The following is a 41,684-nucleotide window of genomic DNA, read 5'->3' on the forward strand; positions in this document are numbered from 1 at the left end:
CTAGTTGTACTTTGAGAGACTCGATTTGTTGAGTCAGTTCTGCTAAAGCTGCTGTTTGTAGTTCAGCTTTCTCACTGGCAGCGACGCCATTTTCTTGACCAAAAGTAGCCGTATCCGCCGTTACATTGGTTTGGGCTGACACTTGCTCAGTAACTTCGCTGCCAGATTCATTGGAATTGATTGGGGCTGGGGAGTCGCTTTTCATTGCTTGCTTTACCTCTGTTGGTTCACCCAATTGCTGGCTTGTATTGTTTATCTGTTTATTTTCATCCATCATTGTCTAATGATTCCAGATGCTTTTTATGGCACTACATCCCCATAGTTTGCAACTGTCGTCATTGACGACTTGCAACTGAGGCTGATTTTATTGCCAACAAGTTCCTGGAGTGATGTCACCGTCATCTTATTGTGACAAAAGGTGAACACGCTAGTTGAAATACTCCTAGTGCGGTAACCCGAACGATTGACACTCCTGAGCCGTTATGCAGAGGATTCTTGCTTCACAGGGATTCCGACGAATTTACCCTCAGCAAGCATCTTGACCATGTGCCCCACGGCTGCAAGTCCCCTCTGGAGAACTACTTGTGCAGCGGCGACATCCCTATGGGTTGTATAGCCGCAATTTGAGCAATTATGAATACGCTCTGATAAATCTTTTTTGCCTGTCACGCTTTGGCAGTTTGGGCAGATTTGGCTTGTTTTACGGCTATCTACTTTTTGAAAATAGACGCTACGCTTAAAACAAATCCGATCCAAAATACTGAAAAATTGCCCAAATCCTGCATCTAGACAGTGCTTGCCCAACATCCCACGGGATAGTCCGACAAGGTTTAAGTCCTCAATAAAAACCATCCCACTATCGTTGCAGATTTGATGAGATAGCTTTGTGTGCCAATCCTTGCGGCAGTTGGCAACGTATTCATACAGTGAAGCAACTTTTCTTTGGGCTTTACGCCAATTGTTTGAGCCTATACGTTTTCTCTTAACGCGCTGTTGCAGCAATTTAAGCTTGCGTTCGGCATCAACAAAAAACTTTGGACGCTTAACTAAAAGACCATTAGAAGTTGCAACAAAATTAGTTAAACCTACATCAATTCCTACTGCTTCCCCGTGTGGCAACCTTTCTGGTATGGATACATCCCATTGAATGGTTAACATCACATACCATCCAGAAACTTTTCTTGCCACACGCGCTTGCTTGATAATTCCACCATCAGGAATGCTTCGTGATTGACGAACTTTTACAGCACCAATTACAGGCAATTTTACCTGACCATTGGTTAGCGGATTTTGCCCTAATTGCGGGAAACAAAAAGACCGCATCCGTCCTGGTTTTTTAAATCTTGGGAACCCATGATTTTGTTCCCACATACTCACAAAAGCTTTTTCAAGTCGCCTCAATGTTTGCTGTAAAGACTGAGCATTAACTCGTTTTAAATATTCATTTTCTTGACGTGCAGCAGTTAAAGATTTGCACTGGCTTGCAAATGTTGGGCGCGATGCCTCAGCAGGAATGATATAGCAGCTATGGACGCTACAAGCGTTTACCTGACAACTACGGGACTTATACCAGTCTTTACGTTCAGCTAAAGCATGGTTGTAAACCCGTCTATGAGTTTCTATCCATTCTTCAAACAGTAATATTTGTTTTTGTGTTGGTTTTAGCTTGAATTCGTAAGTCAGGTTAAACACGCTTGTGACCTCCCGACTCTATTTTACTACAATTCTAAAAATCGATGGTTCGGTTAGTAGAATAACATTGCTCGTAAGCGGGCGAGGCTTTAACCCTAGTTTTTCGCTAGCGTAACTCCAGGAGTAAGTATTTTGCAAGAGTGGCGCTGAATTTGATTCACCCCTCTTATGAATTTATGGATCGGGTTTTTAATGGGTTAGTACTTAAAATTTAACGATTCACGCCTAATGTGAATTAAATAGGTTGAGATTGGAAAGTGAGAACATTAATACCAAAACGACGACGAAGCAATAAACGTAGTGTGTGAGATGCAATTTTGGCAGCAATGTGTACACAAAAGCCATCGCAAAGAACCAATATTTTCAAGTTAATCGTCAACAGTCAACCATCAACATGAAATTCCATTATCTTGTCTTCTTCTGGTGAGAAGTTTTTTGAGCGATGAGAATTCTGTGTCCCATGCTGGGAATACTCTAACCAGAGGTTTTCCCAAATCAATTGCTCCCTTTATGACTCAATCGTCACCACAACGGCGCAGTACCGCTCTAACTACTAGAACAGAGTTTTCGCCCTTTGGCAACAAGCTAGTGCAATCTGGCTATGTTAATAGCGAACAGATGAGACAGGCACTAATTGAAAGCCGTAAATCCGGTAGACCACTAACGGAAGTATTAGAGTCAATTACTGGTCAACAACTATCACCAGAACTGCTCAGGCAATACAAAAAACAACAGCTATTTGAACTAAAAATACTCTACGGTGTTGAGTTCCTCGATCCGGAAGTCAACTCCTTTGCCGGCACGATGGTGGGTAACCTGATTGATACCTTGATTCCAGTGGATATCTGCCGTCGTCATCGTTTGGTGCCACTGTCCAAACACGAAGACCAAACCCCGCCTTCAGTTTTGGTGGCGATGGTTGCTCCAGATAATCTGGAGGCTTGCGACGACCTCAATCGCATCTTGCGACCCCAGGGCTTGGCATTGCAGCGGATGGTGATTACACAGGAGGATTACCAACAGGTAATCAACCAATATTTGGATGACCTGGCTGTTCGGCAAAAGCACCTAGAACGAGAAAGCTCTACAGATATTAGTCAGGATTTAGAAAATCTCGGAAATCTCGACATTGAAGATGCTCCTGAGGAGATGGAGGCCGATCTAGGGGCAGCAATGAAGGGCGCTGAAGATGCCCCAGTTATTAACCTTGTCAACAGAATCCTCGCTAAAGCGCTGCATGAAAAAGTTTCCGATATTCATGTGGAACCACAAGAAGAAAACTTACGCATTCGCTTTCGTAAAGATGGAGTGCTGCGTGAAGCTTTCCCGCTGATGCCGAAAAAAATCATCCCGGCGGTGACAGCCCGATTTAAAATCATCTCTAACCTAGACATTGCCGAGAGGCGTTTACCCCAAGATGGACGCATCCGTCGGATGTTTGAGGGACGCAAAGTAGATTTCCGTGTAAATACCTTACCCAGTCGCTACGGGGAAAAGGTGGTGCTGCGGATTTTGGATAATTCTTCTACCCAACTCGGATTGAATAAATTAATTACAGATCCAGAGACTTTACACATTGTCCAGGATATGGTTAGCCGTCCCTTTGGTCTAATTTTGGTGACTGGGCCGACTGGTTCCGGTAAAACAACCTCGCTGTATTCGGCGCTGGCGGAAAAGAACGATCCGGGAATTAATATCAGTACTGTAGAAGACCCGATCGAATACAGTCTTCCAGGGATTACTCAAGTACAGGTGATTCGAGAAAAAGGGCTGGATTTTGCTACAGCATTGCGGGCTTTCTTGCGACAAGATCCAGATGTATTACTGGTGGGTGAAACGCGGGACAAGGAAACAGCAAAAACAGCGATTGAGGCTGCTTTAACTGGTCACTTAGTATTAACTACCTTACATACCAATGATGCCCCAGGAGCGATCGCTCGTTTGGGAGAAATGGGGATTGAGCCTTTCATGGTTTCTAGTTCCTTAATTGGTGTTTTGGCTCAACGTTTGGTGCGACGGGTATGTTCTGAATGTCGGATTCCCTACACTCCGACAACTGAGGAATTGGCACGTTATGGTCTGTCAGCGTCCTCTGAAGTGGAAGTCACTTTCTACAAAGCCAACACTTTAACATTAGAAGCGATCGCAGAAGCCAAAACCAAAAATCAGCTTTGCCCAACCTGTAATGGCGTCGGCTACAAAGGGCGTTGTGGCGTTTATGAAGTCATGCGAGTCACCGAAAACCTCCAAACCCTAATCAACGAAGAAGCACCCACAGAACGTATCAAAGAAGTGGCGGTAGAAGAAGGGATGAAAACTTTGCTGGCTTACAGTCTGGACTTAGTACGTCAAGGCTCCACTACCCTCGAAGAAGTAGAACGGGTGACCTTTACAGATACGGGTTTGGAAGCAGAATTAAAAGCCAAACGTAAGACAGGTCTTACCTGTCGGACTTGTGATGCCACCTTGAAACCAGAATGGCTAGATTGTCCCTACTGTCTGACATCTCGTTTTCAAGATTAGTCATTCGTCATTAGTCATTAGTCATTAGTCATTAGTTAATGCTTAGTAACTTAAAACAACTGACAAATGACAAATAACAAAAGACAAATAACAAACATTAAAAGGAAGCAAAACTATGGAAATGATGATTGAAGACTTGATGGAGCAGATGATTGAAATGGGAGGTTCAGATCTGCATTTATCCGCAGGTTTGCCTCCTTACTTCCGCATCAGTGGCAAACTCACTCCCATAGGTGAGCATGTGTTGACAGCAGATCAGTGTCAAAGGCTGATTTTTAGTATGCTCAACAATACCCAGCGTAAAACTTTAGAGCAAACCTGGGAATTAGATTGTTCTTATGGTGTTAAAGGCCTGGCTCGGTTCCGGGTGAATGTTTATAAAGAACGTGGTGCTTATGCTGCTTGTTTACGGGCATTAAGTTCTAAGATTCCTAACTTTGAAAAATTAGGTCTGCCTGATGTAGTGCGGGAAATGTCCGATAAGCCCAGAGGATTAATTTTGGTGACGGGCCCTACAGGTTCCGGGAAAACAACAACCCTAGCGGCAATGATTGACTTAATTAACCGCACTAAAGCAGAGCATATATTAACAGTAGAAGACCCCATTGAATTCGTATACGAACCAATTAAAAGTTTAGTTCACCAACGGCAATTGGGCGAAGATACCAAGAGTTTTGCTAATGCTTTGAAAGCAGCTTTACGGGAAGACCCAGATATTATTCTAGTGGGGGAAATGCGGGATTTGGAAACAATTTCCTTGGCAATTTCCGCAGCAGAAACAGGACACTTAGTATTCGGTACGCTACATACTAGTTCTGCTGCACAAACCGTTGACCGGATTATCGACGTTTTTCCCCATGAAAGACAAACTCAAGTGCGGGTACAATTATCAAACTCTTTAGTAGCAGTATTTAGCCAAACATTAGTTTCTAAGAAAAATCCCAAACCCGGTGAATATGGTCGGGTAATGGCTCAAGAAATTTTAATTGTAACTCCAGCTATTTCTAACTTAATTCGAGAAGGTAAAACATCACAAATTTACTCAGCCATTCAAACCGGCGGCAAGTTAGGAATGCAAACTCTAGAGAAAGTTTTAGCCGACTATTACAAAGCTGGAACAATCTCCTTTGAAGCAGCAATGTCTAAAACTTCTAAACCAGATGAAATCCAACGTCTCATCGGTGGTTCTACACCACCACCAGCAGGTGCAAAACCGGGAGCCGGGGCTGTTAAAGCACATTAATCGGTGGATGGGGAGATGAAGGAAATGAGGGAGACAAGGGAGACAAAGAGAATAACTCTTAACTCTTAACTCCTAACTCCTAACTCCCAACACCCAATAACTAACAACTATTTTGAATTTATTTGTTTATGCCAACATTTGTTGCTCGCGTTCGGGATTCTCAAGGAAAATCTCGAACAGAAAAAATTAGTGCTGAATCTTTAGCACAAGCTCGTACTAGTCTTAGAGAACAAGGTTTTGTAGTTCAAGATCTTAAAGAATCTAAAGGCTTTCAAGCAGGGTTGGATATAAAGAAAATCCAGAATTCCTTTGTGAAAGTCTCTGTTAAAGATAAAGCAGTTTTTTCCCGTCAATTTGCCGTTTTGATGAATGCGGGAGTTGCGATCGTTAGAAGTCTGGGGGTACTGGGTGAACAGTGTAGTAATACTAAACTCAAACAAGCTCTCGTGGAGATTAGCAACGATGTTCAAACTGGAATGAATCTTTCAGAGGCAATGCGGAAGCATCCTGAGTGCTTTGATGGATTATATGTGAGTATGATTCAAGCCGGCGAAGTTGGTGGTGTTCTAGACGAAGTTTTGAATCGTTTAGCCAAGTTGTTAGAAGATGTTGCCCGCTTACAAAACCAAATTAAATCAGCGTTATCTTATCCAACAGTTGTGGGTTTTATAGCAGTTGCTATATTTCTTGGTATGACTATTTTTCTGATTCCCGTTTTTGCGAAGATTTTTACAGAAATCGGAACTGAATTACCACCTCTAACTCAATTTTTGATGGATGCTAGTCTCTTTTTGAGAAGTCCTAAGGTTTTCGGGCTTATCGGTGGACTTGTAGGATTGAAAATTGCCTATTCACGGTATGCTAAAACTCCTGTTGGCCGCCAAACAATCGATCGCCTTTCTCTGAAAATGCCTTTATTTGGTGACTTAATTCAAAAATCTTCTGTTGCACGTTTTAGCCGCACTTTTGGTTCTTTGACTCGTTCAGGTGTGCCAATTTTAACTTGCTTAGAAATTGTCCGAGATACATCAGGAAACCAAGTAATTGCTAATGCTATAGATGCAGCCCGCGTAGAGATTCAACAAGGAGGCATGATTAGTATTGCTTTGCAAAGAGATAAAGTTTTTCCGGCTATGGCAATTCAGATGATTAGTATTGGTGAAGAAACCGGAGAATTAGATGGAATGTTGATGAAAGTTGCTGACTTCTATGAAGATGAAGTTGAGCAAGCAGTAAAAGCACTTACCAGTGTTTTAGAACCAATTATGATTTTGGTTCTGGGGGGAATGGTTGGTACGATTTTGCTGGCAATGTATTTACCGATGTTTAAGGTATTTGAAAAACTGGGATAAGACATTAAAAGTTAAGAGTTAGGAGTTAGGAGTTAGGAGTTAAGAGTTAAAAGTTATGAGTTATGAGTTAGAAATTAGGAATTAAAAATTAGTAGATAGGAGTTAAGAATTAGGATTTACAATTCTCAATTTTTGATTTTTAATTTTTAAATAATTAATTTTATTCTTAACTTTTAAACTCCAACTTTAAACTAACTAATTTTCTTATACACTCCTACCTCATCACTCCTAACTCATCACTCCTAACTCATCACTCCTAACTCATCACTCCTAACTCCTACCTCCTCACTCCTAACTCCTAACTAATTTATTATGACTGTGCAAAAATCTCAGTATGAAGCGAGCTTGGCAGAGTACAGTAATCATCAGGCTGCGATCGCCTTACTAAAACAACACCGTCCATATTTGGAGATGATTCCCAGTTTACGCCGTCCAGATGAGAGTGTAATTTCTATTCCTTTACCAATTGTGCGTCTTTGTAAAACTGCTACAACGGCTTCGCAGGCAATTTCTCTGCCTTGTGATGTGGGAATTTTGATGTGCGATCCGGAATGGAAAATAAAAACTGGAGTGGAGATTTTAATCTTTATTCATCGTCCCGATGAAGACTTTTCTGATTTGTTAGGACGTTGGCGACAATCCCAAGTTGTTTTAGACAATGATTATGAATGGTTGATGCCTCTCCGTCACAGTCATATTTTGAGTGAAGGATCTGATAGCATATATCCTTTATTTGTCATTTTTTCTGAAACTTCAGAACGCATCCAACGGGGTCTTGTCGGAGCAGAACTTCCATTTATTATGCAAACATCAAATTTTTTCTTCGAGGAGAATTGTACAGACGCTTTTTCTCCAGAAATTCCACCAGCTTAATTATTATCAACTATGGAGCGATCGCCAACTAACTGGACTTGAGATTAAAGGCGATCGCTCTGCAATAAAATTCTATCAATTAATCAAAAATAGAAACCTAGAATTACGTTTAATCTTACTTGTCAACAAAAAGATCCCCGACTTCTTAGAGAAGTCGGGGATCTGAGCCTTTGCCAAAAGTGACTCAGCTTGTACATTATCCTTGTTACTGTCCAGTAGGAAGCTTCAAGCCCCGACGCTCAAGCATTTGCCGTACCTGTGGGCTAGGGCTGTAGTTATAGCCGTAGGAGGAGTTCTCAGAGTCATCCATAATTTGAGGTGTGAGCAACACAATTACCTCATTACGCTGATTAGATCTGTTTGTACTTCTAAATAGCGAACCAATTAACGGCAGATCCCCTAAAATAGGAATCTTCGAGACACTTGTACGGTCTGAATCTTGAATAATACCTGAGAGAATTAGTGTTTGACCGTCACGTAAGCGAATCAAGCCAGAATTTAGTGAGCGTTCAGATACCAAGAATATTTGTTGACTACCACCACCTCCAACGTTGATGGTAGCTGGAGCTTGGGGTGCCTTGACAACCGGAGCCACCGATAAAGAGACAAAACCGTTATCGTCAATGCGTTCGACTTTGACTGCTAGGGTTAAACCTACTCGGTCTTTTTCTGCCGAAATCGTTTCTGTAGCAAGATTTGAATCGCGAACGATTTCCCTTTTTATATTGCCTACTACTTCCTGAGTTAGGTTAACATTAGCGGTTTGACCTTCTTGGACAATTAAGGTTGGGTCTGTCAAAATTTTGGCATTACCATTTTGGACTTGAGCCTGCAAGCTAGCGAGTAGGCGTTTAGGGAATTGGAAAAGAGAAGGTAAAGCTGTAGTAGCTGTTCCAAGGGTACCTTGTGTAACAGTTGATGTACCATCGGCGTTTATTTTAATGATGTTATCAGTTGCTGGAGTGATATTAGTGAAACCTGGTTGTAAGGGGTTTGTATTACTGGGTGCGACAGGTTGATAGAAATTACCACTTCCTGGATTTGCAACTCTAGTGATGTTCCCGTTTGCGTCTACTACTACTGTACCTGGGGTAGTTCCTGGAATAGATACGCTACTGTTAGGGTCAAGAAAAGGTGTTCCCGTAACAGGATTTTGGATGACTGGTGTACTAGTCACACTACTTGAAACTTCAGCACTAGTAGCTGGTCTCGAACCACCAAAGTTTAGAGATGCTGCACCACCATCATTTGTAAAGTAGTTGTTTCCAACCCCAAAGGAAAAGCTAGTGTTGTAGTCCTGGGTGTTCAAGAGGTTAACATCGATAATCTTGACATTGACTACTACTTGACGACGCCGGATATCCAACTGAGTTAGTTGAGCCATTGCCATCTCAACTAGTCTCGGAGGCCCAATTAAAGTTAGAGAATTGGTGCGCTGGTCTCCTAATGCCTGTAGACCTCGGAGTAAAGGTGTTGTGTATTTAGAGTCCTCAAGGGTTAGACGTTCAATTTTGGTTTCCGTTGTCGTCTGAGTTTGGGTAATAGGAGCCACTCCAGATCCTACAGGTACAGCACTAACGCTAGTAACTTGTCGTTCCCGGCTGACAGCGCTTTCTGCTCCCAAGCCAACCAAAAAGTTTAAGGCAACATCGACCGTGACCTGATTGAGTCTCAGGCTCCGCATAACCATGTCACGGGTTGCATTGGGTAGTTTCGGCCCTACGAACACTGTGCGATTACTGCGATTAGCTTCTAAACCACTCAGGCGCAAGACGTAGTTAAACACATCTTGCACTGGCTCGTTTTCTATATCTAACGAGATTGTTTGAGAGGCTGCTTGTGCTGCTGCACCTTGCTGACCCCCACCACCTTGCTCGCTTCCGACGTAAGCCAAATTTAAACCAGCCGCACGAGCAAGTAATGATAAAACCTCACGCACCGGTGCATCTCGCAGTACTAAGCGGGGTACACGTTCCTGAGTTCCTAAGTCGATGGTGCTAGGAGAAGCATCGGTGGCAGAAATGGCAATATCTCCCACTGGTGGAGCGACGGCTCTCGGTAAGAAAGGTGGAGCTTGACTCAAAGGCTGACCAGGGCCAGCGGGTTGTGCTGGTTGTCCGTCTATGGTGACTTGGGGGTTGGGAACAAGAACGCCTGGGTTTTGACCTGTTTGGGCTGGAGTAGAAGCGGGGGGCGCTGTCGCTGTGGATGTTGGTATTGTTGGTGTGGGTGTTGATGCCGTGGTACCAGCAGATGAGTTAAAGCTGAGTGTAATTCCATTTGGCGATCGCACTACCGGTTCGTTGCCAGGTACATTGTTACTGCCAGTTACCGTCACTCGCACACTATTGGCATCAAGTTGATTGACCTCTACGGAAGCAATTCCTGGTGCTGGATTATCTTGACGGAAACTATTACCTTGTTGTAGGCGTAATTGAGTGTTAATAACGTCTGCAACTAAAGCCTTACCTCTTTTAGTGGTAAAAACTTGGGGACGCGACCCTGAAGAAGTTTTTAAAACAACGCTAACTCCACCATTAGCTTGTTTTAACTGTACATCTGTAACTTGAGCAATTTGCGCCCATACTGGTTGAGCTGCCAAAAATACAAAAGCAGCAGTGCCTAATATAAGACTATTACCGTGAACCTGTTTCACAGTTCATTCCTCACCTAAATAAAACCTTGTTTAGAATCAATTTTTGAGTAGTTAGTTAAAAAATCAGAAGTTAAGAGCAATTAATTAAAAATTAGGAGTTAAGAGTAATTAATTAAAAGTTAGGAGTTAAGAGTGAGGAGTTAGGAGTTAGGAGTTAATAGTAGCTCGTAACTCATAATTCATAATTTATAATTCATAACTCATAATTCATAATTTATAATTCATAACTCATAATTCATAATTTATAATTCATAACTCATAATTCATAACTACTTTTTCGGAGCAGCTTTAGCTGCTGCGGCTGCTATTTGTTCTGGACTAAGTGGCATCAATACCTGTAATTGGAATGATGTATTAATTGCTGGTGGCCCTACTCGCACAGGTGTTTTATCTGTTGGTGACCTTGACTCAGCTGGTGCTAAAGTTGATTGATAATCTTTAACTATCAACAAAGGTTGTAAACGTTCAATATTACGAATTATCGATTGAGTTTGTTCGTAGGTTCCTGTAATTTCAGCACTGATACTGCTGCGTTGCAGTTTGCCGTCAACTTGTTTTCCTAGACTGCCATCGATAATCGGTTCTGGTTGTTGGGAAATTGGTAAGAACTTATTAAGTTTGGCTCTGACTCCATTAATGGGAGTTTGAGCGTTGCCTGATTCAACTAAACGGTTCAGATCCAACAGCAATGTATCCAAAGTTTTCTCATTAGCAAATAAACCTAAAACTTGAATTTTTTGCTGTTTTGCCTGTGCTAGTTCCTCTTTAACTTTATCAATCTGTTTGATATTAAGTTTCTTTTGGTCTATTTGTCCTTGGAGTTCCGAGACTTTTGCTTGCTGTTGCTGATAGCTTTCCCAAGCTGGCATCAACAAGTTTAATGCGATATAACCTGCTCCCGCTAAACCAATTACCCCTACCAAAATACCAATGATTTTTGGTGTAAAAGCAATGCCAAATAATACCGGATGCGCTGGGGTTGCGGCATCAAATTCTCCGGCTTGGTCGGCAAAATTTAAATCATCACTCAGCGTCATTTTGAAATGACTCCCGTTTGTTGCATACTACGAATTCGAGCCACTAGTCCCACTGTGCCTTTTTTTTCTAACTCCCGAATTAATTCTGAAGCAGGAACATCATTCATGCTCGATTGAATGGTGTATTTAACGACTTTTGGAGGCTTAATTGTTACACCAGGAACTGATTGAGCAACACCTGATGTTATGGGAGCATCTACTAAGGTTGCCGTAATAATTCTGCTTTCTGAGGACTTCAAAAACTGGGACTGTTGCAAACTTAATAAAAAGTCATTGACATCGTTAAAAGAACGAGCCAATCCGGTAACTTCTAATCCTCCGGCTGGATTATTGGGGGGTTTACCTTCCGCCACAACAATGGGTGGGATTTGCCTGATGCTCTCAATTTGCACTGCTGCGGGAATGCGATCGCGTAAATCTTGCAGCATTGCAGACCAAGGACGAATCTGATCGAATACAGTGACTAAAGCTTGGGTTTCCCCTTTAATGGCGCTAGTTTCGGCTTTGATTTTATTCAAGTTTCCGATTTCTGTATCTAGCCTCTTGCTTTCGCCATCTAGTTGTGCTATTGTGCCATCTAGCTCAACGATCTTCCCTTGCAACAACCACCAACTAACTCCTAATAAACCTGGTAGACCAACACCAAGCGCAACTCCTATATATATTGGTGTTAAATTTCCACCAGGAAGACTAAGCGATAATTTTCCTTTTTTCTCAGGCTTTTTCTGATATGCTGGGCGGTCTTTAAGAAAGTTAACATCCAAACTATACATTTTCTCACACCAACTAGAGACCAATATTATGGTTTGAGAATTCTCAAACAGCGTGACTGTCAAAACAGACAATCCAAAATTTCACCAAGATTTCAAAAGGGCGATCGTCAAAATTAAACAATCCAAAATTTAAAATCCAAAATCCCCAATTAATTAGACCTCCCGCATTCCCAGACCAAGTACCACTGCCAACCCAGAGCGTTGTACCTGTGGATATTTGTTGCTGTCAACTTCCAACGACAAAGCACCGATTGGATCTATTTGGATGGTTGGCAAGCTTAATCGTTGGGTAAAGAATTCATCAAGCTGTTGGAGTCCACCTCCAGGCCCAGCTAATAAAATCTGTGCTACTTCCAGATTTTCACTTTGATTGAGATAAAAATCGATGGAACGGCGGAGTTCATCTGTGAGTTCGCCCAATACTCTCAGTATTGCTGCCATACCAGGATTGAGTTCCGTAACACCAGTTTTACCGCCGTCTATGGGAGTGGGAGTAATCACCATCCCATATAACATTTCCATATCTCGTGATGCAGGTAAGCTCATTGCCCTTGCCAGGGCAGTTTGCATTTGATAAGTTCCTATGGGTACTGTGCGGGAAAATTGCGGTACTCCATTAACGATGATGGCAATTTCTGTGCTGTCGAACTCAATATCAACTAGTACTGCTGCTTCTTGCGGGCCAAATTGTCGCAATTGGTCGCGAATAGTCCGAATGAGAGCAAAACTGTTAATTTCTAAAACATCGATTTGTAATCCTGCTTGCTCGAATGTACTGATATAGGTATCTGTTACTTCCTTGCGGGTAGCAACTAAGAGTACCTGTACTTTTTCAATGCCATCTTCATCTACAAAATACCCAAGTTTTTGATAATCTACATCAGCTTCTTCACGAGGATATGGCAGATACAGACCTGCTTCATGGTTTAGTACCATTTCCCGAAGTTCTTTATCATCTAATTCTGATGGTACTGGTATCAGACGAACGATAGAATCTCGTCCTGGTACAGCAGTAGCAACATGAGAAGCTTTGATTTTGCCTTGGGCTAGCGCTTCTTGAATTAACTGCGCCATTGCTGGAGGGTCAGTGATTTGACCATCAGTAACTACACCTTCAGGAACCGCTACTGATGTTAAGGTTTCTATTTTCAAACCTTGACGTTGCTTGCGTAGCTGAACTACATTTACTCGTTCAGGGGCAAGTTCAATGCCGATCCCTTTATTTGATTTGCCAAACAGACTATTGAAGCTTTTCACCACAGTTGTGCCCGCTGGACTGCTAAATTGTATTGGGGATTGGGGATGGTGAGTTAGGAGTTAGGAGTATGGGAATTAGGAGTATGGGAGTTAGGAGTTAGGAGTTAGGAGTTAGGAGTTTAAAATTTTCTCTATCTCCCTATTGCCTATTGCCTGTTCCCTATTGCCCATTGCCCATTGCCTATTGCCTGTTCCCTATTCCCTATTCCCTGTTCCCTAGTTATCTCTACTACTGGTAATTGATTTACCCTATAATCTCGTCAATTCTGCATAAGATTTTCACCACGAACAAGCGTAAAAATACTGGGAAGATGATTCAATTGCGAAAATTTAAACAACTTACTGCTTTAGTACTGCTTGGCTTATTAACTAGCTGGATTGTAAGTTGTGGTACAGGTGGTACAAATACAAAACAAACTACTTCAGGAGTAGCAACTGTTGAGTTTTGGACGATGCAACTGCAACCCCAATTTACGGACTACTTCAAAAGCCTAATTACCAATTTTGAATCACAAAATCAAGGTATAAAGGTTAACTGGGTTGATGTACCTTGGGCAGCAATGGAGAACAAAATCTTAACAGCTGTTTCCGGAAAAACGCCACCTGATGTTGTTAATCTAAATCCCGGTTTTGCTTCTCAACTTGCCGGACGAAATGCTTGGTTAGATTTGGACACAAAGGTTCCAAACGATGTACGTTCCTCCTATCTACCGAATATCTGGAAAGCGAGTACACTTAATGGTAAGAGTTTTGGAATTCCTTGGTATCTCACCACACGGTTAACCATTTATAACACCGATTTATTAAAACAGGCAGGTATAAATAAACCACCTGCAACCTACGCAGAATTAGCGCAAGCAGCGCAACAAATTAAAGATAAGACTGGGAAATATGCTTTTTTTGTGACATTTGTACCGCAAGATTCAGGAGAAGTGCTGGAATCTTTTGTGCAGATGGGAGTGACTTTAATAGATGACCAAGGTAAAGCGGCGTTTAATTCGCCACAAGGGAAAGCTGCGTTTCAATATTGGGTAGACTTGTATAAAAAAGGTTTGCTGCCTAAAGAGGTTTTGACTCAAGGACATCGGCAGGCGATCGATTTATACCAATCTGGAGAAACGGCTTTTCTATCTTCTGGGCCAGAGTTTCTCAAAGCGATCGCTAATAATGCCCCGAAAATTGCTCAAGCTTCACAAATCGCACCCCAACTCAGTGGCGACACTGGTAAGAAAAATGTCGCAGTGATGAACATAGTTATTCCCCGTGACAGCAAACAACCAGACGCCGCTGTGAAGTTTGCTTTATTTGTCACCAATGACGAAAATCAGTTAGCCTTTGCAAAAGCCGCAAATGTTCTACCTTCCACAGTTAAAGCATTATCTGACAGCTACTTTAAAGATGTTCCAGCTAATGCTTCAACAATAGAAAAAGCGCGAGTTATCACTGCCCAACAACTACAACAAGCAGAAATATTAACTCCTACGTTGAAGGATTCCAATAAATTGCAAAAAGCAATTTACGAAAACTTGCAAGCAGCAATGTTAGGCGAAAAAACAGTAGATAAAGCTGTGGAAGATGCCGCGCAACAGTGGAATGAAAGGTAAATTTGGGTATGGGGCATGGGGCATTGGGCATTGGGCATGGGGCAGAGGGGAAGATTTTTTCCTCTCCCTGTCTCCCTTGTCTCCCCAGTCCCTATTGATTCCGCATTTGTAAAAAATCGCCGACTAAATAAAGGGAACCACACACAACGATTAAATCCTCTTTGGTGGTGGTTGAAGTTGCGGTTTCTAGGGCTGTGAATAAGTCTGGATGTATTTGGCGATCGCTTAATTGTGGACAGAGGTTGTAAGCTAAATTGGCTAGTTCGTCTAAATTAGCAGAATTTCTACCAGGCCAAGGTTCTACTGATATTGGTACTAAAAAAAGGCGATCGCCTGGGCGCAATAAAGCGGTAAAAATATCAGCATGGTCTTTATCAGCAAACATTCCCATTATCCAAGTTACGGGTTTATGTTTTACGGCGTCTAAGCTATCGACATAATGGCGAAGAACTTCGGCTGCGGCTGTGTTATGAGCGCCATCAAGTAATAATTGATAATTTTTCCAACTAGTCCATTGCATCCGCCCCGGCCATCGAGTTTTCGCCATCCCGTTCTTTATGGCTGTTTGAGAAATGTGCCAACCTTGTTGTTGGAGAATTTCTAAAGCAGTTAAAGCCAAAGCTGAATTATTTAACTGAATTTGTCCTGCTAATGGCAAAGGATATTTAATAGACTTATGAGGTGATTCTTCGCTCCCCCCATCTCCCCATACTTCGGCTTTGCTCAGTACAAGTCTTCCCATACTTCGGCTTTGCTCAGTACAAGTCTCCCCATCTCCCCCTCTTTCATATTCTGCCCAGCCTGTAGCAATTTGGCGGGCGGGTTGTGGTGTAAAAATTGGACATTGTAATTCTAAAGCACGCGATCGCACCATTTCTTCGGCATCTGGTGGCAATTTTCCAACCACAACAGGACGCCCCGGTTTCAGAATACCTGCTTTTTCTCTGGCAATGTCAGCCACGGTGGGGCCCAGGTGTTGCCAATGTTCCCGACTGATGGAAGTGATAATTGTCACCAAAGGTTCCAAGCAGACATTGGTAGCATCCAAGCGCCCCCCTAGCCCCACTTCCACCACTGCAACATCGACTTTAGCTTGGGCAAAATATAACCAAGCTGCGGCGGTGATTACTTCAAATTGAGTGGGTGATTGTTCATTTAGAGGAATCGCGGCTTGTACTTGTTGAAATAATTGGTTTAATTCTTCCGAAGAAATTTGTTTTTCATTGAGACAAATACGTTCCGTCCAATCAACTAAATGGGGCGAAGTGTAGCGTCCTGTACGATAACCAGCCTCAGTAAGTACCGAGGAAAGATAAGCGCAAACTGAACCTTTCCCATTAGTACCAGCAACGTGAATTACCGGAACATGGTGATGGGGATTGCCAAGATTTGCCAACAGATTGAGAATGCGATCGAGTCCAAGATGGACACCAAAGCGTTGAAGAGGTTGGATTATAGAATCGATATCCACGAGAGGGGAGTGGGGAGGTGAGGGAGATGGGGAGGTAGGGGAGATGGGGAGATGGGAGACAAGGGAGACAAGGGAGACAAGGAGAATAATTCTTAACTCTTCAGTCAGTAGCCACCAGTCAATACAGTTCGGATCAGCAGTATAAACTTCCCTTGTGGTCTGGGAAAAAGTTAAGGGATAAGGGGTAAAAGATGTATTTAAAACCTTTCCCCTTTCCCCTTTCCCCTTTCCCCGAACCGTATTGAGTCACCACTCCTAATCTCCCATACCTAACATGAATAAAACCGACTGTTCTAAGAAAGAGAAACAGTCGGTTGAAAAGATATTATATAAGCCTGATTTAGGCTTCTCTATCCAAAAAGCCTTGAATTTGTCTTAAAGCAGCAGCACCAATATTAAATACTGCCCAGCCAGCAGCAATAGCAACTGGAGCTAAAACGATCGCTAAACGAAAATCGATATCCATATCTAGAACCCCTCTTTTAAGAACAAATTAAAGTTTTGTCAACTTCTCTCATTTTTATTTTTAGCTGAAGTGGGCAATTTTTCCTAGCTTATATGTAAAGAATGTTTAAATTTTGGAATTGGGAATGGGGCATGGGGCATTGGGCATTGGGCATTGGGAGTAATGACTGTTAACTGATGACTGATGACTGATGACTGGGGAGTTATTCTTATCTCCCTTGTCTCCCTTGTCTTCCTTGTCTCCCTTGTCTCCCTTGTCTCCATGCCCCATGCCCCATGCCCTAACCCTTACCAAACCCCAAATCTGTACCTTTACCTGCATGAACTAAAGCTAACTTTTCGTAACGCTTGGCGTGTTCTATGAGTTCTGCGGCTTCAATTTCTGTTACTTGGCGCTGTATTTTGCCAGGAATGCCGACAACTAACGATAAGGGAGGTATATTTTTAGTTACTACTGCGCCAGCACCAATAATGCTACCAGCGCCCACGCGTACACCGTCTAAAATCACTGCGCCAATGCCAATTAAACTTCCACGCTCAACGTAAGCAGAATGTACTACAGCACGATGCCCTACGGTGACACGATCTTCTATGATTGTGGGAAAACCAGGATCGCAATGTAAAATCGCTCCATCCTGAATATTCGTGCATTCGCCAATGTCAATGCGTTCAACATCTCCTCTAACTACTGCCCCGTACCAAATGCTTGCTCCTGCTGCTATGTTTACCGAACCGATAACAACAGCGTTGCTTGCAATGAAGGCAGCTTGAGAAAAATCGACAGATGTCCAGTAAGAAGCGGTAGACACGATAGAATATTAATATGGTACCCAGGAACACTGGAGAAACTCCAACCTTTGAGGCTGGTTGCACAACCAGGATATCACAGCGTCAAGGCTCTAAATTGACGAGTGCTGAATGCTTAACAAAGTGCTAATGAGTGTTGAGTTACGAGAGAGTTTTTCACAAAAAACTTGAAACTCATCACTTTGAACTTACTTGTTGAGTTAACAGCGAAGGAATATCCCAAAGTGGCGGAGCCGAAGTGTATAACCCAACCTACTAGTGCCTAGTGCTGGTAAAGCAAAATTATGTTTGTACGCACTTCATGATGAATCCAGGCTTGCAGTACCCAATATTTGGCCCTGAAATACAGTGTCCCCATTGTCGCCAGACTATTCCGGCGTTGACACTAACAGATACCTATCTATGTCCGCGTCATGGCGCTTTTGAAGCTAACCCGAAAAATGGAGAGTTAATCCATTTACAGTCTGGGCGTCACTGGCGGAGGTGGAATAATGAATGGTATAGACAGCATACTCACCCTGATGGTATACGGTTTGAAATTCATGAAGCATTAGACAAGCTGTACACTCAAGGCTATCGAGCAACAAGAGTTATTATTGCTCGACGCTATCAGGAATTGATGAGTGGCTACTTAGAACGCAGTACTCCTTGGCGGTCTGGACAGCCGGAAGCATCAGCAGCGCGGCTATACGGTTTACCCGTAGAATTTAGTCCCGATCCTCCAGAAGACCCTTGCTGGGAAGTCATTAACTTTGACTTGGAAAAAGAACCTGGCGTGCCTGTACGTTACCCTTATTTCCGGTTATTTGAGTAAAGTTAGGAGTTAGAAGTTAGAAGTTAGAAGTTAAGAGTTAAAAGTTAGGAGTTAGGAGTTAAGAGTTAAAAATTAGAAGTTAAGAGTTAAAGGTTAGAAGTGAAATTGAATTCACAACTCCTAACTCAAAACTTCTAACTCAAAACTTCTAACTCACAACTCCTAACTCCTAACTCACAATTCCTAACTCCTAATTCCTAACTTTACTCATAACTGACAACTGCTACATTTGTTTATGCACCACGCTTCTATTCGGACGGCGAATATTCATCGAGCGATCGCCTTTTACGAACATCTGGGATTTACAATTTCAGAACGCTTTACTACAGGCTACACGCTAGCTTGTTGGATGGAAGGATTGGGGGGCAGAATTGAACTAATTCAAATTCCCGAACCAAAACCAGCTCCAGATGCTTTTGCTGATGAACATTATGTGGGATATTATCATCTGTCTTTTGACTTGACTGAAATGACGCCAGATTTACCTAGCTGGTTGACAAATTTACAAGAACGTGTTTCAACAGCAGAAGAATTGCAACCATTAAAGGTATTATTAGAACCGACACAACAGCAAATAGGCGATCGCATTTACGAAGTTGCTTTTATCGCCGATACCGATGGCTTACCTTTGGAATTTATTCGCGTTTTAACAAAACTTCCATAGTTTAACTTTTGCAAAATTCAACTCACCTTTTCCCGCACAATCACACAAATTAAAAAAAATATAGATAATTTTTCAATCCAAAATCTAAAATCTAAAATCTAAAATCATAAGTCTTGCCTGCTAACAAAAATAATAATGACCTCAACACTTACAGAAAACGTCCGCAAGACAGTACTGGAAAATGGTCTAATTGTCCTCACGAAAGAAGTGCATACTGCACCAGTAGTAACGGTGCAAGTGTGGTATAAAATTGGTTCGCGCAACGAAGAACCGGGAGTCAATGGTATTGCCCACCAATTGGAACACATGATGTTTAAAGGCACGAAAAATCGTCCAATTCAATTTGGACGTTTGTTTAGTGCTTTGGGTAGTGATTCCAATGCTTTCACCAGCTATGACCAAACTGCATATTACGGGACTGTGGAACGAAGCAAACTCAAAGCTCTTTTGGTGCTGGAAGCCGACAGAATGCAAAATTCCCAGATTGAACCAGAGCAACTAGCCAGTGAAAAACGGGTGGTAATTTCAGAATTGCAAGGTTACGAAAATAGCCCAGAATATCGCCTCAACCGCGCCGTCATGCAAGCAATGTTTCCCAATCATGCCTATGGGTTACCTGTAGGTGGTGTGAAGGCTGATGTAGAAAAATTTGAACTTGAGCAGGTAGAGAAATATTACCGCAATTTTTACACTCCCGATAATGCCGTTTTAGTAATTGTTGGAGATTTTGAAACCGCAAATACTCTGGCAATGGTTAAAGAAGTGTTTGGAGAATTAGCAAATAGGGCATTGGGCATTGGGCATGGGGCATGGGGAGACAAGGGGAATAAGAACAACTTCCTAGTCAACAGTCAACACTCAACAGTCATCACTCCCATCATCTTGCGAGAACCAGGGGCAGGACGCTTGTTACAGGTGGTTTATCCGTTACCAGATGTGAATCAGCCGGATGTCCCAGCGTTGGATGTCATGGATTATATTTTGACTGAGGGGCGGAATTCTCGCCTTTATCAAGCTTTGGTAGAATCAGGTCTGGCTCGTGAAGTGACAGCATCAGTTACCAGTTTGCGGGAATTCGGCTGGTATGAAGTGTTGGTGACGGCTGCATCTAAACAAGATTTGAACAAAATTGACTCATTGCTCAACAATGTCATCGCCAATGTTGCAAAAAAAGGCGTGACATTAGAAGAAGTGGAACGAGCCAAAAATCAATTAACGGCGGATGTGATTTTGAGTAACCGCGATATCACTTCTCAAGGGATGCAATTAGGTCATGATGAAACCACTGCTGATGATTATCGTTATACAGACCGCTATTTAGCGGCTGTTCGTTTAGTAAAGCCAACGGATGTTATTGCTGTAATTCACAAATATCTGACAAAAGAAGCGCGTACAGTGGGCTTTTTTGAACCCACTGATAAACAAACCACAGAAATTGGTCATAAAGTAGATTTAACCCAAACCACAGAAAATTTCTCTGCTGTAGCACCTGTGCTGGTTACTGAGGTGGTGAAGTATTTACCAAGTGTAGATTTGGTCACAGATGCGTTGCTTGGGGTGGTTGACAAAGCATCTGATGGAGAAGACATAGCCCAAACATTACCACAGCAATTCCAATTTACCAATGGACTGCGGCTATTGTTGTTACAGGATTCTAGTACTCCCACTGTTACCTTGAGTGGTTACATACAAGGGGGAACTGAATTTGATTCAGATGAGCAAGCTGGACTAGCTGCTTTTGTGGCAGAAAATTTGCTGAGTGGGACAAAAACAAAGGATGCCTTAACAATTGCCAAAACTTTGGCAGAACGAGGTGCAAGTCTAGATTTTCATGCCTACTCTGAAGGTGTGCAAATTGAGGGTGATAGTTTAGCACCAGATTTACCGATACTCATGGAAATTTTGGCAGATGTTTTGAAAAATAGTACATTTCCCATCAAAGAATTAGAACTACATCGCCAACAAACTTTAATAGACTTGCAAATAGAATTAGATGAACCTTCACAAGTAGCTAGAAGAATATTTATTCAGTCAATTTATCCGCAGAAACATCCCTTAAACACCTTTCCCACAGAAAAGAGTTTACAGCGAATTAAACGCCAGGATGTTATTGCTTTTAAAACCAAACATTATCGTCCTGACACAATGGTGCTAGTACTAGTGGGAGATTTTGAGGTGGAGTCAGTCCGATCGCTCGTTGAGTCAAAGTTTGCTGATTGGGAAGTTAGCGGTGAACCACCTTTATTCAAATATCCTACAGTCTCTCTGCCAGAAAAAATAGTCAGTGTTAACCGAGTGTTAGCAGGTAAAGCCCAAGTAGTAACTTATATGGGTCATAGCAGTATTAACCGCTATAATCCTTTGTTTTATGCAGTTTTGGTGTTAAATCAAATTTTGGGAGGCGATACCCTATCAAGTAGACTAGGAACAGAAGTGCGCGATCGCCAAGGTTTGAGCTATGGAATTTATAGCTACTTTCTAGTGGGTAAAAATACAGGGACATTTTTCATCGAAATGCAAACTAGTCCTGAAGATAACACCAAAGCGATCGCCAGTACCCGCCAAATATTACAACAAATCCATCAACAAGGCGTCACTGCTCTAGAAGTGGAAACAGCTAAACACACCCTCATCGGCAACTACAATGTTTCTCTGGCAAATCCAGAGGAATTAACAGATACAATCCTGATGAATGAAGTATACGAACTAAACCGATTAGAATTGCACTCCTTCACCCAAAAAATCCAGCAAGTCACCCTTGAGGAAGTCAATCAAGCAGCTAGGGAGTTAATTCACCCCGATAAAATTGTCGTTGCTACTGCTGGCCCAGGGGCATCATAAGCATTAATCAAAATCTGGACAACACATAAATCCTTTGTAGGGATGTACAGCTGTACGCCCCTACCTACGTATCTGTATCACAACGTATGGGTAAAAAAGTAAATTGAGAATGGGACGATGGTCATGGATAATGAAGAAGAATACAGAATTCAGCAATATATCAGTGGGGGATTCAGACCCGCCACTGATAGCGTAGCTCCTTCGAGTCGCACAAAATACCCGACTGAATTCTGACGACTGACCCATGTATTCTGTTTGATAAACAATAGATAAAGTAGTTTTTCTGGCTACCTAAATTAATTATTCCTGCTCGCCAGTGTTACATTTTAAAAATTACTGATGAAACTTTACAAAAATTTATACAAAATTCCAATTTTATTGCTGACTTTCTCTACTTTTCAACTGCGAACTTTTTTTAATTTGCTAAAATTTTTCCGTCGTAATTTAGTAATCTTAACGTTGTTCTTCTGCTTGTATTTCATCAATGTAACTCCAGCAGTTGCAGCGAATTTGTCTAGTGATTTACTCAAACAACCAGCTACAGAAATTAAAGTTAGTTTGGGTAATGCAGCTAACGAACTCAAATTTGAGCCAAATCACCTAGAATTTGAAACTGGCAAACGCTACAATCTGCGGCTGACTAATCCCAGCCAACTGAAACATTATTTTACTGCCAAAGATTTTGCCGATGCTATCTGGACGCAAAAAGTTGAAGCAGGAAAAGTGGAAATTAAAGGAGCGATTCACGAAGTAGAACTTAAGCCAGGTGCAGAGGCGGAGTGGTTGTTTGTGCCTCTGAAATCTGGCAATTATAGTTTACGTTGTCCAATAGCAGGACATACAGAAGCAGGAATGATTGGAGAGATTGTTATTAGTAATTAAACACGAATTCTCCAAGTCAGTCACTCACAAAAAAATCCCAAAAACTAGGGATGACAATAGGGTGAGCGAAAAAAGGTGTCGGGAGTGTGGGGAGTGTGGGGAGTGTGGGAAGTGTGGGAAGTGTGGGAAGTGTGGGGAGTGTGGAGGGTCATTTTTTGGATACTTAGCTAGAAATCCCACACAAAATTTCGTTCACCCATGAGAATAGACTTTGACTTGCCTACTGGAGTTTTAAGAACTTATCTAAAGCCACCACCATACTATCAGGCCAACGACGAACATTCTTGACCCAGTTGATGTCCTTATAACGGCTATCCAGTCCATAAGCAGCTACCCAGTTACTTTCAGCATCCCCTTGTCTTTTATTTACCCAATAGGCAGCTGTGAGGGCGGCACGCATATCAGCAAATTTGGGATATTTGCGGACGATATTTTGCATTTCTTTGATTGCTTGGTTTGTTTGACCAGTTTCATAAAGTGCCAGGGCATAATTAGCGCGGGCAAAAGCAAAATTTGGGGCAATTTCCACTGATTTTTTATAGTCAGCGATCGCTTCTTCCCATTTTCCCAAACCACCTTTAGCATTACCGCGATTGTTATATGCCATCGCATCATTTGGATCGAGTTCTAAGACATAATTATAATCAGCGATGGCCTCTTGCCATTTTCCCAAACCTTCTAAGGCTGCACCCCGATTCAAATAAGGGTCTGTAACATTTGGAGCCAGTTCTATGGCTTTGTTATAATCCGCCAGTGCCTCTTGTAGCTTATTTTGACTGACCCGCGAATTTCCTCGGTTACTCCACGCCCCTGCATTGGTGGGAAATTGCTCAATAATCTTTGTCCAATATATTTCAGCAGTGGCAAAATCACCATTATTCGTAGCTTCAAAAGCTTGATTTGCCCACTCATCACCTTGTTTTAATTGCTCTTGAGTAACACTTGGCAATTGAGATTGTGCGATGGCTGGTGTACCCCAGCCAAACACAACTAACAAACTCAGAAAAATACAAATCAACTTCATCATCTGGATTTACCTTAAGTCAGTGGGCATTGGGGACGGGGCATGGGGGAGGCAGTGCGGTCTTGGGGTCTCCCCAAGTGGAGCAACTGCCGTCATTGGGTATGGGGAGATGAAGAGGTAGGGAGCAAGGGAGAAAATTTTCCCCTCAGCCCCCAATACTTGTCGGGTTTTGGGGAAAAGGGGCAGGCGAAAGGGGAAAGAAAAAACCTTTACCCTTTACCCTTTTCCCAAAACACAATTCCGAGTTGAAAATGCACAAAGCGAGCATTATTGCCTCTGCCCCCTGCTTCTTGCCAATGCCCCATGCCCAATTTATCGTAATTACAATAACGACAATTGTTCGCTAGGCGGCGTAAATCCCAAATGTTTGTATGCTGCTTTTGTGGCCATTCTCCCACGGGGAGTTCTGGTTAAATAACCAATTTGCATCAGGTAAGGTTCATATACTTCTTCAATTGTTTGGGTATCTTCACCTGTTGCGGCTGCCATTGTTTCTAACCCCACTGGGCCGCCGTTAAATTGTTCAATAATTACACTGAGCATTTGACGGTCTGTCCAATCTAAACCACAGGGATCTACTTGGAATAATTGCAATGCTTCGGATGCAACGCTTTCGTTAATCTCTCCAGATAACTTTACTTGAGCATAATCACGTACTCTTTTGAGTAGTCTATTAGCAATACGTGGTGTCCCGCGCGATCGCCTAGCTATTTCTGCGGCACCATCTTCTGTAACGGGCGTTTTTAGCAATTCAGCAGTTCGGAGTACAATTTTACTGAGTTCATCAACTTCATAAAATCGCAGTTTTTGAATTAAACCAAAGCGATCGCGCAGTGGTGAAGTTAAAGCACCAACGCGGGTTGTAGCTCCTACTAAAGTAAATTTTGACAGCGGCAAACTTCTGATGCGAGCGCTGGAACCTTTACCAATAGTAATATCTAAGCGATAATCTTCCATTGCTGGATAGAGTATTTCTTCTGTCATTCGGGAGAGGCGATGAATTTCATCGACAAATAAGATATCACCCGGTTTCATATTCACCAGTAGCCCGACAATATCTCGCGGACGTTCCAAGGCTGGGGCACTGGTAATTTTGTAATTTACCCCCATTTCCGATGCTAAAATCATCGCCATTGTGGTTTTACCCAATCCTGGCGGCCCATACAGCAATAAGTGATCCAGCACCTCACCACGAGACTTAGCTGCTTTGATGGCAATGTCTAATACATCCTTTAAATCTTTTTGCCCAATGTAATCGGCAAATCGCTGCGGTCGAATACTTTCTTCTTGTTTGTCTTGTTCGTCAATAGCAGCTTCAGGTTGCAAAATATCGTTTGTGGATGCTGCTTTCGCCGATTCCCGACGCTGTTTTGGTTCTCCGTTGGATTCTGGAGGCTGTTTTTTCGAGGAGATTATCGCCATAATTCAGCTGTCTACTTTTTAGGGGACTGGGGAGTAGGGAGATAGGGAGGTGGGGAGATAGGGAGATGGAAAGACAAGGGAGAGGGGGAAGACAAGGGAGAAAGATTCCTACCTTGTCCCCCTTGTCTTCCTTGTCTTCTTTCCATGCCCCATGCCCCATGCCCCAAACTCCATACTCGTGAAAATTTTCGTTTGCGAATACCCGCGCCAATTTAAAATTTAAATTCTGGTCAATTACGTAGAAGTACAAAAATCACTATGTTATCTAAAAGAATCTTACCGTGCTTAGATGTGAAGGCGGGACGGGTTGTTAAAGGAGTTAATTTTGTTAACCTCCAAGATGCGGGCGATCCTGTTGAACTGGCAAAGGTTTACAACGAAGCTGGTGCTGATGAGTTAGTATTTCTGGATATTACAGCCACTCATGAAGACAGAGCTATTATTTTAGATGTGGTCTACCGTACTGCCGAACAAGTCTTCATTCCATTGACTGTGGGTGGGGGTATTCAATCCTTAGAAAATGTTAAAGCTTTGTTACGAGCTGGAGCAGACAAGGTTAGTATTAATTCTGCGGCAGTACGTGAACCAGACTTGATAAATCGGGCTAGCGATCGCTTTGGTAATCAATGCATAGTTGTTGCTATTGATGCTAGACGCAGAATTAACCCAGAAAATCCAGGTTGGGACGTTTATGTACGTGGTGGCAGGGAAAATACAGGCTTAGATGCCCTACTTTGGGCACAAGAAGTTGAAAAACGGGGGGCTGGAGAACTGCTGATCACAAGTATGGATGCTGATGGAACCCAAGCTGGGTATGACCTAGAGTTAACTCGGACAATTGCTGAACTTGTGGAAATTCCAGTCATTGCTTCTGGTGGGGCAGGTAATTGCGAACACATATACGAAGCCCTCACCCAAGGTAAAGCTGAAGCAGCACTACTGGCATCACTCTTACATTACGGTCAACTCAGCGTAGCTCAAATCAAAAATTATTTGCGCGATCGCCAAGTACCAGTACGTTCTTTTTGACAAGTGGCTATTTATCTATCGATTGCATCTATCTGTAGTGAGACACACTTCCACAAAAGGATGTTAATATTAGTTTACATCTATTAATAAATATTAAGAAATATGTTGCTTCCTATTTTAATTTTTGATGTAGCCCTGGTTGCATGGTCGCTGCACCTCATGGAAAGAGCTTACGAAAATAAGGAATTCTCTTTAATGTTGGCTGGTACATTAGTGGCACTAGCGGCAGCTGCTATGTTAGTAGTCTACTTCTTAATGGGTCACTGTATGGCTTATTTGCTGCAAGTATCATAAACATTGCTAAGTAGCATTTAAAGATCATTAAAATTTCGTATCAAAAGATTGACAAAACACAGACGAGTAGGCTAAGCTAGTTCAGGCATTTAAGGGGTTATAGCTCAGTTGGTAGAGCACCTCAATGGCATTGAGGGGGTCAGCGGTTCGAATCCGCTTAGCTCCATTAAAATTTAAAATATTTGTTAAATCATGCTGCGACAACAACCATAAGTTGTCCTAAATGGTCACTTTATGCTTGTTGTTCTGTAACTTAAGGGATAATCTGGCCGGAATTAAAGGATAAAGTGGCCGCTCTTAAAACCCGGAATGCTTATTTTTGCATTGCCCTACTTTGGCTATACTTTACAAGCGATTGCACTCAATTCTCTCAAATCCGCTTGTATCATAGGTTCTGTCCTTAGGCTACTTTATGCTTGAAAAACAGCCACATTATCCTTTAAGGGGCATCGAACTGTTGCCTGTTGCCTATTCCCTGTTCCCTTTTAAAGTTTTACAAGCCTTTCTGGATTTGGAACTGTTGCGAAATTCTAGTGAATGCCTAACACTTCCATTGATTTTTCCAGTACTTCTTTAGGACGAAATGGTTTAGTCAAATATAAATCTGCACCAACTTCAATTCCCTTTTGTTTATCAAATTCTTGTCCCTTAGCTGTCAAAATTATGATGTGAATGTCAGTCATTTGCAATTCGTGTTTGACAATCTGACAAACTTTCAGGCCATTCATTTTAGGCATCATCACATCGAGAAAAACCAGGTTTGGTTTTTCAGTTTTAATCATCTCCAGAGCTTCTTCACCATTTTTAGCAGTTAAAAGTTCCACCCCCTCATCTTCTAAATCTTCTAGGGCTTGTTCCATCAAAGTCAAGATATTGGGTTCATCGTCAACAATCAGAATTTTTTGAGTCATAGGATTGGGGTATGGGGCATGGGGCATGGGGCATTGGGCATGGGGCATGGGGACAAGGGGAACAAGGGGGAAAAGGGAGAAAAATTGCTACCTTATCTCCCACCCTACGGGTTCGCGCTAGCGTCTCCCAAAGAGAAGCTAAAGCTACATCTCCCTCATTTCTCGCCTCTCCTCACTCCCTACGGTGTACACACAAGTATAGCCAGCATGGGTTTCAACTCTTCTAAGGGTGTTGTAGTGGACTGACACAGCTAAAATAGTGCATTAGTAAACTCTTGTGGCGTGGGCATCCTGCCCGCCAGGAGGGGTGAGGACACCCATCCCACAATAAAATCTATTGCAACATTTTAGCCTTGACACGCCAGTAGGGTGTGTTATCGCGCCAGCGTAACGCACCGCCAAAAATTTACGTTGCGTTAGTCCTAACGTCCATAACGCACCCTACCTTTCCTCAAATCTTTTATAGATAAGGTTTTTCCAACTTGTGTGTACACCATAGCCACTCCCTGCGAAATTAGCGATCGGAGAGCATAATGAAGAATACATTCTCCAAACCTTTCTCAAAGCGTAAGGTTTTCACCAAATCGGCTTCTTGAGAAAACATAGAATCAATAATGATCATGTCAGGTTTAGCTGACAAAGCTTTATGAATGCATTCTTGAGGGTTAGAAGCTTCAATTACGTTATATCCCTGAGTTTGTAGCACATCTGATAAGGTCTTTAAAGTAGAGGCATTTTTATCAACTACCAATACCTTTTTACTAGAAGTTCCTTGAGAAAGTAATAAGCCAATTTCATTGAGAAGTTTTTCTGTGTTAATGGGTTTAGTGAGATAGCGATCGATGCCAATATGGTAACCGCGTTCTTTGTTTTCTATAATTGACAAAATAATAATAGGAATATCTGCGGTGTGAGGATCGTTTTTCAGGACAGCTGCGACATCAAAGCCGTTGATTTGAGGCATCATCACGTCCAAAAGAATCAAATCTGGACGAGCTGTTTTGATTTGATGAATTGCATCCATGCCGTCTTTGGCTTCCCGAACGTTGTAGCCTTCGTTTTCTAACTGTTGACGCAGTAGTTCTCGAATGTTGGTGTCATCATCCACCACCAAAATGGTTTTGCGATTTTCGTTGAGTACAGCAGCTGTGGTGATGACGTGTTCTTTGAGTTGTTTGACTAAGGCATCTAAATTCAGTTTGGCACTGCTTTTGCGATCGCTGGTGTAGATGGGAATGATAAACGAAAAGGTACTACCTTGGCCAAGTTCACTTTCTACCCAGATTCTACCGCCGTGATGTTCAACGATTTGTTTGCAAATGGGTAGTCCTAAGCCTGTGCCTTTGGGTTTGTCGGTGAGGGTATCACCCACTTGTCGGAATTTCTCGAACACTTTCGGCTGGTCTTCGGGTGCAATGCCAACCCCTGTGTCAATAACGCTAATGCAAATGGCGTCGTTTTGTTGGTTGATGCAGCAGGTGATAGAACCGGATTCGGTAAACTTGATGGCATTGGAAATCAAGTTGATCAAGACTTGTAATAGACGATTGCGATCGCCAATTACTTGAGGTAGTTCTGGTTCAATATCAGTAATTAGCTTTAAGCCATTGGTTTCAAACAATGCTGCTGTGGATGTGGTTGCCCAATCTAGTAACTCAGTTAAATCGAGGGGTTGCATTTGCCATTCCACTTTACCTGCTTCCATCTTGGCAATGTCTAAAACATCGTTAATCAAAGATGTCAGCCGTTCTGCTTCAGACACAATAATCTTGAGATTGTCACCTACCCTTTTGATTGTTTTCTGAAGCTTGCGGTCTTCATTAGCCAGTATGGGAAACACATCGCTTTCTAACTTTTCTTTGATGATGGAGGCAAAACCAAGAACAGAAGTGAGTGGTGTCCGCAGTTCGTGGGAAACTGTAGAGATGAAATCCGTCTTCATCTTGTCGATTTCCTTTTCCGCAGTCACATCTCGAATCAGCAATGCCGAACCAAAACAGGCTTGAGGTTCATTTTCAGCAGTTCTTTTAAAGATGGCGGTGGCTACTACCTGACCTATACGTTCCTTTGCTAGGGCAACTTCAGCAGCAAACACATCGCTGGGATGGGACTGAGTTTTTTCCACTAAATCTGCTAAACCAAATATAGCTAGTTCTCGATAATCACCTTTGAGGGCGTTTACCGTCAATCCATACATGGCTAAAAAGGCACGATTGAAGTGGGTGATTTGTCCGGTGATGTCTGTGACTAATAAACCATCTGCTAAGTTGTCTAAAATTGCGTTTAAACCTTGGGCTTCTGCTAAGGTATTTTCTAAAGCAGCCGTCCGTTCTGCAACTCTGGCTTCTAGTTCTTGATTGAGTTGGCGCAGAGCGATTTCTGCTTGTTTGCGGGCAGTAATATCAGTGTTGATTTCTAAGACAGCACAAGGCTCACCAGAAATGCTCCGTTGCAGAGTCCATCGGCTTTGAACCATAATCAGCCGATCGTTGCGGCTGAGGTGTTGCACTTCTCCTTCCCAATTGCCTTGCTGTAATAATTCTGCGATGATTGCTTCTTTTGGTCGGGGAAAAGTTTTTTTAATCAATGTGTGAATGTGTTGGCCTTTTACTTCCTCACGCGTCCAGCCGTAGAGTCTTTGTGCGCCTTGATTCCAGTATAAGATTTTGTTGGTCATATCACGGACGATGATCGCATCGCTGGAATGATTTAACATATCCATTAACCGTTGATTTTCTGCTTCCGCTAGTTTGCGATCGTGGATATCAGTGCAAATGCCAATCCATTCCCGGATGCTGCCGTCTGGTTCCAAAATAGGAGTACCACAAACAGAAAAATGGCGGTATGTACCATCGTGACGACGTAATTGAAACTCGGTTTGATATAGACTCCGGTTGTCTAGGGCTTGAGTCCAAGCCTCTGCTGTATGGGCACGGTCATCAGGATGAATGACATCAAGCCAGCCCCATTCGTAATATTCTGCTTCGCTTTGACCAGTGTAGGCCATCCAGCTGAGCATTTCGCTAGCGATACCTGCTCCCTCAGGTGTAGCCACCCAAACAATTTGTGAGATAGTAGTCACTAGAGAGCGAAACCGTTGTTCGCTCTGTTGCAGAGTTTGTTCTGCTAGTTTGCGGTCGTGAATATTGGTGCAAGTGCCAATCCATTCGCGAATGCTACCATCTGCTTCCAAGACAGGAGCGCCACACACAGAAAAATAGCGGTATATGCCATCTTTGCCACGTAGTCGGTATTCGGTTTTGTAGATACCTCGGTTGGCTACAGCGGTATTCCAAGCTTCTGTACTGTGGGCATGGTCATCAGGATGAACGGCATCAAGCCAGCCCCAACCTTCCACTTCCTCTTCACTTTGACCTGTGTAGGTCATCCAAGTAAGCATTTCACTGCTGATTCCCAGCCCTTCTGGAGTCGCCCCCCAGATGATTTGGGAAGTAGTAGTTACTAAAGTGCGATATCGTTCCTTAAGACGCTGATTTTCGGCTTCTGCCAGCTTGCGATCGTGAATATCAGTGCAGGTGCCAATCCACTCGCGAACGCTACCGTCTTCTTCCACCACCGGGGCACCCCAGACCCAAAAGTAGCGATAATTACCATCTTGACCACGAATTCGGTATTCAATTTGATAAAGACTGCGGTTTGCTACAGCAGCACTCCAGACTTCTCCTGTATAAGCCCGGTCGTCGGGATGAACAGCATTAATCCAGCCTCCATTCTCAGCTTCTGCTAAACTTTGACCTGTATAGGCAATCCAACTTGTTAGTTCAAAGCAAATTCCTTCTGGTGTACTGACCCAGACAATTTGCGTATTAGTTGTTACTAAAGAACGGTATCGGGCTTCACTCTGTTTCAACATTTTTTCAGACTGTTGGCGTTCTAGGGAAGTACGCTTGAGGTCGCTAATGTCTTCCACAGTGGAGAAAATTACACGCTCTCCATTTTGCTCAACCAATACTCCAGAAAGTCTGACTGGAACTAAATGCCCGTCTTTGTGGATGTAATCTCCATCCCAAGGTTCACATCTACCAGTTCGTTCTAGGTTCTCTAGGATAGTTGACTTGGTGGCATAGTTTTGGGGCGTTATCTCCCAGTAGTTAAAATTCAGGGTTTCCAGGACAGTCCGCCCCGCGATCGCTGCATAAGCAGGATTCATGTCAATCAGTGTCCCATCGAGCCGACACAGTACCAAACCAACTGGGCATTTTTCAAATAGCTGACGGTAGTATTCATCTACTTGGTTAGACATGGTTAAAGTTTCCTCAGTGATTTATGTGGGTGGGATTATCACAACAGAACCAAGACAACAAGGTGGCATAAAGTTTTAGGGAAATTGGGTGGCGTTGGAACAATTGGTAAATTCGATCGGGTGTTGCACTATCAAGGTCTGGACTTTGTTGGGAAAGCCGTTGGATCAGTTCAGTGTGGCGAATGAGCAAATCCGCTGGTTTGAGCATTGGTATTGTTGATGGAATAAAGCCTTCAGGATCGGCACTGGGGCATAGTTCTGTTGTGCCAGTGGATGAAGCAGAATTTATCTGGCTTTGCCCTGCTGAAGCTTCTACCACTGAATAGTTCACTGGAATTTGAATCCAGAATTCTGTACCCTCACCCAATTGAGAACGACATTTGAGAATTCCCCCATGCCTGTCTACAACAATTTGGCGGCTGATTGCCATACCTAACCCAGTGCCTTTGCCAATCTCTTTGGTAGTAAAGAAAGGATCGTAAATGCGCTGGATGAAACTTTCTTTCATACCAGGGCCGTTGTCCGCAATGCGAATTACAATCCATTGGTTATCTAAGGCTTGGGTGCGAATGATGATTTGGGGAGTAGAGGATGGGGAAGGAAAGTGTTTCTCTTGGAGTTGTGAGTGTCGGCTGTGGCCGTCCCCACTTTTCCTTGTTCCTTTATCGTCTTCCTTGTTTACCATTCCTTCTTCCAGTGCATCAATGGCATTGGCCAAGATGTTCATAAACACTTGATTTAACTGTCCTGGGTAACATTCAATTAAGGGAAGTTTGGCATAGTCTTTGACAATTTCAATTGCCGGACGGTGAGCTGAGGCTTTTAAACGATGGCGAAGAATCATCAGCGTCCCGTCGATACCATCGTGGATGTTGACGGCTTTGATTTGGGCTTCGTCATGGCGGGAGAAGTTTTTGAGGGATTGGACAATTTCCACAATGCGATCGCTACCCAATTTCATGGAATCCAAGAGTTTGGGAAGATCCTGCATGATAAATTCCAAATCGATACTTTCTAGCTCTGATTGCAAATCCGGAGGAGCCACAGGCACAAATTTCTGATAATCTTGCAGCAGGTGTAATAAATCTTGGGCGTACTCGGCAACATATTTTAAATTGCCGCAAATAAAATTCACTGGATTGTTGATTTCGTGAGCGACTCCAGCAATCAGTTGCCCCAAGGAAGACATTTTCTCGCTTTGAATTAACTGAGTTTGTGCCAGCTGCAAGTCTTGGAGAGCTTGTTGCAGTTTTTGTGTCTGGGCTTTTGCTTCCATTGCTGCTTGAATGCTTTGCTCATAAAGTAAAGCTTTTTCGATGGCGATGGCTGTTTGAGAAGCAAAAATACTCACAAGTTTTAAGTGTTCAGCCCTATAGGAATCAGTTTTGTCTGTACCAATGGCGATCGCTCCTATTACCCGCTCTTTTGCTCTTAAAGGTACACAAATCAAAGCTTTAACTTTTTTATCTCCCGATAATCGAGAATCAGTTTCCACATCATTAACGAGTTCTGCCCTCCCTGATTGCACAATACTGCCAATAATTCCCTGGCCGGGTTCCGGCTGATCTTGACCAAAAAAGGCTCCAAATTCCGCAATGATTTCAAACTTGCCTCCATCAGGACTCAGCAGCAAAATCATCCCTGCTGATGACTCAATCAATTGACTCATTTCTTGAAGCACGAGTTGGGCAATTTGTCGCCTGTCCAAACTCGTTGTCAGCTGAGTGGAAATATCTTCAAACAAATCTATTTCCTGGTATCGCTCTAGCAATTCTTTCGCAAGTATTTTCTTTTCAGCTTCCTGTTTTGCCAAAAACGACAGCCAACTTGCTAGTAAATTTGCCTGTTCTTGACCAACAACCCAACCAATAATTTCTCCCGAAACCTCAATTGGATATCGATTTTCTAATACTGTCTTGCCAATACTAATTAGTTTTGTACCATCTACCAACTCAATATCAATTCCGATGTTGAGTTGATGCACTAAGTCGCGAAGAAGAGATGATAACTCTTGTTTATTCAGAATCTTTCTCAAGCTAACTGCCGACATGAAACACCTCATCTTGAGTGGGTTGCAAATTTCGTGCAATTAAAACAAGCGAGTAATTAATTTCATGCCCCTCCCTTGCCCTTAAGTTTCCCAAAGCAGATATTTTAATAATTTCCATAAAAATCTAGGGAAATATAATAATTTGCTAATAAGGCTAGTTTTCCCAGAAAGATTGGCGGCATAACAGTGATGTTCATGGGCAGCAAATAGCTTTAAAATCTGTAACAAAAACGCCCTTCATTAGTGGAATTCGCTTAAGTTTAGCGATCGCTGCTAATTATCTGTACTTCACAAAGTTGCAATTTGCTGTATCTACTTTTGAAATAGGTGTCAAATCGTTCAAACACAACATTCTCACTCCCTTATTCCCAGTGCAAATTACTATCTTTGATTGCAACTTAGTATTAACAACGCTGCCAAAACCTATCTCTGGGGGCATGTATCTACTGTTTTGAAAATACGAAGTGGGGAGTAGGGAAAATTAATTTGACGTTTAATTAAGTTGAACTACTTACATCATCGAAAGTTAAACTGATTCCACCGCTAAAAGGGAATGGGATAACACAAGAGACTGTTGACAGTTGACTGTTAACCGTCAACCATCAACCGTCAACTATGTCGGACTATCTTTCATCCGATTCATTGTAGTAGTCTGCCAACCCAAAAATGCGCTTGTGAGGTCTGGGGAAAGGTAAAGAGTAAGGGATTTAACACCTTTACCCTTTACCCTTTCCCCTTTCCCCTTTCCCCTTTCCCCTTTACCCTTTCCCCTTTACCCTTTCCCCTTTAAAGAGCCAAGTCACGAAAGCGTACTACTAGGGATGAAATGAAAGACACCTTTTTATAAGTCTTAGGAGAGATTAAGATGACATTTATTCACCCAATGTATCCTCCCTTCGTAGCAAACTGGTTATAATTGTTTTCCATCCCACTAGGAAATCAAATTCTCATCTACACAGTATTCATATGGGACGTGTTCGTTCTAAATCTGACCTACCTACAAAAATCTGTCCGGTATGTCAACGTCCGTTTACATGGCGTAAAAAGTGGCAAGATTGCTGGGAAGATGTGAAATACTGTTCAGAACGTTGTCGTCGTCGCCGTTCTGAAGCAAATCAGGGATTGGGGACTGGGGAATAGGGATTGGGAGATGGGAAAACAACTGAGGAGGGGAAAAGGTTAAAGGGAAAAGGGAAAAGGGAAAAGGAATAAATTTAATGTTTCCCCTTTCCCCCTTACCCCTTTCCCTTTCCCCATGCCCCATACTTTGGCTACGCTCAGTACAAGTGCCCCATGCCCCATTCTCCATGCCCAATCAAATCAACTGCAACACAGATGCAAATAACGCAAAGGATCGATGAAGTCACAGGTGCAACCTAAATTAATTATTCATGGCGGGGCTGGTAGTTCTCTCCAGGGTAAAGGAGGATTGGAAGCGGTACGTCGATCGCTCCATACAGTGATAGAACAAGTCTATTCTCTGCTATTGTGCGGAATAACTGCCTCTGAGGCGGTAGTACAGGGTTGCCAAATGCTGGAAGATAACCCCCGCTTTAATGCTGGTACTGGTTCGGTACTGCAATCTGATGGGCAAATCCGCATGAGTGCTTCCTTGATGGATGGCGCATTAGGGCGATTTAGTGGTGTAATTAATGTTTCGCGGGTGAAAAATCCCATTGACCTGGCACAATTTTTACAAAACTCCCCAGACCGAGTGCTGTCAGATTTCGGTTCGGCTGAATTAGCGCGGGAAATGCAAATTCCCAGCTATAACGCTTTAACTGATTTGCGATTGCAAGAGTGGATACAAGAACGCCAGGATAATTTTAAAAGCACAATGGCTAATGTCATTGCAGAACCCGAACTAGTAGAAACCAGTAATGCTGGACGGGGTACCATCGGCGTAGTAGCTTTAGATACTTTTGGCAAACTGGCGGCTGGTACTTCTACCGGAGGAAAGGGCTTTGAGCGTATCGGTCGAGTAAGTGATTCTGCTATGCCAGCAGGTAATTATGCTACTAAAGAAGCCGGAGTTAGTTGTACTGGTATTGGCGAAGATATTATTGATGAGTGTTTAGCAGCCAAGATTGTGGTGCGTGTTACGGATGGTATGTCTCTTAAGGATGCGATGCAGCGTTCCTTTGGGGAAGCGTACCAAAACAAACGCGATTTGGGAGCCATCGCCTTAGATGCTAGTGGGGCGATCGCTTGGGGTAAAACTAGCGAAATATTACTCGCCGCTTACCATAACGGCGAAAATATTGGTGACACTCTGGAATGGACTGGTAATGAATTCATAGGCTATTGCTGAATTAATTTCAGCGCTTCGGCTAAAGTTTCTTGCCCATCCACCATTGTGGCTAATTCTTCAGGTTCATAACGTCCCTTCCTGCGGAACGCTGCGCGAACAAAAGCTTCTAGCGCTGCTCTTTTAAGTGCAACTTGATATGCTTGTTGCAGAATATCCATTAATTCTGCCGAATTCAAGTACACACCACTAGATTTGCGGCGCTTGTTTATTTTGTTGATTTCCCGCACCGTGTTTTCAATAGAAACATCCCAAGAGCGAGTGGAACGTTTTTCAGCCTTCTGTTTAATTAAATGGATGAGCAGAATCACACCATAGCTATCAATATTTATTGATTTTGTCACTTAGGCTCATTTCTTCTAACTCATCCACCAACATCAGCGCCTCATGGATTTTCCCTTGTTCTAGAAGTTGCCTAAGTTCTAGGAGTTCTTCCATTACTCACATCGGCTAATTCGATGATTTAATTATCGCTTTAGTGACTCTTGCGACGCCAACCTAATTTAACTACCTGACGGCTACGGGCGATGGCCAAAGCATTATCAGGAACGTCTTCTGTGATTGTGGAACCAGCAGCTATGTAAACGTCATCACCCACAGTCACTGGAGCTACTAAAACACTATTAGCGCCAGTTTTGGCGCGATCGCCTATTTTAGTCTGGTGTTTCTTAACGCCATCATAATTGGCGGTAATTGTACCAGCACCAATATTTACCCGTTCGCCGATAACGCTATCGCCTAAATATGACAAATGTGCTGCATTGGTGCGATCGCCCAACTGTGTATTTTTCAATTCCACAAAATTTCCCACACGACAACCAGCACCCACTTGTACCTGACTGCGTAAATGAGCATAGGGGCCAATTCGGCTACCTGCTTCTACAGTGCTATTTGTCACCACTGAATATTGAACTATGACATTTTCAGCCAGTTGACTATTTTCAATTAAACTTCCGGGCCCAATTTGACTTCCAGTTTTAATTACGGTATTTCCCCGGAGATGAGTTTGGGATTCAATAATTACATCTGGCTCTAACTCCACTGTTTCATCAATGGTGATGCTTGTGGGATTGATGAGGGTGACACCTGCTAGCATCCATTTTTCCTTGATTCGTTGTTGCAAAATCTCGTAGGCTGTTGCTAGTTGCAGGCGATCGTTGATGCCAAGAATTTCTTGATCATCTTTCACATCCACAGCCATAACTTGTCCCACTTGAGTTACGGCATCTGTGAGATAGTATTCTTTTTGGGCGTTGTTTGCTTCTAGGTGAGGAAGTACCTTGGCTAAATTTTCCCAGCGAAAGCAATAAACTCCGGCGTTAATCCGGTGATTTTCTCTTTGAGCAGGGGTACAATCCTTGTGTTCGACCATTTCCTCGACGATATTTTCATCGTTACAAAAAACCCGCCCGTAGCCTGTGGGATCGGGTAGGTGTGAGGTAAGAATTGTGGCGGCGTTGTGATTTTGGGCGTGAGTTTGTAACATCTCCTGAAGGGTTTCGCTACGTATTAACGGTAAATCGCCGTTGAGTACGAGCAAATCCCCAGTGTAATCTTCTAAGTAGGGAAGTAATTGCTGAATGGCATGACCTGTTCCCAATTGCACAGTTTGTTCCACAAACTCCAAGTCAGGGATTGAACCCAAAGCAGCTTTCACTTCCTCGGACTGATACCCGACGATCGCAATTCGTCGTGAGGGTGAAAGAGGTTCTACACTTTTGAGAACTCTCTCTATTAGCGATCGCCCACCCAAAGAATGTAAAACTTTAGGTAAGCTTGATTTCATCCGTGTGCCGCGTCCGGCTGCTAAAATTGCTACAACTACCATAATTAGCTATTAGCTATCAGTAAAATTTTGATTAATGCTGTTGGTACTTCAAGATGTAGGCTCAAATCATACCAGCTGATCGTAGAACACTGAAATGGCCAAAAGAGTAAGAATTCAGAATTCTTACTCTCACTTTCTTAGGGACTTCCAAGTAAAAAAAATATTCCACAGAAGACTGTTAACTGTTGACCGTTGACGATTGACAGTCAACAGTCAACGACCCCAAGCGCAATAATTTCTTTTTTGGAGTTACTTTAATGCGTGAATTTTGAATTGGTGTGACTTCCTGCTTTCTCTATTTTTCTTCACAAGAGACAATAAACTCAGCAAACTGCCGCACTAGTTTGGGATTGCGCCAACCACAATCAGCTTCTTTTAACATGATTGAAATTGCTTGTTCTGTGGTCATGGCTTCTTTGTAAGGTCGTTCGCTGGTTAAGGCATCGTAAATATCAATTATCTGAAATACTTGCGCCAAATAAGGAATATCATCCCCTTTGAGTCTATCGGGGTAGCCTGACCCATCCCACCGTTCGTGGTGATGGCGAATAATGGGAATTACACCACGCATACTGCGTAGTGGCTGGCAGATTTTTTCTCCGATTAAAACATGCTGCCTCATAATCTGCCAATCTTCGGCAGTGAGTTGGCCTTTTTTTAGCAGCACTGCATCGGGAATACCCACCTTGCCGATATCGTGGAGATAACCTCCCCACATCAAATCCCGTATTTGATAGCGTGAGAGATTGAGGTATTCACCAAAAGCTTGTCCGAGTTTTACCAATCGTTCGCAATGGCCGCCTGTGTTGGGATCGCGGCTTTCAATAGACATAGCGATGGAAAACAGTACTTGTTCGGCATGATCTAAATCTTCGTTTAGACGCTTTTGCCGTACCAGGGACTTAACACGCGCTGCCAGTTCCACACGGTCAAAAGGTTTGGTGAGAAAATCATCTCCGCCAACTTCAATGCCTCGAATGCGCGATCGCCTGTCGTTTAATGCTGTAATAAAAATTACTGGTATTAATCTGGTTTGTTCATCTTGTTTCAGTAATTGACAGACTTCAAATCCATCCATTCCTGGCATCATCACATCCAGCAAAATTAAATCTGGTTGCTTTTGGGTTACCAATCCCACAACAATGGAACCACTGTCGGCCTCAATCACGTCGTATCCTTCCATCCCCAAAAGGGCAACAGCAGTCATACGACTGGCCGCATGGTCATCAACTACTAAAACCTTTGGTGGATCTAAATCAAACCCATTCACTTTGGAACCTTTGGCTTGTAGTATTTTAGAGACCAATGAACCTCGATCGAAATTAACATCATTTTTCATCCAAGAAGACGCTGGTTGGTCATCTTCTAGTATTAAATCTTCTTGAGACAAGCCTAAAGAATAACCCTCTATATTTTGCGATCCTACGGTATGATTTGAACCGATACTTTTCACTTTGCTTAGGGGGTTTAACCCATTAACAGTTTCTGTTCTCAAGCCTCTATGGTTGGATTTCCATTTAGTCACAAAGGCACTCCAATTATTTTCGCAAGTTAACAGTGTCAGATTTGAAAAGTAAAGCTAGTATTTGGCTGTATTTGAGTTATGGTTTCCATAGAGATGATGTGTAATGTGGAACTGACGAGGGTAACTTTTCACTGTATGTATTTTTTATGTTACGAATAAGGAGTATCTGGCGGTCAAATTTTTAGCTTCTAATTCCAGTATCATAAATTAGTACAAATGTTAAATCAGGCTTTTTACGGAGATTTTTTTACGTACCAGCGTTCAAAAAGCTTGTGATTTACCGCTTGAGATCGAAATCTTCATCTGGTAGTTGTTAGTGCTCATCGTCATCATCAGGTATAGACATTTTTACTTACTTCAGTTATAGCAATAGTTAAATACTGTTAACAAATTATGTAATATTAGCTACTTATCATAGTTTAAGTTATTTGGCTCGAAAAAACTCGTTACTTAAGTATTAAAAAAACAAATCACAAGTATGGAAATCGTGTCTAATTCGGAGAAATACTGGTAAAAACAGCGAATAGGGTAGGCAAAACCAGTAAAAAGACCAAATTACGTTATTTTTGCGTAAATCCTATAAATATCTAAGGTTTTCTGGAATCAACTACTGAGGGCAAGAACTTTAGTCACGTAGGCTTGGCTCATCGCGCACATTATTAGAGACTGCCAAGTAAAAAAATATTGCATAGAAGATTGTTGACTGTTGACTGTTGACGGTTGACAGTCAGTAGTCAACGGCAAGAACCGGAATAATTTATTTTTTGGAGTTCGTTAGTACACTGCGGCGTAAATCAAGCTACCCTTTCAAATAATCACAAGGCTTGATTGGTGAACCTTTTGAATAGACTTCTTGCATAAGTCGGGAAAAGGGGAAGGGGGGGCCCCCTCTGGGGATAAGGGGCAGGGGAAAGGGGTAAAGGGTAAGGGATTTAAAACCTTTCCCCTTTCCCCTTTACCCTTTACCCTTTAAAGACCCAAGTCACGAAAGCGAACTACTAGTTAACTACAAACTAGTTCCGATAAAATCCCTGCCTTGTGTTGCGGATAGCCACCTTTTGCGCCAATGGGAGGTAGGTTCCAAACAAGAGGTTTGTTGTTCTTGTTGTCGGCGCTTAAGTATAACTTCACTGGAATCGCTGAATTGCGGATCGCGGTAAGGAATGGCCGCACGAGTTAGTAAATGTTCCTTCTCAACTTCACAAAGGGCTAAAGAATAGGGGCATAGAGGAAATTTCTCTTCCTTACTCCCCTGTTCCTCTGCTTTGTATCCTCTGATATGCGCTGCTAAAGTACCAGGCGATCGCCTACCCATCGGTGGTGTAGAACCGATAGCCAAGCCAGCAGCCAACAGTGCTGTGCGTACAGCAGCAGCACAAGAATAGGTGGCTAATAAACCATCTTCATGTAAGCACAACGACAATTGTTTAATAAATTCAACAGTCCAGAGTTGGGGACACTGTGGTGGTGAAAATGGATCGAGGAAAATTGCATCAGCCAAAAAATTCGACTCACGTACTATTGCGATCGCCTTTCTAGCATCGCCAATGAGTAATTGTGCCTTGAGACAGTCCCTTTGTACTTGATGCTCAAAAGCCAATTGCGACAAAATTTCAATGTAGTTGCAGTTCCAATTATCAAACAAATGATGCGCGATGGCAGCTTGTGGTACTGCCGGATTTAACTCCAAACCAATTACTTCAACATAACAATTCGGATTTACTGCCCAAATTGTTTGCAAAGCAGCAGCAGTGTTGTATCCCAAACCATAACAAACATCTAACAGCCGCAAAACTGGTTTTTGCGCTACTTTCGTCAGTTGAGTTGGTTCTACAAACTTGAAAAAACTCTCCTGCTTAGCACCATAATGACTGTGAAACGATTCACCAAACTCCTGAGAAACAAAAGTGAACGAACCATCTGCCGTGAGCTTGGGTGTAAAATTTTCTAAGTTAGTCATTGGTCATTAGTCATTGGTCATTGATCATTAGTCATTAGGGAAACAGGGAGTGTTGACTGTTGACTGTTGACTGGAAAAACAGGATTTATTCTCCTTGTCCCCCCCATCCCCCCAT

At 42.6% G+C, this 41,684-nt stretch carries 31 protein-coding genes, 1 tRNA gene and 3 pseudogenes (1 of these 35 running past the window's edge); 15 read left to right on the top strand and 20 right to left on the bottom strand.

The genetic code is table 11. From position 1 onward, the window contains the following. The 3 genes and pseudogenes from grpE to VF06_RS43605 form a co-directional block, all read right to left on the bottom strand. Window positions 1-277, bottom strand: partial view of a nucleotide exchange factor GrpE gene (gene grpE, locus VF06_RS02150; protein ID WP_099068106.1) — the start only. Its footprint begins 473 nt before the window's first position; the window shows 277 of its 750 coding nt (coding positions 1-277); the start codon lies at window positions 275-277; the stop codon falls past the left edge of the window. Window positions 278-480: 203 nt separating this feature from the next. Then, entirely contained in the window at window positions 481-1,692 is a 1,212-nt protein-coding gene (locus tag VF06_RS02155) for an RNA-guided endonuclease InsQ/TnpB family protein (RefSeq protein ID WP_099068105.1), read from the bottom strand. Between the two features lie 235 nt (window positions 1,693-1,927). Further along, window positions 1,928-2,038 (bottom strand): annotated as a pseudogene (locus VF06_RS43605) (IS982 family transposase); the annotation flags it as partial. A 164-nt stretch (window positions 2,039-2,202) separates the two neighbouring features. Here VF06_RS43605 and VF06_RS02165 point away from each other — a divergent pair. From VF06_RS02165 to VF06_RS02180, 4 genes and pseudogenes are all read left to right on the top strand, one after another. Further along, complete coding sequence (locus VF06_RS02165) at window positions 2,203-4,215, top strand: GspE/PulE family protein (protein WP_099068136.1); 2,013 nt, start codon at window positions 2,203-2,205, stop codon at window positions 4,213-4,215. 112 nt (window positions 4,216-4,327) lie between these two features. Continuing rightward, window positions 4,328-5,458: pseudogene (locus tag VF06_RS02170) on the top strand (type IV pilus twitching motility protein PilT); the annotation flags it as partial. Between the two features lie 128 nt (window positions 5,459-5,586). Continuing rightward, window positions 5,587-6,810 (top strand): type II secretion system F family protein, encoded by a 1,224-nt coding sequence (locus VF06_RS02175; RefSeq protein WP_099068103.1) that lies wholly within the window; start codon window positions 5,587-5,589, stop codon window positions 6,808-6,810. A 312-nt stretch (window positions 6,811-7,122) separates the two neighbouring features. Continuing rightward, window positions 7,123-7,683, top strand: coding sequence for a hypothetical protein (locus VF06_RS02180; protein ID WP_099068102.1), 561 nt, complete (start codon window positions 7,123-7,125; stop codon window positions 7,681-7,683). A 205-nt stretch (window positions 7,684-7,888) separates the two neighbouring features. On the opposite strand, the gene VF06_RS02185 is transcribed toward VF06_RS02180, so the two are convergent. The 4 genes from VF06_RS02185 to pilM form a co-directional block, all read right to left on the bottom strand. After that, window positions 7,889-10,339 (bottom strand): type IV pilus secretin family protein, encoded by a 2,451-nt coding sequence (locus VF06_RS02185; protein WP_099068101.1) that lies wholly within the window; start codon window positions 10,337-10,339, stop codon window positions 7,889-7,891. Between the two features lie 269 nt (window positions 10,340-10,608). After that, a complete protein-coding gene (locus VF06_RS02190) occupies window positions 10,609-11,376 on the bottom strand; it encodes a pilus assembly protein PilO (protein WP_099068100.1) in 768 nt (255 codons plus the stop codon). Then, window positions 11,373-12,149 (bottom strand): PilN domain-containing protein, encoded by a 777-nt coding sequence (locus VF06_RS02195; protein WP_099068099.1) that lies wholly within the window; start codon window positions 12,147-12,149, stop codon window positions 11,373-11,375. The genes VF06_RS02190 and VF06_RS02195 overlap by 4 nt, the downstream gene beginning before the upstream one ends. Window positions 12,150-12,302: 153 nt before the next feature. Then, window positions 12,303-13,409, bottom strand: coding sequence for a type IV pilus assembly protein PilM (pilM, locus tag VF06_RS02200; RefSeq protein ID WP_099068098.1), 1,107 nt, complete (start codon window positions 13,407-13,409; stop codon window positions 12,303-12,305). Window positions 13,410-13,717: 308 nt separating this feature from the next. Between pilM and VF06_RS02205 the strand changes: the two genes are divergently transcribed. Next, window positions 13,718-15,010, top strand: coding sequence for an ABC transporter substrate-binding protein (locus VF06_RS02205; RefSeq protein WP_099068097.1), 1,293 nt, complete (start codon window positions 13,718-13,720; stop codon window positions 15,008-15,010). A gap of 91 nt (window positions 15,011-15,101) precedes the next feature. Here VF06_RS02205 and VF06_RS02210 read toward each other — a convergent pair whose 3' ends face one another. The 4 genes from VF06_RS02210 to VF06_RS02220 all read right to left on the bottom strand — a co-directional run bounded on the left by VF06_RS02210 (window position 15,102) and on the right by VF06_RS02220 (window position 17,755). After that, window positions 15,102-16,481, bottom strand: coding sequence for a bifunctional folylpolyglutamate synthase/dihydrofolate synthase (locus VF06_RS02210; protein WP_099068096.1), 1,380 nt, complete (start codon window positions 16,479-16,481; stop codon window positions 15,102-15,104). A 340-nt stretch (window positions 16,482-16,821) separates the two neighbouring features. Next, window positions 16,822-16,947, bottom strand: coding sequence for a photosystem II protein Y (locus VF06_RS02215; RefSeq protein ID WP_073638940.1), 126 nt, complete (start codon window positions 16,945-16,947; stop codon window positions 16,822-16,824). A 105-nt stretch (window positions 16,948-17,052) separates the two neighbouring features. Next, complete coding sequence (locus VF06_RS38830; protein ID WP_143861701.1) at window positions 17,053-17,217, bottom strand: histidine kinase; 165 nt, start codon at window positions 17,215-17,217, stop codon at window positions 17,053-17,055. Window positions 17,218-17,227: 10 nt separating this feature from the next. Further along, a complete protein-coding gene (locus VF06_RS02220; RefSeq protein ID WP_099068095.1) occupies window positions 17,228-17,755 on the bottom strand; it encodes a gamma carbonic anhydrase family protein in 528 nt (175 codons plus the stop codon). 302 nt (window positions 17,756-18,057) lie between these two features. Here VF06_RS02220 and VF06_RS02225 point away from each other — a divergent pair, with 302 nt between their 5' ends. The 4 genes from VF06_RS02225 (at window position 18,058) to VF06_RS02240 (ending at window position 22,954) form a co-directional block, all read left to right on the top strand. Then, the gene (locus VF06_RS02225; protein ID WP_099068094.1) at window positions 18,058-18,567 is read left to right on the top strand and encodes a TIGR02652 family protein; all 510 of its coding nucleotides are present in this window, start codon (window positions 18,058-18,060) and stop codon (window positions 18,565-18,567) included. A 235-nt stretch (window positions 18,568-18,802) separates the two neighbouring features. After that, entirely contained in the window at window positions 18,803-19,231 is a 429-nt protein-coding gene (locus VF06_RS02230) for a VOC family protein (RefSeq protein ID WP_099068093.1), read from the top strand. A 135-nt stretch (window positions 19,232-19,366) separates the two neighbouring features. Continuing rightward, window positions 19,367-22,072, top strand: coding sequence for a M16 family metallopeptidase (locus VF06_RS02235; RefSeq protein WP_099073071.1), 2,706 nt, complete (start codon window positions 19,367-19,369; stop codon window positions 22,070-22,072). 339 nt (window positions 22,073-22,411) lie between these two features. Further along, complete coding sequence (locus tag VF06_RS02240; protein ID WP_099068091.1) at window positions 22,412-22,954, top strand: sulfocyanin-like copper-binding protein; 543 nt, start codon at window positions 22,412-22,414, stop codon at window positions 22,952-22,954. Between the two features lie 220 nt (window positions 22,955-23,174). Here the strand turns inward: VF06_RS02240 and VF06_RS02245 are convergent, their stop codons facing one another. Further along, window positions 23,175-23,981 carry a tetratricopeptide repeat protein gene (locus VF06_RS02245; RefSeq protein WP_099068090.1) on the bottom strand — a complete coding sequence of 269 codons (807 nt, stop codon included), beginning with the start codon at window positions 23,979-23,981 and terminating at the stop codon, window positions 23,175-23,177. A gap of 318 nt (window positions 23,982-24,299) precedes the next feature. Next, on the bottom strand, window positions 24,300-25,400 hold the full coding sequence (ruvB, locus tag VF06_RS02255) for a Holliday junction branch migration DNA helicase RuvB (RefSeq protein ID WP_099068088.1): 1,101 nt from the start codon (window positions 25,398-25,400) through the stop codon (window positions 24,300-24,302). 258 nt (window positions 25,401-25,658) lie between these two features. Here ruvB and hisF point away from each other — a divergent pair, with 258 nt between their 5' ends. The 3 genes from hisF (at window position 25,659) to VF06_RS02270 (ending at window position 26,889) form a co-directional block, all read left to right on the top strand. Then, entirely contained in the window at window positions 25,659-26,429 is a 771-nt protein-coding gene (gene hisF / locus VF06_RS02260) for an imidazole glycerol phosphate synthase subunit HisF (RefSeq protein WP_099068087.1), read from the top strand. Window positions 26,430-26,531: 102 nt separating this feature from the next. Continuing rightward, window positions 26,532-26,723: a hypothetical protein gene (locus VF06_RS02265; protein ID WP_096535022.1), complete on the top strand. Its 192-nt coding sequence runs from the start codon at window positions 26,532-26,534 to the stop codon at window positions 26,721-26,723. A 93-nt stretch (window positions 26,724-26,816) separates the two neighbouring features. After that, window positions 26,817-26,889: transfer RNA gene (locus VF06_RS02270), tRNA-Ala, on the top strand. Between the two features lie 364 nt (window positions 26,890-27,253). On the opposite strand, the gene VF06_RS02275 is transcribed toward VF06_RS02270, so the two are convergent. Next, window positions 27,254-27,634, bottom strand: coding sequence for a response regulator transcription factor (locus VF06_RS02275; RefSeq protein WP_099068086.1), 381 nt, complete (start codon window positions 27,632-27,634; stop codon window positions 27,254-27,256). 11 nt (window positions 27,635-27,645) lie between these two features. Here VF06_RS02275 and VF06_RS40180 point away from each other — a divergent pair, with 11 nt between their 5' ends. Beyond that, window positions 27,646-27,861, top strand: coding sequence for a hypothetical protein (locus VF06_RS40180; RefSeq protein WP_180267699.1), 216 nt, complete (start codon window positions 27,646-27,648; stop codon window positions 27,859-27,861). Window positions 27,862-28,148: 287 nt separating this feature from the next. Here VF06_RS40180 and VF06_RS02285 read toward each other — a convergent pair whose 3' ends face one another. Continuing rightward, window positions 28,149-31,898, bottom strand: coding sequence for a PAS domain S-box protein (locus VF06_RS02285; RefSeq protein ID WP_099068084.1), 3,750 nt, complete (start codon window positions 31,896-31,898; stop codon window positions 28,149-28,151). A 13-nt stretch (window positions 31,899-31,911) separates the two neighbouring features. Beyond that, complete coding sequence (locus VF06_RS02290; RefSeq protein WP_099068083.1) at window positions 31,912-33,948, bottom strand: sensor histidine kinase; 2,037 nt, start codon at window positions 33,946-33,948, stop codon at window positions 31,912-31,914. Between the two features lie 966 nt (window positions 33,949-34,914). Between VF06_RS02290 and VF06_RS02295 the strand changes: the two genes are divergently transcribed. Together VF06_RS02295 and VF06_RS02300 are read left to right on the top strand one after the other, a co-directional pair. After that, complete coding sequence (locus tag VF06_RS02295) at window positions 34,915-35,088, top strand: DUF2256 domain-containing protein (protein WP_099068082.1); 174 nt, start codon at window positions 34,915-34,917, stop codon at window positions 35,086-35,088. A 217-nt stretch (window positions 35,089-35,305) separates the two neighbouring features. Then, a complete protein-coding gene (locus VF06_RS02300) occupies window positions 35,306-36,259 on the top strand; it encodes an isoaspartyl peptidase/L-asparaginase (protein WP_099068081.1) in 954 nt (317 codons plus the stop codon). Here VF06_RS02300 and VF06_RS02305 read toward each other — a convergent pair. The 4 genes and pseudogenes from VF06_RS02305 to VF06_RS02320 all read right to left on the bottom strand — a co-directional run bounded on the left by VF06_RS02305 (window position 36,250) and on the right by VF06_RS02320 (window position 41,569). Further along, a pseudogene (locus VF06_RS02305) lies at window positions 36,250-36,694 on the bottom strand (DUF29 family protein). The gene VF06_RS02300 and the pseudogene VF06_RS02305 sit on opposite strands and share 10 nt — an antisense overlap. A 37-nt stretch (window positions 36,695-36,731) precedes the next feature. Next, window positions 36,732-38,084, bottom strand: a complete 1,353-nt coding sequence (glmU, locus tag VF06_RS02310) for a bifunctional UDP-N-acetylglucosamine diphosphorylase/glucosamine-1-phosphate N-acetyltransferase GlmU (protein WP_099068080.1) — start codon at window positions 38,082-38,084, stop codon at window positions 36,732-36,734. A 295-nt stretch (window positions 38,085-38,379) separates the two neighbouring features. Beyond that, window positions 38,380-39,609, bottom strand: a complete 1,230-nt coding sequence (locus tag VF06_RS02315) for a response regulator (protein WP_099068079.1) — start codon at window positions 39,607-39,609, stop codon at window positions 38,380-38,382. A gap of 1,006 nt (window positions 39,610-40,615) precedes the next feature. Continuing rightward, the gene (locus VF06_RS02320) at window positions 40,616-41,569 is read right to left on the bottom strand and encodes a tRNA (5-methylaminomethyl-2-thiouridine)(34)-methyltransferase MnmD (protein ID WP_099068078.1); all 954 of its coding nucleotides are present in this window, start codon (window positions 41,567-41,569) and stop codon (window positions 40,616-40,618) included. Between the last annotated feature and the right edge of the window lie 115 nt (window positions 41,570-41,684).

It is taken from the genome of Nostoc linckia z4 (assembly GCF_002608075.1).
Lineage (GTDB): Bacteria > Cyanobacteriota > Cyanobacteriia > Cyanobacteriales > Nostocaceae > Nostoc > Nostoc linckia.

Excerpts from the sequence above, each read along its gene's own strand:
- VF06_RS02165 (WP_099068136.1), top strand. The coding sequence starts at position 2,203 with ATGACTCAATCGTCACCACAACGGCGCAGTACCGCTCTAACTACTAGA.
- VF06_RS02175 (WP_099068103.1), top strand. The coding sequence starts at position 5,587 with ATGCCAACATTTGTTGCTCGCGTTCGGGATTCTCAAGGAAAATCTCGA.
- VF06_RS02180 (WP_099068102.1), top strand. The coding sequence starts at position 7,123 with ATGACTGTGCAAAAATCTCAGTATGAAGCGAGCTTGGCAGAGTACAGT.
- VF06_RS02190 (WP_099068100.1), bottom strand. The coding sequence starts at position 11,376 with ATGACGCTGAGTGATGATTTAAATTTTGCCGACCAAGCCGGAGAATTT.
- VF06_RS02195 (WP_099068099.1), bottom strand. The coding sequence starts at position 12,149 with ATGTATAGTTTGGATGTTAACTTTCTTAAAGACCGCCCAGCATATCAG.
- VF06_RS02205 (WP_099068097.1), top strand. The coding sequence starts at position 13,718 with ATGATTCAATTGCGAAAATTTAAACAACTTACTGCTTTAGTACTGCTT.
- VF06_RS02215 (WP_073638940.1), bottom strand. The coding sequence starts at position 16,947 with ATGGATATCGATTTTCGTTTAGCGATCGTTTTAGCTCCAGTTGCTATT.
- VF06_RS38830 (WP_143861701.1), bottom strand. The coding sequence starts at position 17,217 with ATGGGGCATGGAGACAAGGGAGACAAGGGAGACAAGGAAGACAAGGGA.
- VF06_RS02225 (WP_099068094.1), top strand. The coding sequence starts at position 18,058 with ATGAATCCAGGCTTGCAGTACCCAATATTTGGCCCTGAAATACAGTGT.
- VF06_RS02230 (WP_099068093.1), top strand. The coding sequence starts at position 18,803 with ATGCACCACGCTTCTATTCGGACGGCGAATATTCATCGAGCGATCGCC.
- VF06_RS02235 (WP_099073071.1), top strand. The coding sequence starts at position 19,367 with ATGACCTCAACACTTACAGAAAACGTCCGCAAGACAGTACTGGAAAAT.
- VF06_RS02240 (WP_099068091.1), top strand. The coding sequence starts at position 22,412 with ATGAAACTTTACAAAAATTTATACAAAATTCCAATTTTATTGCTGACT.
- VF06_RS02245 (WP_099068090.1), bottom strand. The coding sequence starts at position 23,981 with ATGATGAAGTTGATTTGTATTTTTCTGAGTTTGTTAGTTGTGTTTGGC.
- ruvB (WP_099068088.1), bottom strand. The coding sequence starts at position 25,400 with ATGGCGATAATCTCCTCGAAAAAACAGCCTCCAGAATCCAACGGAGAA.
- hisF (WP_099068087.1), top strand. The coding sequence starts at position 25,659 with ATGTTATCTAAAAGAATCTTACCGTGCTTAGATGTGAAGGCGGGACGG.
- VF06_RS02265 (WP_096535022.1), top strand. The coding sequence starts at position 26,532 with ATGTTGCTTCCTATTTTAATTTTTGATGTAGCCCTGGTTGCATGGTCG.
- VF06_RS02275 (WP_099068086.1), bottom strand. The coding sequence starts at position 27,634 with ATGACTCAAAAAATTCTGATTGTTGACGATGAACCCAATATCTTGACT.
- VF06_RS40180 (WP_180267699.1), top strand. The coding sequence starts at position 27,646 with ATGGGGCATGGGGCATGGGGCATTGGGCATGGGGCATGGGGACAAGGG.
- VF06_RS02285 (WP_099068084.1), bottom strand. The coding sequence starts at position 31,898 with ATGTCTAACCAAGTAGATGAATACTACCGTCAGCTATTTGAAAAATGC.
- VF06_RS02290 (WP_099068083.1), bottom strand. The coding sequence starts at position 33,948 with ATGTCGGCAGTTAGCTTGAGAAAGATTCTGAATAAACAAGAGTTATCA.
- VF06_RS02295 (WP_099068082.1), top strand. The coding sequence starts at position 34,915 with ATGGGACGTGTTCGTTCTAAATCTGACCTACCTACAAAAATCTGTCCG.
- VF06_RS02300 (WP_099068081.1), top strand. The coding sequence starts at position 35,306 with ATGAAGTCACAGGTGCAACCTAAATTAATTATTCATGGCGGGGCTGGT.
- glmU (WP_099068080.1), bottom strand. The coding sequence starts at position 38,084 with ATGGTAGTTGTAGCAATTTTAGCAGCCGGACGCGGCACACGGATGAAA.
- VF06_RS02320 (WP_099068078.1), bottom strand. The coding sequence starts at position 41,569 with ATGACTAACTTAGAAAATTTTACACCCAAGCTCACGGCAGATGGTTCG.